45 protein-coding genes and 1 other RNA gene (2 of these 46 cut by a window edge) are annotated in these 57,671 nt (G+C 31.3%); 17 read left to right on the top strand and 29 right to left on the bottom strand.

Going from position 1 to position 57,671, the window contains the following annotated elements:
- Together AC8GF4_RS16825 and AC8GF4_RS16820 are read right to left on the bottom strand one after the other, a co-directional pair.
- Positions 1–1,442 carry the 5' portion of a RagB/SusD family nutrient uptake outer membrane protein gene (locus AC8GF4_RS16825; RefSeq protein WP_506596324.1) on the bottom strand. Its footprint begins 148 nt before the window's first position, so only the first 1,442 of its 1,590 coding nucleotides appear in the window; its start codon is at positions 1,440–1,442; the stop codon falls past the left edge of the window.
- A 10-nt stretch (positions 1,443–1,452) separates the two neighbouring features.
- Complete coding sequence (locus tag AC8GF4_RS16820) at positions 1,453–4,506, bottom strand: SusC/RagA family TonB-linked outer membrane protein (RefSeq protein ID WP_506596321.1); 3,054 nt, start codon at positions 4,504–4,506, stop codon at positions 1,453–1,455.
- 273 nt (positions 4,507–4,779) lie between these two features.
- Between AC8GF4_RS16820 and AC8GF4_RS16815 the strand changes: the two genes are divergently transcribed.
- The 3 genes from AC8GF4_RS16815 (at position 4,780) to AC8GF4_RS16805 (ending at position 8,146) form a co-directional block, all read left to right on the top strand.
- A complete protein-coding gene (locus AC8GF4_RS16815; protein ID WP_506596319.1) occupies positions 4,780–5,820 on the top strand; it encodes a sensor histidine kinase in 1,041 nt (346 codons plus the stop codon).
- Positions 5,810–6,511, top strand: coding sequence for a LytR/AlgR family response regulator transcription factor (locus AC8GF4_RS16810; RefSeq protein WP_506596317.1), 702 nt, complete (start codon positions 5,810–5,812; stop codon positions 6,509–6,511). The genes AC8GF4_RS16815 and AC8GF4_RS16810 overlap by 11 nt, the downstream gene beginning before the upstream one ends.
- A gap of 195 nt (positions 6,512–6,706) precedes the next feature.
- Positions 6,707–8,146 (top strand): MFS transporter, encoded by a 1,440-nt coding sequence (locus AC8GF4_RS16805; RefSeq protein WP_506596315.1) that lies wholly within the window; start codon positions 6,707–6,709, stop codon positions 8,144–8,146.
- A gap of 294 nt (positions 8,147–8,440) precedes the next feature.
- Here the strand turns inward: AC8GF4_RS16805 and fsa are convergent, their stop codons facing one another.
- The 3 genes from fsa to ffs form a co-directional block, all read right to left on the bottom strand.
- The gene (gene fsa, locus AC8GF4_RS16800) at positions 8,441–9,097 is read right to left on the bottom strand and encodes a fructose-6-phosphate aldolase (RefSeq protein WP_073353076.1); all 657 of its coding nucleotides are present in this window, start codon (positions 9,095–9,097) and stop codon (positions 8,441–8,443) included.
- Positions 9,098–9,259: 162 nt separating this feature from the next.
- The gene (locus tag AC8GF4_RS16795; RefSeq protein ID WP_506596313.1) at positions 9,260–10,063 is read right to left on the bottom strand and encodes an SDR family oxidoreductase; all 804 of its coding nucleotides are present in this window, start codon (positions 10,061–10,063) and stop codon (positions 9,260–9,262) included.
- Between the two features lie 128 nt (positions 10,064–10,191).
- An RNA gene (ffs, locus tag AC8GF4_RS16790) (signal recognition particle sRNA small type) lies at positions 10,192–10,289 on the bottom strand.
- Between the two features lie 88 nt (positions 10,290–10,377).
- On the opposite strand from ffs, the gene AC8GF4_RS16785 reads away from it, so the two are divergent.
- The gene (locus tag AC8GF4_RS16785; RefSeq protein ID WP_506596311.1) at positions 10,378–11,427 is read left to right on the top strand and encodes a glutaminyl-peptide cyclotransferase; all 1,050 of its coding nucleotides are present in this window, start codon (positions 10,378–10,380) and stop codon (positions 11,425–11,427) included.
- 6 nt (positions 11,428–11,433) lie between these two features.
- Entirely contained in the window at positions 11,434–12,669 is a 1,236-nt protein-coding gene (gene hutI, locus AC8GF4_RS16780) for an imidazolonepropionase (RefSeq protein ID WP_506596310.1), read from the top strand.
- An 82-nt stretch (positions 12,670–12,751) separates the two neighbouring features.
- Here hutI and AC8GF4_RS16775 read toward each other — a convergent pair whose 3' ends face one another.
- A complete protein-coding gene (locus AC8GF4_RS16775) occupies positions 12,752–13,627 on the bottom strand; it encodes a DUF8428 domain-containing protein (RefSeq protein WP_506596308.1) in 876 nt (291 codons plus the stop codon).
- An 85-nt stretch (positions 13,628–13,712) separates the two neighbouring features.
- Between AC8GF4_RS16775 and AC8GF4_RS16770 the strand changes: the two genes are divergently transcribed.
- Complete coding sequence (locus AC8GF4_RS16770) at positions 13,713–14,753, top strand: formimidoylglutamase (protein WP_506596306.1); 1,041 nt, start codon at positions 13,713–13,715, stop codon at positions 14,751–14,753.
- A 107-nt stretch (positions 14,754–14,860) separates the two neighbouring features.
- Positions 14,861–16,111: a DEAD/DEAH box helicase gene (locus tag AC8GF4_RS16765; RefSeq protein WP_506596305.1), complete on the top strand. Its 1,251-nt coding sequence runs from the start codon at positions 14,861–14,863 to the stop codon at positions 16,109–16,111.
- Between the two features lie 66 nt (positions 16,112–16,177).
- On the opposite strand, the gene AC8GF4_RS16760 is transcribed toward AC8GF4_RS16765, so the two are convergent.
- The 3 genes from AC8GF4_RS16760 to aroC all read right to left on the bottom strand — a co-directional run bounded on the left by AC8GF4_RS16760 (position 16,178) and on the right by aroC (position 21,062).
- Positions 16,178–18,388 (bottom strand): tetratricopeptide repeat-containing hybrid sensor histidine kinase/response regulator, encoded by a 2,211-nt coding sequence (locus AC8GF4_RS16760; RefSeq protein ID WP_506596304.1) that lies wholly within the window; start codon positions 18,386–18,388, stop codon positions 16,178–16,180.
- 283 nt (positions 18,389–18,671) lie between these two features.
- Complete coding sequence (locus AC8GF4_RS16755) at positions 18,672–19,937, bottom strand: dicarboxylate/amino acid:cation symporter (RefSeq protein WP_506596302.1); 1,266 nt, start codon at positions 19,935–19,937, stop codon at positions 18,672–18,674.
- Between the two features lie 63 nt (positions 19,938–20,000).
- Positions 20,001–21,062 carry a chorismate synthase gene (gene aroC, locus AC8GF4_RS16750; RefSeq protein WP_506596300.1) on the bottom strand — a complete coding sequence of 354 codons (1,062 nt, stop codon included), beginning with the start codon at positions 21,060–21,062 and terminating at the stop codon, positions 20,001–20,003.
- A 315-nt stretch (positions 21,063–21,377) separates the two neighbouring features.
- On the opposite strand from aroC, the gene AC8GF4_RS16745 reads away from it, so the two are divergent.
- Positions 21,378–21,878, top strand: coding sequence for a hypothetical protein (locus AC8GF4_RS16745; protein ID WP_506596299.1), 501 nt, complete (start codon positions 21,378–21,380; stop codon positions 21,876–21,878).
- 46 nt (positions 21,879–21,924) lie between these two features.
- Here the strand turns inward: AC8GF4_RS16745 and bshA are convergent, their stop codons facing one another.
- The 14 genes from bshA to AC8GF4_RS16675 all read right to left on the bottom strand — a co-directional run bounded on the left by bshA (position 21,925) and on the right by AC8GF4_RS16675 (position 38,344).
- Positions 21,925–23,058, bottom strand: coding sequence for an N-acetyl-alpha-D-glucosaminyl L-malate synthase BshA (gene bshA, locus AC8GF4_RS16740; RefSeq protein WP_506596297.1), 1,134 nt, complete (start codon positions 23,056–23,058; stop codon positions 21,925–21,927).
- A gap of 155 nt (positions 23,059–23,213) precedes the next feature.
- Complete coding sequence (locus tag AC8GF4_RS16735; RefSeq protein ID WP_506596295.1) at positions 23,214–25,211, bottom strand: heavy metal translocating P-type ATPase; 1,998 nt, start codon at positions 25,209–25,211, stop codon at positions 23,214–23,216.
- Between the two features lie 3 nt (positions 25,212–25,214).
- A complete protein-coding gene (locus AC8GF4_RS16730) occupies positions 25,215–25,829 on the bottom strand; it encodes a class I SAM-dependent methyltransferase (protein ID WP_506596293.1) in 615 nt (204 codons plus the stop codon).
- Between the two features lie 15 nt (positions 25,830–25,844).
- Positions 25,845–27,044, bottom strand: coding sequence for an efflux RND transporter periplasmic adaptor subunit (locus AC8GF4_RS16725; protein ID WP_506596291.1), 1,200 nt, complete (start codon positions 27,042–27,044; stop codon positions 25,845–25,847).
- A 171-nt stretch (positions 27,045–27,215) separates the two neighbouring features.
- Positions 27,216–28,502, bottom strand: a complete 1,287-nt coding sequence (locus AC8GF4_RS16720) for a TolC family protein (protein WP_506596289.1) — start codon at positions 28,500–28,502, stop codon at positions 27,216–27,218.
- The gene (locus tag AC8GF4_RS16715; RefSeq protein WP_506596287.1) at positions 28,503–28,868 is read right to left on the bottom strand and encodes a four helix bundle protein; all 366 of its coding nucleotides are present in this window, start codon (positions 28,866–28,868) and stop codon (positions 28,503–28,505) included.
- A 117-nt stretch (positions 28,869–28,985) separates the two neighbouring features.
- Positions 28,986–32,240, bottom strand: coding sequence for an efflux RND transporter permease subunit (locus AC8GF4_RS16710; protein ID WP_506596285.1), 3,255 nt, complete (start codon positions 32,238–32,240; stop codon positions 28,986–28,988).
- 108 nt (positions 32,241–32,348) lie between these two features.
- The gene (locus tag AC8GF4_RS16705; protein ID WP_506596283.1) at positions 32,349–32,675 is read right to left on the bottom strand and encodes a DUF6660 family protein; all 327 of its coding nucleotides are present in this window, start codon (positions 32,673–32,675) and stop codon (positions 32,349–32,351) included.
- Positions 32,676–32,755: 80 nt separating this feature from the next.
- Positions 32,756–33,247: a phosphatase PAP2 family protein gene (locus tag AC8GF4_RS16700; RefSeq protein ID WP_506596281.1), complete on the bottom strand. Its 492-nt coding sequence runs from the start codon at positions 33,245–33,247 to the stop codon at positions 32,756–32,758.
- Between the two features lie 143 nt (positions 33,248–33,390).
- Positions 33,391–33,873: an ABC transporter ATPase gene (locus AC8GF4_RS16695; RefSeq protein ID WP_506596280.1), complete on the bottom strand. Its 483-nt coding sequence runs from the start codon at positions 33,871–33,873 to the stop codon at positions 33,391–33,393.
- A gap of 107 nt (positions 33,874–33,980) precedes the next feature.
- Positions 33,981–34,772: a (Fe-S)-binding protein gene (locus tag AC8GF4_RS16690; protein ID WP_506596278.1), complete on the bottom strand. Its 792-nt coding sequence runs from the start codon at positions 34,770–34,772 to the stop codon at positions 33,981–33,983.
- Between the two features lie 81 nt (positions 34,773–34,853).
- Entirely contained in the window at positions 34,854–36,185 is a 1,332-nt protein-coding gene (locus AC8GF4_RS16685) for a 4Fe-4S dicluster domain-containing protein (RefSeq protein WP_506596276.1), read from the bottom strand.
- Between the two features lie 17 nt (positions 36,186–36,202).
- A complete protein-coding gene (locus AC8GF4_RS16680; protein ID WP_506596274.1) occupies positions 36,203–37,153 on the bottom strand; it encodes an MlaD family protein in 951 nt (316 codons plus the stop codon).
- A 51-nt stretch (positions 37,154–37,204) separates the two neighbouring features.
- The gene (locus AC8GF4_RS16675) at positions 37,205–38,344 is read right to left on the bottom strand and encodes an N-acetylmuramoyl-L-alanine amidase family protein (protein ID WP_506596272.1); all 1,140 of its coding nucleotides are present in this window, start codon (positions 38,342–38,344) and stop codon (positions 37,205–37,207) included.
- 128 nt (positions 38,345–38,472) lie between these two features.
- Here AC8GF4_RS16675 and AC8GF4_RS16670 point away from each other — a divergent pair, with 128 nt between their 5' ends.
- A complete protein-coding gene (locus AC8GF4_RS16670; protein WP_506596271.1) occupies positions 38,473–41,148 on the top strand; it encodes a putative LPS assembly protein LptD in 2,676 nt (891 codons plus the stop codon).
- A 119-nt stretch (positions 41,149–41,267) separates the two neighbouring features.
- Positions 41,268–41,648 carry a RidA family protein gene (locus AC8GF4_RS16665; protein ID WP_506596269.1) on the top strand — a complete coding sequence of 127 codons (381 nt, stop codon included), beginning with the start codon at positions 41,268–41,270 and terminating at the stop codon, positions 41,646–41,648.
- On the opposite strand, the gene AC8GF4_RS16660 is transcribed toward AC8GF4_RS16665, so the two are convergent.
- From AC8GF4_RS16660 to AC8GF4_RS16640, 5 genes are all read right to left on the bottom strand, one after another.
- On the bottom strand, positions 41,629–42,003 hold the full coding sequence (locus AC8GF4_RS16660) for a methylglyoxal synthase (protein ID WP_506596268.1): 375 nt from the start codon (positions 42,001–42,003) through the stop codon (positions 41,629–41,631). The two genes, AC8GF4_RS16665 and AC8GF4_RS16660, sit on opposite strands and share 20 nt — an antisense overlap.
- Before the next feature lie 3 nt (positions 42,004–42,006).
- The gene (locus AC8GF4_RS16655) at positions 42,007–42,858 is read right to left on the bottom strand and encodes an N-acetylglucosamine kinase (RefSeq protein ID WP_506596266.1); all 852 of its coding nucleotides are present in this window, start codon (positions 42,856–42,858) and stop codon (positions 42,007–42,009) included.
- A gap of 293 nt (positions 42,859–43,151) precedes the next feature.
- On the bottom strand, positions 43,152–44,156 hold the full coding sequence (gene gap / locus AC8GF4_RS16650) for a type I glyceraldehyde-3-phosphate dehydrogenase (RefSeq protein ID WP_506596264.1): 1,005 nt from the start codon (positions 44,154–44,156) through the stop codon (positions 43,152–43,154).
- A gap of 77 nt (positions 44,157–44,233) precedes the next feature.
- Positions 44,234–45,220, bottom strand: a complete 987-nt coding sequence (gene pfkA / locus AC8GF4_RS16645) for a 6-phosphofructokinase (protein ID WP_506596262.1) — start codon at positions 45,218–45,220, stop codon at positions 44,234–44,236.
- A gap of 322 nt (positions 45,221–45,542) precedes the next feature.
- Complete coding sequence (locus AC8GF4_RS16640) at positions 45,543–49,982, bottom strand: translocation/assembly module TamB domain-containing protein (RefSeq protein ID WP_506596260.1); 4,440 nt, start codon at positions 49,980–49,982, stop codon at positions 45,543–45,545.
- 203 nt (positions 49,983–50,185) lie between these two features.
- On the opposite strand from AC8GF4_RS16640, the gene tsaD reads away from it, so the two are divergent.
- The 7 genes from tsaD to AC8GF4_RS16605 all read left to right on the top strand — a co-directional run bounded on the left by tsaD (position 50,186) and on the right by AC8GF4_RS16605 (position 56,976).
- Complete coding sequence (gene tsaD, locus AC8GF4_RS16635) at positions 50,186–51,208, top strand: tRNA (adenosine(37)-N6)-threonylcarbamoyltransferase complex transferase subunit TsaD (protein WP_506596258.1); 1,023 nt, start codon at positions 50,186–50,188, stop codon at positions 51,206–51,208.
- Positions 51,209–51,211: 3 nt separating this feature from the next.
- Complete coding sequence (locus AC8GF4_RS16630) at positions 51,212–51,919, top strand: 16S rRNA (uracil(1498)-N(3))-methyltransferase (RefSeq protein ID WP_506596256.1); 708 nt, start codon at positions 51,212–51,214, stop codon at positions 51,917–51,919.
- 28 nt (positions 51,920–51,947) lie between these two features.
- Positions 51,948–52,589, top strand: a complete 642-nt coding sequence (locus AC8GF4_RS16625) for a DUF4159 domain-containing protein (RefSeq protein ID WP_506596254.1) — start codon at positions 51,948–51,950, stop codon at positions 52,587–52,589.
- Positions 52,590–53,108: 519 nt separating this feature from the next.
- Complete coding sequence (locus AC8GF4_RS16620; protein WP_506596253.1) at positions 53,109–54,059, top strand: zinc metalloprotease; 951 nt, start codon at positions 53,109–53,111, stop codon at positions 54,057–54,059.
- A gap of 74 nt (positions 54,060–54,133) precedes the next feature.
- Positions 54,134–55,225, top strand: a complete 1,092-nt coding sequence (locus AC8GF4_RS16615; RefSeq protein ID WP_506596251.1) for an AI-2E family transporter — start codon at positions 54,134–54,136, stop codon at positions 55,223–55,225.
- Between the two features lies 1 nt (position 55,226).
- Entirely contained in the window at positions 55,227–56,408 is a 1,182-nt protein-coding gene (locus tag AC8GF4_RS16610; RefSeq protein WP_506596249.1) for a THUMP-like domain-containing protein, read from the top strand.
- Position 56,409: 1 nt separating this feature from the next.
- Complete coding sequence (locus AC8GF4_RS16605; RefSeq protein ID WP_506596247.1) at positions 56,410–56,976, top strand: hypothetical protein; 567 nt, start codon at positions 56,410–56,412, stop codon at positions 56,974–56,976.
- Between the two features lie 601 nt (positions 56,977–57,577).
- Here AC8GF4_RS16605 and AC8GF4_RS16600 read toward each other — a convergent pair.
- Positions 57,578–57,671: the 3' portion of a M15 family metallopeptidase gene (locus AC8GF4_RS16600; protein WP_506596245.1), read on the bottom strand. The gene runs 563 nt beyond the window's last position; only the last 94 of its 657 coding nucleotides appear in the window; its start codon lies beyond the right edge, outside the window — the gene reads right to left on this strand; its stop codon occupies positions 57,578–57,580.

Here is a 57,671-nt window from a genome sequence, read left to right as displayed (position 1 = left end):
GAGATTTTACCTCCACTTGTATTTTTAAGTACTGGGAAAAGTTTTGGATATCCAGTTCTTCTGTACTCAGACCAAGCCTCTTGACCTTCTGGAAATCCTGCAATCCATTTTTGAGTGATAATTTTCTCTAATTTAATCTCATTTGAAGCTGCATCATCCCAAGCCACTGTGATTGTACTAACAGCAGGAGAATTGTTAACAGCATAAGCTGGTATTGCTACTGAAGCTGCATCAACATAATCCTTTGGTTTGTTAGTATTATTTTGAATATAAGAAGCATCTCCACTAACTCCATTTTGAGAGAAAGACAATGATATTCCGTTCTCATATAAAGCTTTGGCAGAACCAGATGTCCAACCTCTCAATGCGGCTTCGGATAATAAAAAACTAGTTTGAGCTGCAGATAGAAAAACGATATTACCTGTTTTTACTACATCACCTATTCTTGAAAAGTCAGAATGATCCGCTTTTGATGCAATTTCAATTCCTGTACGAACACCTTTATATTCGCCTGAAAATTGAGTAGAAGCACTAAAATATTTCGTAATTCTAGGGTCATTATAACCTCCCATAATAGACTCCATATCAGCTGACATACAAATATCTCCCCATCCTGAACTGATTGTGTTAATAGCATTTGGAGTAGCAGATTTTAAAACAAAATTTTCATCATTTGACTTGATTACTCCGTATTTTTGATTTATTGCTGCTAATGCTTGTGATTTAGCCAATGCAGGTTTAATCTCAACAAGCCTCATTGCTAAACGAAGACGTAATGAATTTGCATATTTTATCCATAAAACGTGATTTCCACCATAACTTGATTGATCAATATTCTTGATTGGTTCTGCACCTGAATCAGCACCTATCATTAATTGATTAATTGCAGTGTCTAGTTCTGAAAACATTTGTGTATAAACTTGTTCTTGAGAATCATATTCTACAGTTGAACTTTCTGTACCAAATTTTGAATACACAATTGGTCCATAAATATCTGTAACTCTATGCATACCTTGTACTTTAAGAACCAAAGACATTGCATAAACATCTTTTAAATTATCTTTTGCAAGTTGTTCAACTTTTAAAGCATTAGACATAAAATTACCGTATGCGATATTCCAAATAAAACCATTCCAACCATCAATAAGATTGTAAGTAGTATTGTTTGATCCACCAGCAAATCCAGTTGGAGTTGCCATATATCCAGACCAAATATCAGCATTTAAGTTTTGTTGCAATTGATATTGCCATTCTGGCATTTGAATAATTACATTATTGAACATAACTTTCATTGGTGCTGACACAATACCAAAATCTTGTGACAAAGTTTCGTTAGTAGCACCTTGAGGATTAGTATTTGTTGATTCGAAATCACTTGTACATCCTACAGCTGCAATCATAGAAATGTATATAGCAGCTTTTTTTATTTTGTTTATTTTCATGATATATGATTTAGAAAGTAACATTTAAATTAAGTCCAATGCTTCTTGTTGAAGGCATTCCAAAAAGATCAACCCCTTGTAGCGTCTCTCCTGAGCTTAATGATACATTAGGATCAAAAGGAGCATCTTTGTATATAAAGAATAAGTTTCTTGCAATTAAAGATAAATTTGCAGATTGTATAAATGGTAAGCTTTTAGTATTAAAAGTATAACCAAGTGAAATCTCTCTTACACTAATATTTGTTGCAGAATACATATATTCACCAGTTGCTTTATCAATTCCACCAACTGCTTTATAGTATTTCTCGGCATCCATAGAAGTTACAGCTACACCATTTTTGTCTATTGCATTAATAGAAACACTACCTGAATTTCTTGCGTCACCAGTTTCTTTAGAAACACCATAACCATCAAGAACAGATTGAGTTAGACTCATGACATCACCACCAATTCTAGCATCAATAAGAATGTTTGCAAAGAAGTTACCATACTTAAATGCATTTTGGAAACCTAACATATAGTTTGGATTTGCATTACCAACATTTTCATATTGACCCAATTGTACATTTCCAGTGTCATCCAATTCGATTTGACCTTTGTCATTTCGTAATAATTTTTTCCCTTCAATTACTCCAAAAGGTTGTCCTTCAACAAGTGCATAACGATAGTTCATATTATTACCATCAGTCAAAGTTATTCTACCAGAGTCACCTGCTGTAGCTGGAATATCCTTTACTACGTTTTCATTCAATGAATAGTTAACTGTTGCATCCCAAGAAAACTTATCATTCTTCAAAACAGTACCTGATAATACAACCTCTAGTCCTTGATTTTCAATGCTACCTGCATTTATACCATAAAATTCATAACCAAAAGGATTAGTGTCAGGTGCAAGAACTTCTACATATTGATTTTTTGTTTCTGATTTGTAGTACGATAGTTCGAAACGTAATCTATTTGAAAACATTCTCCATTCAGTACCGATTTCAAATTCTGATTTTAATTCAGGCTTCAAAGATTCGCCTGGTCTTGGTCCAACTCTTGGTGATACAACTTGACCATTTACAATTGTAGAACTAGGAGAAGTTACAAAAGGGAATATATCATTACCAACTTGTGCAAAAGTAGCTCTAACTTTACCAAAATTAATCCATTCAGGCAAAGTAGTCATTTCACTTATAATTGCTGTGGCTCCTACTGATGGATAAAAATAAGACATACTATCTGTATTTACCAATGTTGATGACCAGTCATTTCTACCAGCAACATCTAAGAATAACATTTCTTTGAATCCAAAATTAGCTGTGGCAAACACTGAATTTAATTCTCTTACACCACCAAAAGTTTGAGTATTAGATAGATTATTTGAAAAATTACCCAATGTAAAATAATTGGTATAAATTAATCCTCTACCAGACCTTCCTGAATCTAGGGTAGTCGCTTCATTTGCAGAAGTTTTATTAAAACTTGTACCAACTATAGAATTGAAAGTCCAAGAAGAATTTATCTTTGTATTAATTGTAGCAATTAAATCTCCATAATTTTGAGTACTCAAAGTATTAACATTAATGTACCTACCTGATTCACTAGCAAGTGCCTGTGTAGTTGTAGCATGTACTTTCTTATCAAAAATACTCTCGATACTATTGTAGCTATATCTACCAGAAATATTCAACCAATCAGCCACTTTGTAATCCAAAGCTAAAGATCCATTAAAGAATTTATTAGAATCTATAGAAGCAGCTTTGTTTGTCAACCAATAAGGATTTTGAATAATTTCATTAATCACTGGATATTGTTGAGCATTAAGGTTTCTAGAAGAATCAAAACTTTGATATTGATCTTTATAAAAACCAAAATCATTTCCTCTTGGCAACAAATACAATCCTGTCAATTGATTGTAATACAATCCATTAACTGGTCTGTTGTTTAAAGTTTGAGCAGCATATTTTGCATCCGCAGAAACAGTTAATTTATCATTAAACATTTTACCAACTTGACGGATACCAAAATTGTTTTTGCTTAAATTATTACCACCAATAATTCCAGAAGCAGTTGTGTTAGCATAAGATAAATTAGTTGAAGCAACTTCTGACCCTGTTGAAAATTGCAAAGATGAAATTTGTGTTACACCAGTATTAAAATAATCTTTCACATGATCTTGAGAAGATCCTTTTGCACCCCAAGATAAATCAGTATCCAAATTCGTTACACCAAGAGAACCTGCATGATAATCCGATTGAAACTTAGGTAAGTTCGCTGCAGCATCAAAAGTAGTAACTGAGTTAAATTTTAAATTAGATTTTTGATTTTTTGATTTTTTCGAAGTCAATAAAATAACTCCATTTGCACCTTGACTACCATATAATACAGACGCAGCAGCACCTTTAAGAACAGTCATTCCTTCATAATCATCTGGATTTATAAGAGAAACCACATCTCCCCCATCACGGCTACCTCCCGCTTCTGCACCTGAAGCTTCGTTTGGTTGAGTAGAAGAACCATTAAACAAAGGAATACCATCAATAACGTATAAAGGTTGATTGTTTGACACAGAAGAATTACCACGAATAGTAACCTTTGTAGATCCACCAACTCCTGCAGAAGAACGCGTTACAGCAACACCAGCAATCTTACCTGCTATTGTATTCACTAAGTTGGCATCTTTTACTCTAGTTAACTCTTCCCCTTTTAACTCTTGCGCAGCATAAGTCAAAGATTTTTTAGATTTCTTAACACCTAATGAAGTTACAACTACTTCTGTTAATGCTGTTGAAGCTTGTTCATTCAATTTAATTTGAATATCAGAAGATTCTCCAATTACAACATTTCTTGAAGCAAATCCAACATAAGATACTGACAATGTTGAACCTACTTTTGCTTCAATTGTAAATTTACCATCGAAATCTGTAGAAGTTCCATTCCCTTCTCCCTCAACTTTAATATTTGCTCCTGCTACTGGAACACCAGATGCATCAGAAACAAATCCTTTGATTGTTTTTACCTGTGCAAGGGAAACTTGCGCAGTAAAAATAACCATTACGATTAAAAAAATTTTTCTCATTTTTAAATTATTTTTGTTAGTTATAGTGTAAAAGTATTTGGAAGGTAATTCCAAAAAAAATAAATTATACAAACAACATCTTTTTTTAAACCAACGACATGTTTTAATCAATAATGCGTTTTTCGAAAACGTTTTCTTAAGTATATTATGAACAGATAGTGTAAATTTTCAGCTTTTTATTTAATAAATATCCTTTTTTAATGACAAAATGATTATTGTTGCATAATAATACCAAATTACTTCTCTTATTTTATAAATTGTATCATTTTAATAATGAAAAAAATTAATTTCCATATAAAACTCAAAAACCATATTTGGTTTTGGGGAATCTATTTTTTACTCAACTTTTTGCGTTGGGGAGCCTATTTCAACGATTACAACTATTCTTTCAAGTCAAATCTTATAGAATTCGCTCTTCACATACCTTTAGTGTATTTTAATCTATTAATTCTAATTCCTTTATTTGTTCTAAAATCAAAATACATTAAATATACTCTTTCTCTAATCGGTAGCTTGAGTGTAGTTTATCTTTTGAAAACAGGACTTACCTATTTTATAATTTCCAAAAACATTTGGCCCGAAGCCAATAGAGATTACAAGCCATTCGAATTGAATCATATCGTTGCCGTTTGTATCGGAGAATTGTACGTTTTGGCCATTGCTTCTTCTATTTACTTAATGCTTACTTGGCTCAAAGAACGGGATCGAAACAAAGCCATCCTGGAAAACCAGAATAAAATTAAATTGAAGTATTTAAAAAATCAAATTCAACCTCACTTCTTTTTTAACACTTTAAATAATTTATATGCTTTATCATTAGAATCTTCAGATAAAGTACCCGACGTAATAATAAAACTATCAAAGTTAATGGAATATGTACTGTATGATATTGAAGGTACAAAATTTGTTCCTTTAATCAATGAAATCGATTATATTCAAAATTACATCGAAATTGAAAAATTACGTTTTGAAAATGTGGAAGTGACAATAAACCTAGAATCAAATATAGATACTATAAAAATACCTCCTTTATTATTCATTTCCCTCATCGAAAATGCTTTTAAACATGGAGGAATTAGCAATGATAATCTTAAAATTAAAATTAATTTCAGAGTTGTAAATTCCAACCTAGAATTTGAAATCATAAATAATTTTGTAATTTCACAACCTGTAAAAACTAAAAAAGGAATAGGATTATCCAACACTAAAAAAAGACTAAAGTTGATTTATAAAAATAATTTTACCATAAATCAAAAAATAAAATTTAATTTTTACATAATCACAATACAAATACCTTTAAATAATGAAGATTAAATGTGTACTAATTGATGACGAACCTTTGGCTATAAAAGTACTTCTCAATTATTTTGTGAATTTTTCAGATTTTGAAGTAATAGCTACATTTAATAATTCATTAGAAGCACTTGAATTCTTAAATTCTAATACTGTAGATGCTGTTTTTCTTGACATAAATATGCCAATGATGACAGGTTTTGAATTAATTAGTCTTCTTGAGAATAAGACCCGTATTGTAATAACTACAGCTTTTAGAGAATTTGCTGCAGAAAGTTACGATTTGGAAGTATTGGATTATTTAGTAAAACCTATCCCACTACCTCGATTTATAAAATGCATTCAAAAAATTGAAACCGAATTCAATTTAAAAAACAATGTCAAAATAGAAAACCATCGAATTGAGCCTTATATTTTTATAAAAGTCGATAAAAAAATGGTCAAAATAAACATTGACGAAATCCTTTTTATAGAAGGAATGAAAGAATACATAAAAGTAGTTACCCCCGAAAAAACATATATTACACACAAATCATTAACTTCATTGACGGAAGAATTACCTGCTGAGCGATTTATGCGCATTCACAAATCGTATACCATTGCTTTAAATAAGGTGAAATCAATTGAAGGCAATAGGATCCAAATTCAATCCTATACTATTCCAATTGGTCGAAATTACAGTAAAGAAGTAAAAAGCAAAATTCTAGAATAAATTATAGCCAAATTGAGTTTTTTATTCCGAAATTCCTTTTCGAAATCGTTATTTGTTGACGAAATGATGTTGTTTATATAAAAGTGATAAACTTTATATGCGAAAATTTTTTTTTAAAATTCTTAACAAATATATTTACAGTCTTGCAGCATCAAAAAATTAATAATTAACCAAAAAAAATTAAATTTTTAAATTATGAGTTCAGAAAATTCACAAACCAAATGGGGACAATTTATCCCCTTAGTTATCGTATTCTTCTTCTGGGGATTTGTAGCTGCAAGTAACGACATTTTAATCCCTGTTTTCAAAAAAGCATTTGATTTAACGCAAGGCGAAAGTCAATTGGTTGCTTTTGCTTTCTATATAGCATATACTGTTGGTTCTCTCATATACATGGGAGTTTCCTTTTTGATTAAAGAGGATTTAGTAAACAAAATTGGGTACAAAAATGGGTTGTCCCTTGGATTACTTATTTCAGCATTAGGAACACTATTATTTTATCCTGCCGCCAATACTGGATCATTTACATTGATGTTGGCAGGTCTTTTTATTGTTGGTCTAGGGTTTTCTTTACAACAAACTGTAGCAAATCCATTAGCGATTGCTTTAGGTCCAATCAAGACAGGTTCTCAACGTCTAACATTAGCTGGTGGTATTAACAATTTAGGAACTACAATCGGTCCATTGATTGTTAGTTTTGCAATTTTTGGATCTAGTGCAAATTCAAATACTACTGCAAGTATTGAGAGTGTAAAAATCCCTTACTTAGTATTAGGATTTGCTTTTTTACTAGTAGCCATTTTATTAAAATTTTCCTCATTACCTGAGAGACCAGCTTTAATTGAAGAAACTGCATCTCATGATGGGACTGCAGCCAAAAATTCAGCTTTGCAATATCCTCAATTAGTTATGGGTATGATAGCTATCTTCCTTTATGTTGGAGTTGAAGTGTCTACAGCAAGTAATTTACCAGCTTATATGGAAAGTAAATTAGGTTTCTTAACCAAAGATGTTGCTCCATATATTTCATTATATTGGGCGAGTTTAATGATTGGTCGTTGGACTGGAGCTGTTGAGGCTTTTACTGAAAATATGAGCTTGCTCAAAGTATTGAGATTTCTAGCTCCTTACCTAGCTTTTGGAGTATTTTTAGCGGTAAATGCTATTGCCAATCACGACTTAACTCCTTTTTACATATATGGTTTAGTGATCTTGGTATTAATTGCTGCAGATATGGCCAGTAAAGGAAATCCAGCCCGAATGCTTCTTATTTTTTCTGTTTTGGGTATTGTTGCAACAGCCATAGGTATTTCAACTAGCGGAATGATTAGTGTGTATGCTTTTACAAGTGTAGGTTTGTTTTGTAGTACCCTTTGGCCTTGTATTTTTACACTAGCGGTTAGCGGGCTTGGTAAAAACACTAGCCAAGGAAGTAGCTTCTTGATTATGATGATTATGGGTGGTGGTTTTGTCAGTGTATTTCAAGGAAAAATTGCTGAAATCATTGGAATACAAAACAGTTATGTAGTAGGAATTGTTTGTTTTGCTTATTTAGCTTTTTATGCTTGGAAAGTAAGTGGTATTTTAAAAACTCAAGGAATTGATTTTGATAAAAAAATAGCTGGAGGGCATTAGAAAAGTGTTCAGTATTCAGTTTTTTTTTTAGTATTCGTAAAATGGATACAAATAAAAATCCCATTTTGCAATTAGCAGAATGGGATTTTTTTAGAATAAAATTTTGATTCTTTTGATTAAAATCAAATCGCTGAGAATCGCATATTTGATTTTTACATGAACCTAGTTCCAAATATTGAATTCTCATTCATTTTGGAATTAAACTTAAAAAGTCCCATTTCTAAATGAAATGGGACTTTTATTATTTAAATTTCTTCACTGATCACTTAAAACCTGATCACTGAATACTTCATCTTACTTATTCCCTTTTTCGAAATCAGCAACAAATTGAGCCAAACCGATATCTGTCAATGGGTGTTTCAACAAACCATAAATAGCAGATAAAGGACCAGTCATCACATCGGCACCAATTTTTGCACAATTTACAATGTGCATTGTGTGACGCACAGAAGCAGCAAGAATTTGAGTTTCGTAACCGTAGTTATCATAAATCAAACGTATTTCTTCAATAAGCGCCAAACCGTCTGTAGAAACATCATCCAAACGTCCAATAAATGGAGAAACATAAGTTGCTCCAGCTTTAGCAGCCAATAATGCTTGACCAGCAGAGAATACTAAAGTTACATTTGTTTTAATTCCTTTGTCAGAGAAATACTTGGCAGCCATTACTCCTTCTTTAGTCATTGGTAATTTAACTACGATTTGTTCGTGCAAATCAGCCAATTCTTCTCCTTCTTTTATCATTCCGTCGTAATCCAAAGCATTTACTTCGGCACTTACATCACCATCAACCAAATTACAGATATCTACATAATGTTTCAAAATGCTGTTTTTCCCTGTAATTCCTTCTTTAGCCATCAAAGATGGATTAGTCGTAACTCCGTCTAAAACGCCTAATGCTTGTGCTTCTTTAATTTGAGCTAAATTAGCTGTGTCAATAAAAAATTTCATAATCTATTTATATTTAATTGTGTGTTTAAAAATTTCGGTGCAAAATTACGAAATCAATAGCAATAACAATAGCAATTTCAAAAATCAATTGCAATTTCAATAGCAATCAAAAAAATCTAAAAATTCAACAATCTAAAAACCTAAAAGTTTAAAGATCTATACTTACAATTTATAATGGTCCATCAACATTTTTTCGTACACTTTGTCTGGAAGAATTCTTTTTAAGACAATCGAAAATTTTTGCATAAAAGCACCTACTTTATAATGAATTTTAGGGTTTTTATTTTGAATGATAGAGTAAACTGCTTCGGCCATTTCATTAGGATTACTGCCACTATCCACATGCTCATTCATAGAATTAAGTGTAGTACTATAAGATAACTCATAATCAGAACCTTTTAATACAGGAGCATGAAAACGACCCGCTGCAATATTGGTCGCAAAATCACCTGGAGCAATGTTGGTAATTTGGATTCCAAATGATTTTACTTCCATGCGCAAAGCTTCTGTAATTAATTCTAAAGCTCCTTTTGAAGCAGAATAAATACTACGATAAGGCAATCCCATATAACCGGCAATTGAAGTAATATTAATAATTAATCCTGCTTTTTGTCCTCTCATTTGAGGCAAAACCGCTTTCATTACTTCAATAGGACCAAAAAAATTGGTTTCAAAATTATTTCGAATTTCATTCATTGGAATTTCTTCCAAAGGGCCAGTAATTCCAACACCAGCATTATTTATTACAACATCCAGCCTTCCGGATGTAGCTAAAACTTCGGCAACAGCCAAATAAATAGAATCTGCATTCCGAACATCCAAAGCAATTAAAGGAAAAACCGAATTCAAAACTTTCTCAGGATTCCTGCTAGTTCCATACACCACAAATCCTTTATGATGCAAAAACTCGCCAATGGACTTCCCTATTCCCGAAGATCCTCCTGTAATTAAAACTACTTTATTCATTGTATACCTTTATGAATTATTTTAATTGTAACTATTTTTATACTTCAAAGCTAGTCCATTTAAATTAGAAACTATCTAAAATAAAAAAATCCTCCCGAAGGAAGACTACTATTTATAATTTTATAAAAAAATGGCAAGCGACCTACATCGCACCGCTCAACCACGTACCCTTGCTATGTTCCCATCCTGGGGGAGTCTGCAGGAGCTGGTCGTGTAGGACTTGCCGGTGCAAATATACAATCTTTTTATATCTTTGCAAGAGCTTTGCACCTTAAAATTATCGTTGTATATTGGCTTTTTAAAATATTAAAACTATGAAAAATTATAACTTCCTATTTATCATTTTATTAGGAATCACTTTGGTTAATTGTGGTGACACAAAAAATGTTGAAAATTCTATTTTCAACATTGATAATTCCAATTTCAAGCCACAATTCCTATCCGATGATGCGATTTCTATAGGAGTTTTGAACCCAAACAACAAAGAAATAGACAGCATTATTTATTACGTAAACGAGGTAAAAGTAGGGTCTAAAAAAGGAAATGATAAGTTAAGTTTTAATTTAAAAGATCAAAAATTAGGGTATCAATATCTTAAAGCATTGGTGTATTTTGGAGGAGAAAACTCAGTAGCCACAGAGAGAGTCGAATTGGTTTCGAATGTGGCACCCAAATTATTAAAATATAAAATTATTAATACTTTCCCCCACGACACCGCTTCATTTACAGAAGGATTTGAATTCCATAATGATACGTTGTGTGAAAGTACTGGACAAAAAGGATCTTCTTACTTTAGAAAATACGATTATAAAACAGGAAAAATTTATAAACAAATTGATTTAGACTCCAAGTATTTTGGTGAAGGAATCACCTTTATAAATGGAAAATTATACCAATTGTCTTGGCAAGAAAAAACAGGTTTCATATACGATGCAAAAACGCTTAAATTGGAAAAAACATTTACTTATGACAAAGACATTGAAGGTTGGGGAATGACAAATGATGGAAAACACATTTATCAGGGCGATGGAACAGAAAAAATATGGAAAATGGATCCTAAAACCCAAAAAATGGTAGATTATATTAATGTATATTCCGGTAGTTCAAAAATCAAAGCCATCAACGAATTGGAATTGATTAACGGAAAATTCTATGTGAATGTTTGGCAAAAAGATGCCATCGCAATTGTAAACCCTCTAAGTGGTGCTGTCGAAGGAATCTTAGACATGTCGGGGTTGCGTAAATTTTTGAAAGTTACTCCTGAAGATGTTTTAAACGGAATTGCTTACAATCCAAAAACCAAAACTATTTTTGTAACTGGCAAGAATTGGGATAAAATGTTTGAAATAATAGTTTTTGAATAATTGTAAATGACAACATTAATCCTTAATATCAAAGAACTGCTTCAAATACGAGAAAGTGCAATTTTGAAAGTATCCGGAGCTGAAATGGCAGTTTTGCCAACAATCAAAAATGCTTTTTTACTAATAAAAGATGATTTGATTGCCGATTTCGGCTCTATGGACAATTTACCAAAAGTAGAAGCTGATAAAACTATTGACGCCAGTGGAAAAATTGTACTTCCGTCATGGTGTGATAGTCATACGCATATTGTGTACGCTGGCAATCGTGAACAGGAATTTGTAGATCGAATTAATGGTATGACCTATGAAGAAATCGCCAATCGCGGTGGTGGAATTTTAAATTCGGCAAAAAAACTCAACGAAACTTACGAAGAAGAAATTTATAACCAATCGAAAACACGTCTTGAAGAGGTAATGCAATTGGGTACAGGAGCTGTCGAAATTAAATCGGGTTATGGCCTTACTGTTGACGGAGAGCTCAAAATGCTTCGTGTAATTCAACAGTTATCCAGAAACTACCCTGTTACCATAAAAGCCACTTTTCTTGGCGCACACGCCTTCCCTACTCTTTATAAAGAAAACAAGAAAGGATATATAGATTGCATTATTAACGAAATGCTTCCTGAAATTGCCAAAAACAAATTGGCTGATTTCATTGATGTATTTTGCGAAACTGGATACTTTTCGGTTGAAGAAACCGAACAAATTATGGAAGCTGGTCTCAAATTTGGCTTAAAACCAAAAATACATGTTAATCAGTTCAATTCAATCGGAGGAATTCAAGCGGGTGTAAAATACGATGCCCTTTCTGTAGATCATCTTGAAATTATGAAACCAGAAGACATTGAGGCTTTAAGAAACACAGATACAATGCCAGTTGCTTTACCATCTTGTTCTTATTTTTTGAGTATTCCTTATACTCCAGCACGTGAAATGATTACTGCTGGACTTCCAATAGCTCTTGCAACCGATTATAATCCTGGCTCTACTCCTTCGGGAAATATGAATTTTGTTGTTGCAACAGCTTGCATAAAAATGAAAATGACTCCCGAAGAAGCTATAAATGCAGCAACAATAAATGGTGCTTATGCAATGGGAATTTCAAAAACTCATGGAAGCATCACAAAAGGAAAGAAAGCAAACCTTATCATTACAAAAGATATTCCTTCGTTTTACCAATTACCATATGCGTTTGGAAGCAATCTAATTGATGCAATAATTCTAGAAGGAAAACTACATTAGATTTTTTTTTAAAAATTATTAAACAAAAAAAAGAGCGATATTCAAATTTGAATATCGCTCTTTTTTTTTTAAATTATAAATCTTATCTCAGTGAAAAATTAGTTGAAGAAACCAATTGATCTTTATCAAAAACATTTACTGTGTACATTCCTTTCACAAAATCTTTTCCTGCTAAATCTTGAGAAACTTGAACCGTTTTGTTTTCATATTTTACACTTGAAACAAAACTATATGTTAAATCTTTGTCTCCAAAAGTTATTGATTTTGCATCACCCAAAACATTGTTTTTGCTATCAATTACTTGTACATAATAATCTTTATCACCTGATTTTGCAATTGAATTTTCAGCAATTGTGAAGCTTATTTTAAGAACATTAGCTCTACTAGCTTTATCAGTTGCGATTTCTTTACCAGAACTTTTTAATTTGTAAGCAGCTGTTTGCAAATTCAAAACAGACAATTTAGAACCTTTCTCAACTGTTTTTGATAAATCTTCATTTTGACCTACTAAAACTTCATTGAATTTTTGAGCTTGTCCCAAAACAACTACAGTACTGTCACGTGAGATAGTTAAACTTGTATTTTGTTTTTTTAATCCTTCATTTTCCGTCATTAATACTTTCATGTTTCCTTGAAGCGATTGAACTTGACTTTTGTATTTTGACAAATCTCCGCTTGATTTTTTCAAATCATCCATTAATTTTACAACTTTGTCTCTTTCTTGTATTAACTCTTCAGACATTGAAGTATTTTCAGCAATGGCAGCATCATAAGTAGCTTTAAGATCTTGTAAATCTTTCATTACTGATTCTTTTTCAGTTCCCACTTTGGTCATTTCGGTTTGAACTGATTCTACTTCTGAAGAAATTTTAAAAATATATACTAAACTACCTACTAATAAAATAGCTAAAACTGCTATTACAGCTTTTAGACTTGAATTGTTTTTTTGATTTTCCATTTTAAAATATAATTGTTTTTACAAATTTAATAATATATATAACGCAACTTAATACAAATATATTATTTTTGAGAAATATATTTTTATGGAAAAACTTATCCCTTTCAGTACTAACGATCTAGCCAAAATTACAAATCACAGAAGTGGTGAAATTAAATTTGGCGAAAAAATGCTTACAATCCCAAAAAATTGCGATCCAATTGACTTTATTAAATCTAGTGAATCCAAATATGTTATATTTGGTATACCCGAAGATATTGGGGTAAGAGCTAATTTTGGTAGACCTGGAGCAGCTTCTGCATGGGAAAGTGCTATTAGAGGAATTGCAAATATTCAGCACAATCGTTTTTCAAAAGGGAACCAAATCATTGTTTTAGGACAACTAAATGTATCCCAAGAGATGAAAGAAGTAGAGCTACTTGATTTCAATGATATTGATGATCGATCAAAATTGAGTCAATTGGTAGAAAAAATAGACAAAGAAGTTTCACATATTGTTTGTAAAATTATACAATCAGGTAAAATTCCAATTATTATCGGAGGAGGTCATAATAATTCTTACGGAAATATCAAAGGTGCCGCTCTTGCAAAAGGAAAAGCAATAAATGCAGTTAATTTTGATGCACATTCCGATTTTAGAATCCTTGAAGGGCGTCACAGTGGAAATGGTTTTTCTTATGCATTTGAAGAAGGTTTTTTAAAAAAATATTTCATTTTTGGTTTGCATGAAAATTACACTTCAAAAAGTGTTTTGGACATTATTAAAAAAATTGAAGACCGAGTACGATACAACACTTATGATAGTGTAAATATTAGAAAAGAAAAAGATTTTGGACAAGAAATGATTGCTGCACTTGAATTTATTCAAAATGATCCATTTGGAGTTGAAATTGATTTGGACGCAATACCAAATATAGCAAGCAGTGCCATGACTTTAAGCGGATTTTCTATTGAAGAACTTCGGCAATTTGTCTCCTATTTTGCAAAAAATAGCAATGCAACTTATTTGCATATTTGTGAAGGTGCACCAGATTTAGGAGAAGACAAAAACAATCATTTAATAGGTAAACTAATTGGATATTTAGTTACGGATTTCATGAAAGCACACAACTCTATTGTAGTATAAACCATTAATAAACTGCACTTAACTTCAATTTAATTATCTACAAAAAAATAACACTATCTTTGTGCCCTTATCTTTGTACTTAATACAAGATATTTAATAGTAAAAATATGTTATTCGAAGATTTATCTCTCTCAAAAAGTATACAAAAAGCCGTATTTGAAGAAGGCTATATAAACGCAACCCCAATACAAGAACAATCTATTCCATTAGTTTTATCAGGAAAAGATTTAATAGGTTGCGCACAGACTGGAACTGGAAAAACAGCAGCATTTGCAATACCAATAATTCATCAATTGCATCGAATTGTTGGTTCATCCAAAAAAGCCAAAGTAATTCGTGCGCTTATTGTTACTCCAACAAGAGAATTGGCTGTACAAATAGGCCAAAGTTTTGACACTTATGGAAAGTACACTAATTTGACACAACTTACTATTTTTGGTGGCGTTTCCCAAAATCCACAAGTTGATGCTCTAAAAAACGGTGTAGATATCGTTATTGCAACACCAGGAAGACTTTTGGACTTACACAAGCAAGGTTTTATAGATTTAGATCATTTGCATACTTTAGTACTAGATGAGGCAGATCAAATGCTTGATATGGGTTTTGTAAATGACGTTAAAAAAATTGTAAAGCTAACACCAAAAAACAGACAAACACTTTTCTTTTCTGCAACTATGCCTATGGCAATTCGTGAATTGGCAGAAATGTTTCTTACTAATCCAGAAACAGTTACCGTTTCTCCTGTATCATCAACTGCAGAAAATGTAGAACAACGAGTTTACTTTGTTGAAAAATCAGAGAAACGAAATTTATTGTATCATTTAATAAAAAATGAAAACCTTTCGGATGTTTTAGTTTTTTCAAGAACTAAACATGGCGCTGACAATGTGGTAAAAGCATTAAGAAAAAACAATATCGCTGCCGAAGCCATTCATGGTGACAAATCGCAAAATGCAAGACAACGGGTACTAGAAGGTTTCAAAAATAAAGAAATTGGCGTTCTTGTTGCTACTGACATAGCCGCTCGTGGAATTGACATTGATCAACTACCATTTGTTATCAATTTTGACTTACCCAATATACCTGAAACTTATGTACATAGAATTGGCAGAACAGGTCGTGCCGGTAATGGAGGGATTGCAATTTCATTTTGTGGCAAAGATGAACACCAATATTGGAAAGACATTCAAAAACTAATAAAAGTAGACGTAAAAACCATAAATGACCATCCATATCCTTGGCATTCTGGAAGTCCTGCTGCTGCTCCTTCTGCGCAAAAAAACTCTAACCGTAGTGGTGGTGCCCACAAATCAAGAAAATCTGATGCCTCAAAGCAAAATAAAAAACGCTGGTATTAAGAGCTAATTGTATTGTGTTAACTCATTATTTTCTAAAGATTATTAAATGTAAAAAAAGCGTAGGTATTAGTGTACCACGCTTTTTGTTTTAAGAATTAAACAATTAATAATTTTAAATAATTGCACAACTTCAAAAGGTTTTACAATAATATCATTCATTCCAGACTGAAGTGCTTCATCTGTAATTTCGTTTTTATCAAAAGCGGTCAAAGCAATAATTGGAGTTTCAATCCCTTTTTCTCTTATCCTTCTCGAAGTTTCAAATCCATTCATTAAAGGCATATTGATATCCATTAAAATAATATCAAATTCTTCATTTTCTAAAATTTCAAGAGCCTTATAACCATCATCAACTACGATACAGGTATAATTATTTTTTTCAATAGTTTTCTTAGTAATCAATTGATTAATATGGTTGTCTTCTACTACTAAAACTTTAAAAATCTGGCTTGTAGTTAAATCGACTTGAATATTATTTATAATTTCTTTGGTTTTTACCATATTATATTCAAAATCGACAACAAATGTAAAAGTAGTACCCAATCCTACCTCGCTTTCAACATTTATTTCACTACCGAAAAGTTTCAACAACCTTTTTACTATTGACAACCCTAATCCTGTTCCTTGATAATCATCTTCTTTTCTCCCAACTTGAACAAATTTGTCAAATATTTTTTCTTGATCTAATGGAGAAATTCCAATTCCATTATCTTTAATAATAATTTCCAAACTATATGTATTATCAACTACATTTATTAGTTTGGCAATTAAATATACTTCTCCATTTTTAGTGAATTTTAAAGCATTACTCACTAAATTCATCATTATTTGAGCAAATCTTAATTTATCTCCAATTAAATATTCCGGAATAGATGAATCAACTTTTAAATGAATTTTATTATTATTTTTTTTAGCTATAAAAGACAAAGCATTTTTAATCATATTAAATTCATCTGCCAAATTGAAAATCAATTTTTCCAAAACAATTTGATTTTCTTCAATTTTATTAATTTGTAAAATATCATTTACTAATGATAACAAATACCGAGCAGAAAATTTTAAGGAATTAAGATGCTGACTTGTTGCAAGCTCTTTATGCTCTTCGATCAGTAAATCTGTAATACCAACAACACCGTACAATGGAGTACGTAATTCATGACTAATAGTAGATACAAACTGCGATTTTAATACCGATGATTCTTGTGCTTTTTGATTAGCAATAATTAACTCTTCATTTGCTTTCGTTAATTCAGCATTCGATTTTAGTCGAAATCTATTGTTTTTAATTAATGAATTTAAAAACAACAACAAAACAAAGATTGCAATTATAAAAAGTAAAACTATAATTCTTGATTTTTTCAAACTTTGGTATTGAGAATCTTTTTCAATTTCAATTTTGTCAATTGTTCTTTTATATTCATCCAATTCAAAATTTATACCTTCAACATTTGCTTTTGCTAATTTATCCTCATTATATAATTCTTCTGTTAGTTCATTATAGCGTGATAAATATTCATATGCTTTTTCAAAATCTTTTTGTTTTAATAAAAACTTTGAATATTCATGATAAGAGCAGGCTAAATCAGATTTTTCATTTCTTTGTTTGCCAATTTCTATAGCTGTTAAAAAATAATCTTCTGCTTTTTTGCTTTCATTTGAATAATCACAAAACATACCATTAAGCATACTCAGAACTCCAATTAAAGAACTATCTATGTTTTTTTTATAATACGTATTTATAAACTTTAAATTCTTCTCGCCTTGACTGAATTTACCAATATCAAAATAAGCCCATGCAATATTGAGGTTTGTCAAAGCCATTTGTGTAGAATCTGCTATTCTTTCACTAGATTCCAAGGATTTTTTGTAATAGAGAATACCTTTATCATATTTCTTTTTTTCAAAGCAATACATATTACCCAGATTATTATTAACCCTCTGTTTTACAGTATCATTATTGGTAAAATTGGCGTAAATTAAGGCTTTATTATAATAAAAAATAGCTTTATCAAATTCAACTAATTCATTATAATTTGCAGCAACATTATTATAATTGTCTGCTATAAGTTCGTTGTCTTTAATTAAAATTGATTTACGCAAAGCTATTCTTGAGATCAATAAAGATTTTTCAAAATCTCCTGATTCCCGAAGTTTTGAAGCTTGGGTTGTTAATTTATTAATTTCTTTTTTGGTAGGTAATTGAGATTGAGCAAATACAAAATAACCCGAAAAATTAAACCACAAAAAAATTAATAAAACTATTCTTATTAGGGGCATAAATTGTTGTTGTTTTTTTCAAATATACAGTATAATCTAAACATTTATCTGATTTAAAAAAAGATTTTTCATAAATGCAATATTATTAATTAAACCAAAAAAGCAGTTACACTAAAATGCAACTGCTTTTGTACTTTATATTCAAAAATTTAAATCCATACTCAACATTCAACCCGTTGAGTGAATTATTATTTACAACATAAAAAAATAGTATTTGAAGTTATTAAATTAAAAAATAGACGTTTAACTCATTATATAGATTGCATATAAAATAGTTCAATTTCTATTTATTTTCTTTTTCATCTTCCCATTTTCCGACTACAGAAGTTGCCAATGCATTACCCAAAACATTCGTTGCGCTTCTAAACATATCGCAAAAATGGTCAATTGGTAAAATCAATGCTATTCCTTCGATAGGTATTTTAAACATACCACAGGTAGCGGCTACAACTACTAAACTAGCTCTAGGTACTCCAGCAATACCTTTACTGGTAAGCATCAAGACAAAAAGCATTGTAAATTGAGTTGGATAGTCTAAATTCATTCCATAAGCTTGAGCTATAAAAATACCTGCAAAAGTCATGTACATCATGCTACCATCTAGATTGAATGAATATCCAAGAGGCAGCATAAAAGAAACTATTTTATCTTTTACACCAAAACGTTCTAATTCTTCAGTAAGTTTTGGAAAAACAGCTTCGGAACTAGTAGTCCCAAAAGCAATAATCAATGGGCTTACAATATGTTTTAATAAAGTTTTCATTCTTTTTCCAAGAAAAAAGAACCCAATTGCAATTAAAATCACCCACAATGTCCCTATCCCAATAAGAAATGAACCAAAGAACTTAAAATAAGTTAATGCTAATTCTTGAAAATCTCTCACAGCAAAAACTCCTGCAATAGCTCCAAATACTCCAATTGGAGCAAATTTCATTACAAAATTCACCATTTTTAAGACTATATGAGAAGTTCTATCTAGAAAATCAATTACTGGCTTTGCATGATCTCCAATAGAAGCTGCTGCTAAACCAAAGAAAATAGAAAAAATTACAATCTGCAAAATTTCATTGGTAGCCAAAGCTTCAAAAAGACTTTTGGGTACAATATGTTCTATAAAATTCTCAAAAGATAGACTTTGAGTTTTTGCTGTAACATCTGAAGCAGTTGCCAAATCAACATTTGATAAATTTAAACCAACTCCGGGTTGCAATAAATTAACATACAACATCCCTATCAATAACGAAATAAAAGAAGCGGTAAAAAACCATGCTAAAGCCTTTCCTCCAATTCTTCCAACTGCTTTTATGTCTCCCAATTTTGCAATTCCGACTACCAAAGTAGTAAAAACCAAAGGAGCAATAATCATTTGAACTAATCGAATAAAAATGGTAGCCAACATTTTTATTTTATTACTAAATTCTTGAGCAGTTTCTAAAGTTGTTGCATTGTGAATAATAACTCCTAGTACCGCTCCAATGAGCATAGCTATTAAAATTTGACCTGTAAGGCCTTTAAAAAAAGATGATTTTTTGGTTGTAATAGTATTCATTAAATTAATTTCTAGGTTAAATCTCAATATTTAGCTCGTCAAAATACTGAGTATGCTTCTTAATTATAGATACGTTTTATTAATCAAATAAAAATCAGCCAAAACAATTGCAGCCATAGCCTCAACAATAGGTACAGCACGAGGAACAACACAAGGATCATGCCTTCCTTTTCCTGTCATTTCTGTAATATTTCCATTATTGTCAAGTGATTCTTGTTTTTGCATTATCGTAGCCACTGGTTTGAAAGCCACTCGGAAATAAATATCCATTCCATTGCTTATTCCACCTTGTATACCGCCAGAAAGGTTAGTTCGAGTAGTTCCATCAGGATTGTATAAATCATTGTGTTCACTTCCTTTCATTTTCACCCCTTCAAATCCACTTCCAAATTCAAAACCTTTTACTGCATTGATAGATAACATTGCTTTCCCAAGCTCTGCGTGTAATTTATCAAATACAGGCTCTCCTAAACCAATAGGAACGTTTTGAATCACACAAGTAACGGTTCCTCCTACTGTATCCCCTTCTTTACGAATTTGGCGTATATAATCCTCCATTATCTTTGCAGTATCTTCGTCTGGACAACGAACAGGATTGTTTTCAATTTTGGAAAAATCCAATTCTTGATAAGACTTTTCTAAAAATATTGGTCCTACCGAAGAAACATAAGCGTTTATTTTTATTTCAGGTAGCATTTGTTTTGCAATAGCACCTGCAACTACTCTACTGGCAGTTTCGCGAGCAGAACTTCTTCCGCCACCACGATAATCTCTAAATCCATATTTTTGATCATATACATAATCCGCATGACTGGGTCTGTAGTTATCTTTTATATGCGAGTAATCATCCGATTTTTGATTGGTATTCGGAATGATAAATCCAATTGGTGTGCCTGTAGTTTTTCCTTCAAAAATTCCAGAAAGAAATTGAACATCATCTGGTTCTTTTCGTTGTGTAACTATAGCCGATTGGCCAGGTTTGCGCCTAGACATTTCAAATTGAATAGCATCCAAGTCCAACTGAATTCCAGATGGGCAACCATCTATTATTCCACCCAACGCTTCTCCATGTGATTCTCCAAAAGTAGTTACTCTATATAGTGTACCGTAGCTATTTCCTGCCATTACTATTTAATTTTAGGCAAATGTAAGCCTTATGAATTAAAGAAAAAATTTTAAATAAGTAATATTTATATATAATTTGACTCAAATTCGTTATAAAAAAGATATTTTTCAACTAATCACAAGCATCAAAATCTTAAAATTCAATTTATTATTTTATAAAGAAAATCATCAATTTATAATCCTAATATAAAATTCAAAGCTAATCTTTAGGCTCAGAAAAGGTAATGTTCTGATAGTTAGGTAAATCTTGTTAGTTTCTATATTTTTTGTATTTTTATTACTATTATATTATTCTAATCCTAAAGTTTATATAAAATGAATAAAAACATCTATTTTTTTGTCCTTTTATTCGGAATATCGTTTTCTTGTCTAGCACAAGAAACTATTTCCAATAATACAATTGGATTGCGTTTTGGCAACAATCTCGGTTTTGGGTTAGAAATCTCCTATCAAAAAAAACTTTCACTAAAAAACAGATTAGAATTCGATTTTGGTTGGACAAACGATAATAATACTGATGCCATAAAAATATCAGGGATCTATCAATGGTATTGGAAAATTGAGAAGGAGTTGGATTGGTTTGCGGGTTTTGGAGGAGGTTTAGGCTCTTGGAATACCAATGACAATTACAATAATGGATATGGAAAAGACAATGGTGTTTTTGCAGTACTAAATGGAGATGTGGGAATTGAATATAACTTTAAAGAAATACCTATTCAACTGGCTATTGATGCAAGACCTGAATTTATTTTTAACAATTACGAGAAAAATGATTTTGGATTTAATGTAGGGTTAGCAATCCGATATAAATTTTAAAAGTAATCCAACTTATACTAAAACAAGTTGGATTATTTTGGTATCCTTATTTGTATTGATTTATAGCTTTTTCATAAAGCGACTCATAGATTGGAAGTATGTTTTTTATGTCGAATTTCTCTGCAACGTGTAATGCATTCTTTTTGAATTCTGCAAGTACACTATCTTCTTTTAGGATTTTCAAAGCATTTTGCGCCATTTCATTAATCTTTCCCACATCACTCAAATAACCAGAAACACCATCCATATTCACTTCAGGTAAACCACCAGAATTACTTGATATTACTGGAACACCACAAGCCATTGCTTCGAGTGCCGCCAATCCAAAACTTTCGGTTTCAGATGGCAAAAGGAATAAATCGGTAAGGCATAAGATTCGATCAATTTCGTTACTGTTCCCAAAAAATATCACTTTGTCCTGAATGCCAAATTTTCTGCACATCTTTTCAGCCTTTTCTTTTTCAGGGCCGTCCCCTACCATCATTAATTTGGCTGGAATTTCTTTTTGAATTTTGTAAAATATTTTAATGATATCCGGAATTCGCTTTACTTTTCTAAAATTACTGATATGCGTAATGATTCGTTCATCTGTATTGGCCATTACCGAACGACTACATGGAACTGTAGAATCATATTTGTTTTTATCCAATTCTATAAAATTAGGAATTACTTGAATTTCGTTTTTTATATTGAATAATTTCAAGGTATCATCTTTCAAACTTTGAGAAACTGAAGTCACATAATCCGATTTATTGATACTAAAAGTTACTGCTGGTTTATAAAAAGGATGATTCCCAACCAATGTAATATCCGTTCCATGTAACGTTGTTACCATTGGAATATTAATGCCTTCGTCTTTCAACATTTGTTTCGCCATATAGCCTGCATACGCATGAGGAATAGCGTAATGCACATGCAACAATTCTATTTTATACAATTTTACCATATCCACCAATTTACTTGACAAAGCCAATTCATACGGCTGAAAATGGAATAATGGATATTCTGGAACTACTACTTCGTGATAATGAACATTTGGATTTAATAATGCCAATCGCACCGGTTGGCTGTAGGTTATAAAATGAATTTCGTGTCCACGTCTGGCTAATTCAAGACCTAATTCTGTAGCAACTACGCCACTTCCGCCAAATGTTGGATAACAAACTATTGCTATTTTCATGTATAGATACTATTTTAATTTTGGAAACATGGTATCGCCATATTGTAATGGTTTTTTACAACAAACTTGTTGTAATTGGCGATTTCATGTATGTTTTTTAAGTGGAACGAAATTAAGGAGATTAGGTCTCTTTAAGTATAAAATTAAGTTAAAATTTAACTTTTAAACTTCATTCTCTGAATTCGAACTGCATTCAAAATAGCCAATAGCGCCACACCTACATCAGCAAAAACAGCTTCCCACATTGTTGCCAATCCTCCTGCTCCAAGAATTAAAACAACGGCTTTAACCACAAAAGCCATCGTTATATTTTGCCACACGATTATTTTAGTTTGTTTTCCAATATTTATCGCTGTGTAAATCTTTGTCGGTTGGTCGTTTTGAATGACAATATCGGCAGTTTCAATAGTTGCATCGCTACCTAAACCACCCATTGCAATTCCTGCATCGGCAAGGGCAACCACTGGCGCATCGTTTACACCATCGCCCACAAAAGCAATTTTTAGGTTTTGCGATTTAAGTTCCTCGACTTTTTCTACTTTGTTTTCAGGCAACAAATCACCATAGGCTTGATCGATATTCAATTCTTTAGCAACGGCATCTACAACAGCTTGCTTATCGCCTGAAAGCATTACAGTTTTGATGTTTATTTTGTGTAAACTTTCGATAGCTGTTTTTGCATCTTCTTTGATTTCATCGGCGATTAGAAAATAACCTGCGTATTTTTGATTGATGGCAATAACAATAATTGTAAATGGTGTATTGTCGATTTCAGCATCGTAACTGATATTGAATTTTTTCATCAATTTTACATTTCCTGCCAATATTTCGTTTCCTTCTACATTACCTTTCAATCCGTGTCCTGCAATTTCTTCAACATCGGTAACGGTTACATCTTTTTCTGAACCTTTGGCATATTCTATAATAGCAGTTCCAACAGGATGTGTTGATTTGGTTTCTAGTGCTGCTGTGAATTTTATTAAATCAGCTTCTGGAACATCAACGGCTACCACTTTTTGAACTTTAAAAACGCCTTTGGTCAGCGTTCCGGTTTTGTCCATAACTACAGTTTGAATAGATGCCATAATATCCAAAAAATTCGAGCCTTTGATCAAAATTCCATTTTTACTTGCTGCACCAATACCTCCAAAATAGCCTAAAGAAATAGAAATTACCAGCGCACAAGGACAGGAAATCACCAAGAAAACCAGTGCTCGATACAGCCAATCCCTAAACACATAATTATCCAAAAAGGCAAAAGGCAAAAGACAAATAGCAATTGCCAGATAAACAACTACCGGAGTATAAATTTTAGCAAACTTTCGAATAAACAACTCTGTTGGTGCTTTTTTGGCAGCTGCCTCTTGTACCATTTCTAAGATTTTCGAGAGTTTACTATCGGTGTAAGCAGTTGTAACTACGATTTCCGCAACTGTATTCAAATTAATCATTCCCGCTAAAACAGTATCATTTTTTTTCTTACTATCTGGCTTACTTTCACCCGTTAAAGCTGCAGTATTAAAAGTAGCACTTTCAGAAATAAGTTTCCCGTCCAAAGCCAATTTTTCTCCCGGTTTCAATTGAATGAGTGCTCCAATACTAATTTCGGAAGCCTTTTTTGATATTGTGTTATGTCCTTCTAATACAGTTGCAAAATCAGGTCTTTGATCCAAGAACAATTTGATATTGGACTTCGCCCTTTTCACTGCTAGTCCTTGAAAATTCTCACCAATACAATAAAACAACATTACGGCAACTCCTTCAGGAAATTGTCCAATAGCAAATGCACCTAAAGTAGCAATTACCATCAATGAAAATTCTGAAAAAAATTGTCCTTTTCTAATACTTTCAAAAGTTTCTATTAAAACGGGAAAACCAACCGGAATATAGGCGACAATATACCATCCAATTCGAATCCAACCAGTAAACCAACTTTGAGGAAAATAATTATCCAAAACAATTCCAATCAACAATAAACAAAAAGAAATTACAGATGGAAAGAACAATTGAAAATAACTTCCATCCTCGTGCGAATGCTCGTGGTCATGGTCATCTGAACCCGAATGCACATGATCATCGTGCATCCAACAGCATCCAGATTGTTTTGCAATCTTTTGGTTGTCGTTTTCCTCATGACTATGTTGATTTTTCATTGACTATATTTTTTTAAAACCACAAAATTGAAAATTTTGTACCGTATCGAATGGAGTGATATGATTTTCCGTAAAACATTTTACTACATCAAAATTATCTTTGAAACTATTTTTCATAATAATTTCAGAATATTGTTTTATTTCTAATCCGCTACATTTCAAAGGGCCATTTTCTGAAAATGTACCTAACAAAAAATTGCCGTTAGTCGCAACTGTATTTCCAACTATTGCAACATATTTATTGATGCTTTCATCCACTGTCAAGAAATGAAAAACAGCTCGGTCATGCCAAAAATCAAATGTTACTTCCGGATTGAATTGGGTAATATCCGAAACAATCCAATGCACTAAATGTGCTTTATCTCCCAACCTTTTTTTTGCTCTTTCTAATGCCGATTCTGAAATATCCAAAACCCAGATATTTGTATAGCCCTTTTCCAATAAAGCATCGACTAAGTTACTATCACCACCTCCAACATCAATAATGTTGGCAGTTTTTGACAAGTTTAAGCTTTCCAAGTAATTCATTGAAGTAGTGGGATATTCTTGTGTCCAACTGACTTCATTTGGTTTTTTTGTAGTAAAAACATTTTCCCAATGTGATTTTTTATTTTCCATAATTATAACATAATTTTATTCTTCTCCACTCCCTTTTGTTAATTCTGACAATAAATAATAGGCTCCTTTGATTACCACTTTAGCATCGGCTGGAACTTCATCAATTACCTTAACTTCTGTAAAACCCATATCTGAAGTACCAATGGTCACTTTTATTTGTTGAAACGTATTTTTCCCTGTTGAAACAAAAATAAAATGGTCGTTTCCGTTATTCACGATTGCTTCAGTTGGCAGTGCCGATGTGTTGTTATTATCAATTTTTACTCTCGCCTCTACATACATTCCCGGCAACAGGGTTTCAGTAGTTTCATTTATTTTAGCGTGTACTAACACTGCTTGTTCATTGGGTTCAAATGCTTTATTAATAGCATAAATTTTGGCTGGATGCGTATGCGAAACATCATTCGCATCACTAAAAGTAATTAATTGTCCAATTTTTATTTTATGAATGTCTTTCTCAAAAACTTTTAAATCCAAATGTAAAAAACGGTTGTCAATAATTTCAAACAATATTGCATTCGCTTCTGCAAATTTACCCATACTTAAATTAATATGCTGAATATACCCGCTTATTGGTGCTGAAATAGCGATACTTGAAGCAATATTTTTTGATGATAATTTATTTGCGTTGATACCTAATTGAGCCAATTTAGAACTTAATGTAACTTTTTTGGCTTGGACAATTTGTAATTCTCTTTGAGCTTGCTGATAGGTTTTCCCTGCATTTATATCATCGTCTCTTAATTCTTTTTGGCGTTGGTATTCTTTTTCCAAATAATTGAGATTGGCATTGTTTTCCAAATAATCCTGTTGCAATTGTATCACTTCAGAATTGACAATGGTTGCCAAGGTTTTTCCGGCTGTTACAAACTCACCTTCTTGAACCAAAATATTTTTTACTACTCCTCCCATCAATATACTCACTTGCGCTTGATGTTGTGGTGGCAATGATAATTTTCCATTTATTTTTAAGGTTGTAGTTAGGTTTTTCTTTTCAAAATTACTCAACTGTAAGTCTATCGCCTTTATTTGTGCATCTGTAAAAGTTACAACTAATTTTTCTGCCACTATTTCCTTCGAATCATTTGTAATTGCTTCTTCTCTGGCGCTTTTTTTGCAAGATGAAGTCAAAATGCAAAATGCAAAGAGCAAAATGCAAAAGAAAACCGATGTCGATTTAGAATATGCTTTAAAATTTGTGATTTTATAATTCATTTTATAATATTTTATAGTTTAAAATTTTGAATGTTTTGCAATAAACCTCACCCCCAACACATCTCCAAAGGAGAGAGGAACAAGATTGGGTGAATATATACTCGCCTATTGTATTTGCATCTTTGCAATTTGCCTTTTGCCTTTTGCAATTTTGACCCTTTGTCCTTTGTCCTATCTGTTTAATAAATATTGAATGTTGATTATAGTTTGATTGTAATTGTTCATTGCAGTCAAATAGTCGTTTTTGATTTTGTTGGCATCTTTCAGGTTCTGAGTAAATTCGATATAACCGATATCCCCTGATTTATATAGCCGTTGTGCCGAATTGACAATCGTTTCTGCCATTGGGATCCCCTCCGTTTTATAATAATTGAGTTGCTCCAAATACTGTTTTTGGAGTTGGTATTGTTGTAAATAGATGGTTCCCAACTCCTGTTGCGATTTCTCTAATTCATTTTTGGCGATTTCTGTTTCTAATTTAGCCACTTGTGTTTTTGCCTCAATTCCGTTTCTGAATAATGGAATATTAATCCCTACACTTCCATAATAAAATGGGGTTTCTTTGTCCAAGCTTTGCGCATTTACACCCAAATTAAATGACGGATTTGCTTTTGCCTTTTCTGATTTTATAGCCAATTCTTTAGCAATAATTTGCTGTTGCAAAAACTGTAAAACGGGATGGTTTTTGACTAAAGTGCTGTCGCTTAAATTAATTTCAGGCAAAGCTTCATATTTTATTGGCGCTTTATAATCTGCATTATTCCGAGTCCATTTTTGCAATTCTGCCAAATAAAAAAATACTTGAGTACTAACTTCTGCCAATTGCAATTTTAAATCCTTGTGTTGCAATGTGGCATTTATTTTTTCAAGTTTATTGCTTTCGCCAACCTGAAATTTCTTGTCTGCAATCTTTACATAATCTGTAAAAATAGTGTCTATTTCGAGAAGTAAATTGTATTGTTGTACATTATAAATCCAATAGAAATAAGCACTTGATACATTTTTAATCAATTCATTTTTAGTTACAGCTTCAAAAGATTTGGCGACGGTTACATTTTGATTCAAAAGGTTTCTGTCGGCTTTATTCGATAGTTTAAAACCTTGTGCAACTCCTACATTATAATCAAACAATTTACTGTTCATCTGCCCTAAATTACTATTAATATTGAATGGGTCCAGCACCGTAGCTGTTTTTGTTAATGCTTGTTGTTGCTCTGTTTGCAAACTAGCCTGTTGCATGGTTGGATAATTTTTCAGCGCAGATTGCAACGCATCATTCAATTGCAAAGTACTATTTTGGGCATTCATCAAAGGACAAAGGGCAAAAAGCAAAAGAAAAAGGACAATTGAATTCAAAGAGCAAAAGGCAAAGTGCAAAAGGCAAAACTCAAAACTTGCTCTTTGCATTTTGCCATTTGCTATTTCCTTTTTATTTTTTTTTCTTAAATTTTTCATCATTTAATATTTGTCTGGATTATTAATCATGTGATTAAGTAATTTTCCAACTTCTTCACTTTTTGTTCTTAAAGAATTTGAGATTTGTTCGTCAACATAATTACATGCCAAGGCAAAATCAATCCAAACATTTGTTTCTGAATTTTCGGAATCACAATCTGTGAGTTTAGAAATAAAATGTGCGGGGTATCTTTTCTTTCTATATGCTTCTGCAAGATTCGCACAAACACTTCTTGATGAACGTCTTACTTGGTCGGTTAGTGAATATTTTTCTTCTTTAGGAAATGATTTACTGATTTCAAATATTTCCATTGCCAAAGAAAATGCTTTTTTATATACTGTTGATTCTTTAAAATTAAAATTGCTCATTTTTAAGTTTTTATATTGTTTACTAATTGCTTTTTATTTTTTGAAATTTCCCCTTTGAAATTTCCCTTTTGCCTTTTACTTTTTACTTTCTTCAATTTGCAATTTGCAATTTGCCTTTTACTTTTCACTCTCCACAATTTGCTCTTTGCCTTTTGCACTTTGCCTTTTTGAACTCATCACTAAATAATACAAAACGGGTAAAACAAACAAAGTCAGTAACGTTGAAGTTAGCAACCCTCCAATTACTACAGTTGCCAATGGTTTTTGAACTTCGGCACCTGCGCTTGTACTCAACGCCATTGGCAGAAAACCTAATGAAGCCACTGTTGCAGTTGCCAAAATTGGTCGTAATCGGGCACTGCTTCCTTTGTAAATGCGTTGCAAAAGATTGTCTTCACCTTCTTCTTTTAGTTGGTTATAATAGCTAATCAGCACTATTCCGTTCAGAACTGCAACACCAAAAAGTGCAATAAAACCAACTCCTGCCGAAATACTAAAATTCATTCCACGGCTCCACAAAGCAAATATTCCACCAATTGAAGCTAAAGGAATTGCAGAAAATATTATAGTAGCTTCTTTGAGAGAACGGAACGACAAAAAGAGGAGAAAGAAAATAAGCAAAAGCGCAACTGGAACAGCCAATTGCAACCTGCCTTTGGCTTCTTGAAGATTTTGAAATTGCCCACCGTATTTTATAAAATAGCCTTCCGGTAATTTTAATTTGGCATCTAGTTTTTTCTGAATTTCTAAAACTACGCTTTCAACATCTCGTCCTCGAACATTGGCTTCAATAACAATTCTTCTTTGTCCCTCTTCCCTGCTTATTTGTGATGGTGCTGTTTTAAAATTGATTTCGGCGACTTCATTCAACGGAATTTGATTCCCTTTTGGTGTTGGAATCAATAAAGATTTTAAAGCATCAATGTCGGTATTTTCTTTTTTTGGAATACGAACAACTAAATCAAATTTGCGTTCCCCTTCATACACAACACCAGCCGTTCCTCCTGCATAGGCCATGTTTAGAATTCGGTTTACCTCTGCTATATTCAAACCGTATTGCGCAATTTTGTTTCGGTTGTATTTTACGACCAATTGAGGCATTCCTGTAACTTGCTCAACTTTGATGTCGGTTAAACCTTCAATTTTACTTATAATTGGAACAGCTTTATTGGCTTCCGAAAAAAGTTTGTCCAAATCATCTCCAAATATTTTTATAGCAATATCCGATTTTACTCCAGCAATCAGTTCATTAAAACGCATTTGAATGGGTTGCTCAAATGACAAATTACAACCCGGAATCTGACTTAGTTTTTCGTTCATTATATCAGCCAAATCTTCTTTATTATCGGCTGTTGTCCATTCTTTTTTGTCTTTCATTACCATAATCAAATCGGCACTTTCTATTGGCATTGGGTCGGTGGGAATTTCACTAGTACCTATTTTACTAACCACTTCTGTTACTTCTGGAAACGTAAGTGCTAGTTTTTCCAATTGTGTGCCCACTTCAATACTTTGCGGTAAACTGCTCCCTTGTCTAATCATATAATTTGTTGCAAAATCACCTTCGTCTAACTCAGGAATAAATTCGCCACCCAATGAATTGAATATAAACAATGAAGCGATGAATAAAAAAACAGCAATCCCGATAACTTCAAATTTTCGTCTTAGTGCAATGACTAAAACTGGTTGATACCAATTATTCAATTTGTTGATGAATCGGTCCGTAAAATTGAGTTTATTACGGATATTTTTACTCAAAAAAAGGCTACTCGCCCAAGGTACATACGTAAGCGAAAGTAATAGCGCACCTACGATTGCAAAACTTACCGTTTGCGCCATTGGCATAAACATTTTACCTTCTACGCCACTCAAAACAAACAAGGGAATGTACACAATCAGGATTATAATTTGTCCAAAAATGGCAGAACTCATAATCTTTGATGAACTTTTTATTACTTCGCGATCCATTTTATTTTGAGAAATTTCAAAAGGCAAATCAGTACTGTTTTCACTTAGCTCTTTCTCATTATTCTTAGCCATTTGCTCTTTGACTTCTGAAGTTTGCTCTTTGTCATTTGCTATTTGCCATTTGCTTTTTGCCTTTTCCCTTTTACTAAATACATGCAAAGTAGCTTCGACAACAATTACGGCACCATCTACAATTAATCCAAAATCCAAAGCACCCATACTCATCAAATTGGCGCTTAATCCAAAGAGATTCATTATTATAATAGCAAAAAGCATTGCTAACGGAATCACAGAAGCAACTATCAAACCGGCTCGTAAACTTCCTAGAAACAAGACTAAAACTAAAATTACAATTAAAGCACCTTCTAACAAATTGGTAGAAACTGTACTAACCGTTTTCTCTATAAGTTTGGTTCTATCTACAAAAACATCAATTTTAACCCCTTTTGGCAAGGATTTTTCAATGGATTGTATCCTTTCTTTAACTCGTTCAATAACTCTAACTGCGTTTTCTCCTTTTTGCATTAAAACTACTCCTCCAACAGTTTCTCCTTTTCCGTTTCTAGTCATTGCTCCGTAACGGGGTGCAAAACCAAATTTAACTTCGGCAATATCTTTTATCAAAATGGGAACACCCGAATTGTTTTTCACAACGATGTTATTAATGTCATCAATGTTTTGGATTAACCCTTCGCCACGAATAAAATAAATATTGGGACCTTTATCAATGTAACTTCCTCCTGTATTTTCATTGTTGTTTTGCAAAGCATCAAAAACATCTATTAGGGTCAGATTATTGGCCGCCAACCGTTCTGGTTTTACCGAAACTTCATATTGTTTTAGCTTACCTCCAAAACTGCTCACATCAACAACTCCAACAGTCCCCAATAATTGGCGACGTACAATCCAGTCTTGAATAGTTCTTAAATCAGTTAGATTGTATTTGTTTTCAAACCCCTTTTGAGGGACTAATACGTATTGAAAAATTTCACCAAGTCCCGTAGTTGGTGGCAATAATTCAGGCATTCCGTATTGTTTCGGAATATTATCCGCCGCCATTTTTATTTTTTCATCAACACGCTGACGAGCAATATTTACCGGCACATTGTCTTTGAAAACTATGGTAATTACAGACAAACCCGAACGGCTTGTACTGCGCAATTCAACCATATCCGACAATGATTTGAACTCTGTCTCTAATGGATAAGTTATAAATTGCTCTACTTCTTGAGTAGCGAGGTTTGGCGTAGTAGTTATAACCTGCACTTGGTTATTGGTTACATCCGGTAACGCATCTACACTTAATTGAGTAAATGAATAAACACCAAACATAACAAAGATTGACAACAGAACTCCTGTAATCATTTTATTGTTTACTGAAAATGCAATGATTTTATGTATCATTTTTAAAAAATAATGAATGAGAAATCGAACCTAAAAGGTCTATTTTTTTTTGTGGATATGCCACAACACTCTAACCTAATATTCAATACTAATTGAAATCAGGTTTCATTACACTATTTGAGGGGGTTGCCAAATACTTCCGTAGAAATTGGAAGTAAGAATTGATTTGAATGTTGGTAATGGTGCTTTAATAATGGTAGCAACTACAGAAAAATTAATTGCAGTAACTGGAAAGTAAGTCAATACTTGTGCACTACAACAATTGCACGTACAAAATGGAGAACATAAATCAATTTGTTTATCAAGGGAATGGTTATCCTGATTTGATGTGAATTCTATTGATGATTGGGCAATGCTTTCTTCTTCCATATCTGCACAAGGCATACAAGAAAGTACAAGAAAGACAATTGACAATATGATGTTTACAAATTTCACAAGAACAAAAATACGCTTTAAAATTAAAACAGAATAAATTTAAACCCTCAAACTCTTAAACCCTTAAACTTTTAAATAAACTACTCCCAGAGCTTTTTCTGATGAGGAGCTCTTTTTTTATTAATCCATTTGTTTAATTTATAACACAAAAAAGCAGAACCACTACCCACAATGGCACCTGCTAGAACATCAGTGGGATAATGAACACCAAGGTATAAACGAGAATAACCAACTGCTCCTGCCCACAAGAAAGACGGTGCAATAACATACCATTTTGGGTAAGCCATACTTAAAGATGTAGCTGTTGCAAAAGCAGCTGAAGTATGAGCCGAAGGAAAAGAATAACTACTTTCTTCAGTAACATTATCTATCTCGGGATAAGTTTCGTAAGGTCTGTCCCTTTTAGTAATACTTTTTAATGCTAAAGAAACAAACACCGAAGCAGCTAATGTTTCTCCTATAAAAATCGCTTTTTTCTTGGTAACACTGTCTTTCTCGATTAATCCAACAGCATAAATGACAATAGGGGTTCCAATACTGATAGGAATGACACTATTGGTAATACCAATCATTGAAGATTCTATATTAGTGTTCCTATTTAGATTTATATCTTTTAATAGATCAATATCTGAATTTTGAGCATTTAAAATTGAAAAACAAAAAAAAAGTATAAAAAACGGAAGTAATTTGAACATATTGGATTTTATTCATTTGTTTAAAAAAATCGACTATGCCAGCTGTCCATAGCAGGAACTTCCCAAGATTCATTAAACTCTTCTATATTATTAACTAGATTATTAAAAACAATTGTGTTTTCAGTAACGGCTTTGTCTTTAACCATTTTTTTAAAATCGATTAAAGTCTTGTGCGCAATATGATCTCCCAATTTGAAAGTAACATTCATTTTATCCAATAAATCTACATTGTATTTCTTTTCTAAACTTTGGATAAACTCAACAGACGAGTCAATAGAGCAGCCCGTTGCGGCCTGAACATCCTGATTTACGGCTAGAATAATAAACCGATTGTATTTCATCAAATAAGAAGATTCTAAGCTTGTTCCATGTGCTGCCCACTCGTTTAGAAAAGCCTGCAAATCAGTTTCGATTTCAGAAAACTCGGCATCCGAAAATTTTCTATTCGATTGATAAATCCAAATTCTAGATTCTTCGGGTAAATTTTCAAAAGGAACGTACATGGTAATTATGATTTTAGATTGTTGATTTTAGATTTCTTATTAAAAACAGAACTCGAAAATCGTATAATATTATTGTAAACAGTATATACTATTTTGGAATTTGTATTTTACAAATCTTGAGCATTGGCAATCAGTTCAGCTATATCCATCACTTTGACATCTCCTTCTCTCTCTTTATTCTTTACACCATCAGTCATCATAGTGTTGCAAAATGGACATCCAGCTGCAATAATATCAGGTTTTGTTTCAAGAGCATCCTCTGTTCTTTCTACATTGATTTCTTTATTTCCAGGTTCAGCATCTTTAAACATTTGAGCTCCTCCAGCTCCACAACATAAACCATTTGCTTTGGAACGTTTCATTTCAAGTAATTCAACATCCAGTTTTTGAATTAATTCTCTTGGTGCTTCATATACATTATTGGCACGACCTAAATAACAAGGATCATGAAAAGTAATGCGTTTTCCTTTGAATTGTCCTCCTTCTATTGTTAAGCGCCCTGAATCCAATAATGATTTAAGGAATTCTGTGTGATGTACAACTTCATAATGACCTCCCAATTCTGGGTATTCATTTTTCAAAGTATTGAAACAGTGCGGGCAAGCCGTAACTATTTTTTTTGCTTCATAGGCATTTAACACTTCGATGTTCATCATGGCCTGCATTTGAAACAAAAATTCATTTCCAGCTCTTTTTGCAGGATCTCCAGTACAACTTTCCTCGGCACCTAAAACAGCAAAAGATACATTGGAACGATTCAAAATACGCACAAATGCTTTTGTTATTTTTTTTGCTCTATCATCGAAACTTCCTGCACAACCTACCCAAAATAAAACTTCTGGTTGTTTTCCTTGTGCTAACATTTCGGCCATTGTTGGCACTATTAAATTTTCTGACATACTGTTATATTGATTCGGTTATTCGTTGATTATCTTTTCAGTAAACCTGTAAACTTTAAAACTATTATACTTTAAAAAAAATTAATCGTTTTTCCAATTCAAACGATCTTGCTGACTGTACTGCCAAGGTGCTCCATTATTTTCAATATTGGTCATCATTGCATTTAGAGACATTGGAGCAGCGCTTTGTTCCATTACCAAGTAACGTCTCATATCCATAATAATAGAAAGGGGACTAATATTCACAGGGCATTCTTCAACACAAGCGTTACATGATGTACAAGCCCATAACTCTTCAGCAGTAATGTAATCATTTAATAAAGATTTATTATCTGGCACAAAAACACCTTTATTAGCATCAATATTCTTGCCTACTTCTTCAATTCTGTCTCTAGTATCCATCATGATTTTACGAGGAGAAAGCTTTTTACCTGTCTGATTAGCAGGACAAGAAGACGTACATCTACCACATTCGGTACATGTATATGCGTTAAGCAATTGAACCCAATTTAAATCCTGGATATCACTAGCTCCAAATTTACTTGGAACTGCTGCATCTAAAACTGGGGCTGCTGCAAAAGGATCTGCATTTGGATCCATCATTAATTTAACTTCGGCAGTTACAGAAGCTAAATTATCAAATTGTCCTTGTGGATTTAAGTTTGCAAAATAAGTATTTGGAAAAGCTAATAAAATATGAAGGTGTTTTGAAAAATACAAATAGTTCATAAAAATCAATATTCCTACAATATGCAACCACCAAGCACCTTCGTTTAAGAGCATCACCAATTCATTAGACATCCCATTAAATACTGGTGCTATAAATTGACTAACAGGAAAAGAACCTGCTTTTATGAAATGAGAAAAACCTCCTGGTACATTTTGTAAATGCAAATCAGTAGCATTCATTATTAAGAACAAAGTCATCAAAACTACCTCAAAATACAAGATATAGTTGGCATCACTTTTTGGGCTTCCATCTAAATCTGAACTAATAAATCTTTTCAGTTTAATAATATTTCTTCTGATCCAAAATGCAAAAACTGCTACTAAAACAAGAAGTGCTAATATTTCAAATGAACCAATTAGTACATCATAAACAACTCCAAGAGGAGCAAAAATTCTATGAGTACCAAATAATCCGTCAATTATAATTTCTAGTAGTTCAATATTTATAATTACAAAACCTACATAAACAATAATATGTAGAATTCCAGCAACTGGCCTTTTTATCATTTTGGATTGCCCAAGAGCAATCATTGCCATATTTTTCCAACGTGCTTTTGCATTATCTTTACGATTAACATCGACACCTAAATTAATATTTCTAATGATTTTTTTTACATTCGAATAAAAATATCCGAATCCAATAATCAATAATATAGCAAATAACACATTACTTAAATAACCCATAAATAGTAGTTTTTTTTTTATTTTGTTATAGAATCTTTTGGCGCAATATAAGGTTTATTTTTCTTTCCAAAAACAGAAACATTTACATAACGAGTAGGATTTAAACGTACGTCTTGCAAAAGTAATTCTAACTCTTTAGATGTTTTTTCTAGGTTTGCATATAAGGCTTCGTCTTTCATCAATTTACCCATTGAACCCTTACCAGACTCTAAACCTTTCATTAAAACATCAACTTTGGTTAATGTTGAATTTAAATTACGAACAGTTAAACCTAAATCAGCTTTGTTCAAAGAGTCAGAAATTTTAACAAAGTTTTCAGAAACTTTATTAAAATTAGAAACAACTCCTTTTAATTGTCCTTTGTTTTCATCCAAAATAACATTTGCATTCAACGCTATTTTATGAAATTGCTCCATAGTAACACTAAGTTCTGCTAAGCTTTTTTTCAAATCGGCTTGCCCCTTTGCATCCAAAACGGTATTAAAACCAGTAATTAATTGATCTACATTTGTCATTACTTTTTCTAATTTAAGCATAACTGGTGTTGCTTTATCACCTAAAGAAGCCATCAAACTTACCTCAATATTTCCTTGTAAATAATCACCGTTTTCTGCAATATTTTTATCCAAATAATTTGGATGAATTGCAATTTGTTTTCCTCCGATTAGACTAGCATCGTAAATTGAAGCAATACTTGATTTTGAAATAGGGAATTCAGTATTAATTTGTAATTCTACTAATAATGTTCCTTTGTCACCAATTGTAATAGTTTTAACTTTTCCGATTGTAAGTCCGTTTATAGTAACTAACGCTGATGGTGCAAGTCCTTCTACGTTGGTGTATTCTACATAAAAAGTTTTATAATTATTAAAAAGATCTTTTCCTTTTAAAAAATTATACCCCCAAATGAATAACAAAATTGATGTTATAACTAAAATGGCAGTCTTTAATTCTCTTGTAATTTTCAAAATTTCTATTTTTTTATAATGGGCAAATTTAATATAAAATATTCTAAATTATTATTTATTTAATGCTTCTTGAATGCTAATTTTTTTTCCGTTTCTATAAGCAATTAAAAAAGCAGAATTATATCCTTTATTTTTCGCTTCTAATAATTGATTTTTAGCCTCTTCATAATTGTTTGTATCTCCATAAAAATATTTAAAGATTTTATCTTCATATTGTAAAGAAACATTTTTCAAACCATTAAAGTTTTTTGGTTGTAAAGCTAATTTCTTTTTACTAGCAGAAAGTTGAATTTTAAAAATAGATCCAAGAGTGTCTTTTTTAATTATCTCTTTTTTTATTTCAGGAGTAACATTACTTTTTACTGGAGTTTCTTTAATCATTTGCGAAGGTTTTTCTCCAAATATTTCTGAGCCACCATCTCCAAAATATTCAAATTTGTAACTTAGGATAGCATCCGCAATAGCTTTTGCAATTTCATTTTGTCCATCTTCAGAGTTCAATAATTCACCTTCTTTAGGATTTGAAATAAAACCTGTTTCAATTAAAACTCGAGGCATATACGCTTTATGTAATACCATAAATGGTGCCTGTTTAACACCACCGTGTCTTAATTTTTTACCTAACAAAGCAAAAGCATCTTCTATTTTACTGGCCAATGAAATACTGTTATCTAAATACTCTTCTTGCATTAAGGTCATTCCAATCATCGTTTCTGGAGAGTTGGGGTCAAATCCCTCATATTTTTGTTTGTAATCTTTCTCCATACTGATTACGGCATTCTCTTTTTTTGCAGCTTCGAGATTGGAAGCAATCTTATTCATCCCCATTACATAAGTTTCAGTACCATCAGCAGCCGTGTTTTTATTGGCATTTAAGTGAATCGAAACAAAAATATGCGAATCTGCTCTATTGGCTATATTTGCACGCTCAATTAAATCAATAAAAACATCCGTTTTTCTAGTATATATTACATCAATCTTTGGATTAGATTCCAAAATTTTACCGACCTTTAATACAATAGCCAGCGCAATATTTTTCTCAACTCGTCCATTATAATTTGCACCAAAATCATGTCCTCCATGACCAGCATCCAAAGTCACTTTAAAATCATTGGATTGACTATGCGAATCGACTGCTAACATTACTATTAAAAATGCTAATGCATTTTTTATTTTTTTTGAGATATACATCGAATAGTTAATTTAATTATAAGACTTCCGTTATAAATTTATGATTTGATTATTTTTGCCAAAAAATTATAGTATTTTTGGCTCGCGAATATTCGAGTCTTCATTTTACAAAAATAGCATTTAAACCTTTGCATACAAACTTATTTAATATCGTTTTACTATCAATTTTCCTATCATTAGGATGTTCTAATTTATATTCACAAGATATAAAAAAGAAACAAACTTCCATACCTTCTAAAAAACAAGAAGTTAAGAAAGAAAACCAATCAGATAGTACTGAAAAAAAGCTAACAGAGATCTCTACGGACACTGTAAAATTAGATACTATTAAGGTTAAAAAAAACTTTCTCAATGGTAAAGTAAAATACAAAGCAGAAAAATCTGTAAAAATAGAACAAAAAAAGAAACTTGTAACTTTATATGACAAAGCCGAACTATACTATCAAGATGTAGAATTAAAATCGGGAATTATTGTAATGGATTATGAAAAAAACGAAGTTTACGCTGGCCGAATAAAAGATTCTTTAGGAAATTACACCCAATTCCCAAATTTCAAACAAGGTTCAAATGTTATAGAACCTGATTCTATTCGTTTTAATTTTAAAACAAAAAAAGCATTAATTTGGAACTCAAGATCTACGCAAGGTGAATTTAATGTAAAAGCTGCCATCACAAAAAAAGAAAATGATTCCGTTTATTTTTTAAAAGGGGCACGATTTACAACATCAAAAGACGTAGACAATCCAGAATATTATTTTCAAACCAATAAAATAAAATTTGTTCCAGGAAAAAAAATAGTTACTGGTTTTACAAACATGGTGATTGCTGGTGTACCAACTCCAATTTTCCTTCCTTTTGCCTATTTCCCACTTTCAAAAGAGACAAGTGTTTCTGGAATTATTTTACCATCATATAACGACTCAAACAGTAAAGGATTTTCGTTGCAAAATGGTGGTTACTATTTTGCACTAAGCGATCATTATAACTTAACAGTAGTTGGTGATTATTACACAAACGGAAGTTATGGTATAGGGATGCAATCGTCTTATGCTGATCGTTATCATTACCAAGGAAATGTTAATGTTCGATTTGAGAACAACATTACTAGTGAAAGAGGGTATCCTGATTATTCAAAAACAACAATTTACAACATACAATGGTCGCACTCACAAGATTCAAAAGCCAATCCAAACTCCACTTTTTCGGCTTCTGTAAATTTAGGTAGTAGTCAATACTTCAAAAACACCTTAAACCAAGTCAATGTTGGCTCTTCTTTGAACAACACTTTAAGTTCTTCAATTTCATATAGCACTGTATTCCATACTATTCCTGAAAGTAGAATTTCGTTGACCGCTACTCACTCACAAAATACACAAACCAAAGAAATCAACATGACGCTTCCAACATTACAGTTTAGCGTAGATAGAATGTATCCATTTGCTTTTGATGATGGAGCAAAAAAAGGTTTTATTAAAAATATCAATTTACAATATAATTTAAATGGTAAAAATAGTTTTATAACTACGGATTCCTTGTTTTTTAAGCCAGAAATGTTTCGAGATGCCGAAATTGGTTTTCAACACAATATTCCATTAAGTACTAACTTTAAAGTTTTTAAACATTTTAGTGTATCATCATCACTAAATTATGAAGAAGTTTGGTATTTTAAAACTATAAAAAAACAATTTGACGATCAGTTAAGTACTTTAACCACAACTGAGATCAAGGGCTTTGACGCTTTCCGTACGTATTCGTCTTCTACTAGTTTAGGAACTACTATTTATGGAACATTTAATTTTGGTAATGACAAAATTATAAAATCAATACGACACGTAATGCGGCCAGCAATATCGCATAGTTTTAGACCAAGTTTTCAAAAATACTATGACACCTATGCAACCGATGGAAGTGGTACTATGCAAAAAGACTATACTCGCTTCGAAGGAGGTATGTACGGAGCTCCTAGCAATAATAGTTCCAATAATATTGGCTTTAATTTAAGCAATACCTTTGAAGCAAAAGTGGCAGATAAGGACAGTACGAAAGTTGAACCCAAAAAAATCATGTTGCTTAACAATTTAAACCTATCAACTAGCTATAATATTGAGGCTAAAGAACTTGCTTGGGAACCATTAAGAGTAAGCGGTGGAACTCAGTTTTTTGACAATAAATTAAATGCTAATTTTGGAGCTACCTTAGACCCATACGCAATTGATAATTCTGGAAATAAAATCAATACTTTCAATATAAATAATGGTGGAAGCCTTTTTAGAATGACTAGTGCTAATCTAACAATGAATTATGCCCTTTCCAGTGAAAGTGATAAAAAAGACAAAAAAAATTCTCAAGGAAAGAGAAATGGTGGTCGAGAAGATGATTTATTTGGATCGGACATTGATGTAGGAACCGACAGAAAAACACAATTTGACGATAAAGAAGGAGAAGAAGATACCATAGCAGAATTTTTTAGATCTAAATTACCATGGGACATGACCTTTGCCTATTCCTTAACCTATGGCAATATCAACAGAGAAAAAAAAATAATTGGAAATTCGCTTATGATTTCTGCAAACACTGATTTAACTCCTAAATGGAAAGCAGGAATTTCTACCGGTTATGATTTTGTTCAAAATGGGGTTACCTTTACACAATTGCGTTTCGAGAGAGATTTATTGAGCTGGAGAATGGATTTTAACTGGACTCCTTTTGGTGATAATGCGAGTTGGAATTTCTATATCGGAATCAAATCTGGAGTGTTGAGTGATATCAAATGGGAAAAACGAAATCTTACAAATCAGAGATAATAATACATTTATAATTTAAAAATATTCCGTTACATGAAATCGTCATAAGAATAGTTGTCGTAAAAACCAATGAAGATCTGACGATACCCTATTCCAATAAAAACAAATATTATCTACATATGAAAACAATAATATTCACCGAAAAAGCTCCTGCACCAATTGGGCCTTACAATCAGGCAGTTTTAAAAGGAAACACTTTATATACTTCTGGTCAAATTGCACTAAATCCTGAAACTATGGAATTGGTAATTGAAAATATCGAAGCAGAGACCAAGCAAGTAATGGAGAATATGAAAGCAGTTCTTGAAGCCGCTGGTATGACTTTTGAAAACGTAGTAAAAACAACTATTTTCATTATGAATATGAGTGATTTTGGAAGTATAAATGCAGTTTACGGTTCTTATTTTAATGAAAAAACCGCTCCAGCTCGTGAAACGGTTCAAGTGGCTTGCTTGCCAAAAAATGTTAATATAGAAATCTCTATGATTGCAGCGCTATAGCATTTAGTAGTAATTGTGCCGTTGCTTCATTAGTCGCCAACGGTATATTATGTACATCACAAACTCGTATTAGCATATTTACATCTGCTTCATGAGGATGACTAGAAAGGGGATCTTTGAAAAAGAAAACCATTTGTGTTTTTCCTTCTGCCACTCTCCCAGCAATTTGAGCATCACCTCCTAGAGGTCCTGATAACATTCGTTTTGTTTTGAAACCTACTTCTTCAGCTCTGCTTCCAGTAGTTCCTGTTGCAATAAGTTTTATTTTTTCTTGTTGTAAAATTTCACGGTTTTTAATAAGAAATTTTACAATATCCTCTTTTTTACCGTCATGTGCAATTATAGCAATTTCCATAAATTATTTGTTAGCAACATGATAAGCAATAAGTCCATCAATAGGTCTTCTTAATACATTACCCAGTTGTAATTCATATTTTTCGAAAATTTCGGCCAATTCTTCTTTAAGGTAAAAAGCAATAGAACCAACAAAATGAATAGGCACTTCTTTACAGTTTTCAAATTGTTTGATATAATTTTTAATGAATGATTTCATTGCTTTAAAAATTATTTTTCTACAAAATTCATGTTCTTTATTTTGAATCAAAAATTTTGCAAATGTTGCCAAATAGGCATTTGGATTAGGTTCTTTATACAATTTGTTTTTTACGTAATCAGGAGTAACGTCATATTCTTTTTCAAAAACGTCTGCCAATTCTTTTGGCATTTTGTTGAAATAGTATTTTCTAATTAATTCTTTACCAAAAACATTCCCACTGCAATCATCCATAACAATATAACCAAGGGATTGAACTTTTTGTTCCAAAACTTTACCGTCAAAATAACTGCAATTTGAACCCGTTCCTAATATGCTTACAATTGCTTTTTCTCCTTTAGGAGTAGTAGCAAATACTGCAGCATAAGTATCTTCTTCAACAACAACTATTGCATTTGGGAAATAAGTTTTAAAAATTTCAGAAAGCATAATTTTCATTCTATCTGTCCCACAACCTGCTCCATAAAAGAACAAATGTGTAGCTGTTTTTTTGTTTTGTAATATATCAAAACGATCATTTAATCTTTCAATAATTTCCTCAGCGTTTAGAATTTCTGGATTTAAACCTAAGGTTTGTGTGGTAAACATCACTTTTCCGTCTTCATCTATTGCAATCCAATCTGCTTTAGTAGAACCACTATCAACTATTAATTTCATATGTAGGTACTGTTTGTTTATTAATAAAATATGCAATTATAATTCTTCTTCCAATTTGAACTTTAGAATCTTACGATTACATATTTAGCTATTTATTATTTTTTTATATGAAATTAACGAACCTCTAATGGAACTTGAACCCAATTTTCGCTCCTAATCATTTCATATCAATTGGTTTATTGGCTAATATTTTTTTTTCTTTTTTAAAAAAATAAATTTAAATAAAATAGAAATAGATTATAAAATAAAATCCCATTAATTTTACTTAATGGGATTTTGTAAAATTATAAATGTTATTTTAATGAAGTAATATGAGCTGCTAAGTCAATTAATTTACTAGAATAACCATACTCATTATCATACCAAGAAATGATTTTAAAGAAAGTTGAATTTAAACCAATTCCTGCATTAGCATCAATGATAGATGTTCTTGAATCAGAAACAAAATCTTGAGAAACAACTAAATCTTCTGTGTATCCTAAAATACCTTTCATCGTAGTTTCAGAAGCTAATTTTAATGCTGCCATAATTTCTGCATAAGAAGTCTCTTTAGCTACTTTTACTGTTAAATCCACAACAGAAACGTCAGTAGTTGGAACACGCATAGACATACCTGTTAATTTTCCGTTTAATTCTGGGATAACCAAACCAACCGCTTTTGCAGCTCCAGTAGAAGAAGGAATAATGTTACATGAAGCGGCACGTCCACCTCTCCAATCTTTTCTTGATGGACCATCAGTAGTCATTTGAGTCGAAGTTGTAGCATGAACAGTAGTCATCAACGCTTCAACAATTCCAAAATTATCATTAATAACTTTAGCCAATGGAGCCAAACAGTTTGTAGTACAAGAAGCATTAGAAACAACAGTATCTGAAGCTAAAGCTTTTGTATGATTTACTCCCATTACAAACATAGGAGCATCAGGAGAAGGTGCAGAAATAATTACTTTTTTTGCACCACCAGTAATGTGAGCTTTTGCAGTTTCTATAGTTGTAAAGAAACCTGTACATTCTGCAACTACATCAACATCAACTTCATTCCATTTTAAGTTTACCGGTTCTCTTTCAGCAGTAATTCTGATATTTTTACCGTTAACGAATAATTTTCCTTCTATTACTTCAACTGTTCCATTGAAACGACCGTGAACTGAATCATATTTCAATAAATAAGCTAAATGGTCTACATCTAATAAGTCATTAATAGCTACTACTTCAACATTATCTCTATTGAAAGATTCTCTAAATACGATTCTTCCAATTCTACCAAACCCGTTTATTCCTAATTTTACTTTTGACATTTTAATTAATTTTATGTTATTGTTCAACTTTTATAAAGTCTACATTTCCTCACAATAAACTTTATTTTCTTTTATATCTAAATAGACATTATGTCTGAAACTCGAAGTAATTCTTTATCAATTTCAGTATGACCTTTTATAGCTTGTTCCAAAGGAGTCAGCGTAATTTTATCACACAATAAACCTACCATGAAATTGGATTTACCTTCTAATATTGATTCTACAGCCTTTACACCTAGCCTACTAGCCAAAACCCTATCAAAACAAGAAGGAGCCCCACCACGTTGCATATGTCCTAAAACCGAAACTCGCACATCATATTCTGGGAAATTTGATTCTACATAATCTTTAAGTTCAAAAACAGTTTTACCAATTTTATCGCCTTCAGCAATTACAACAATACTAGATGATTTACCTGCTGCTTTACTTTTTCGTAATGAATCCAACAATCGATCCAAACCTAAATCTTCTTCAGGAATAAGAATTTCTTCAGCACCAGCACCAATTCCAGCATTCAATGCAATATGACCTGCATCACGCCCCATAACCTCAATAAGAAATAATCTATTATGAGAACTGGCTGTATCTCGTATTTTATCAATCACATCTACAACCGTATTTAAAGCTGTATCATAACCTAATGTATGACTTGTGCCAAAAATATCATTATCAATTGTTCCAGGAATTCCAATCACCGGAAAATTGTATTCTGTATTAAATAACAATGCTCCCGTAAACGATCCATCACCACCTATTACAACAAGAGCTTCAATACCTGCTTTAACTAAATTTTCATGTGCTTTTTTTCGTCCTTCGGGAGTCTTAAACTCCATTGAACGAGCAGATTTTAAAATAGTCCCACCTTTATTAACTATATTATTTACACTTCGAGGTCCCATTTCTTTAAAATCACCTTCAATCATTCCTTGATAACCTCTATAAATACCAACACACCCTATGTTATGATAAGCACATGTTCGTACAACTGATCGAATAGCAGCATTCATTCCTGGAGAGTCTCCTCCTGAGGTAAGAACACCTATCTTTTTTATTGTTTTTGACATTTTTTTAAGTATTAAAGTGTAAATTTAGCAAATATCGAAGACATTATGAGGGTGCTTTCTAACATTTTAATAATATTGCTGAAATTCAAACGTTTTCGTTGATAAGTTTTTTTAAATCAAAATAACCTGTATTTTCATTGCTTTTTCAGAATTGAAATAAGACAAAAAAATTCATATAACTCTACACACTTAGCATATAAAGTAAATTTGTTACTCGCTTAAAAAAATATTGAAAAGAAAAACATCTTTAAAAAATTTAGCCATAAAGTTAGCTAATTCCATAAACAAAGACGACAAATAGATCACTATTAACTACTTAACACTAATCATCTTCTGGAAGAATAGCATCTTGATTAATTTTAGGTTTTTCCAAATTGGGCTCTTTTGGCTTTGTAAAATTTATAAAATCAGGACTTAAATTAGAGTCCGAATTGTCTTCTTTGGATTTAATTTTAATTTCTTTTGTAAGTTTTCTACCTCCAAACATTTTGTCGACCAACTCTTTGAATGTGTCAAAATCAACCTCGTAAGAAATACCTGCGCCCTGTATGTATCCAATATCCTGAGTTATATAATTTAAATCATTTTCTTTATTAAAAACATGAAAATTAAAGGAACCATCATCATTAATTCTATACTTAATATCAACTGCACCAACAATTGCAGATTCATTTACACCTCCAAAAGGAACTCCTATCTTTCCATTTATAGTTATTCTTTCATTTACTTTTGATGACACAATTGCTTCAAATCGTCCATCAGTTTGTGAGCTAGGTCTATTGTCTGGTGAGACAACATTAAAATTCATTTCGAATTTTTCGTCTTTAGATTGCACTATACTACCCAACATACTAGAAGCAGTTTCATACACACTCGAAGTAACCGCTTGACTTGATCCATCTTTACCCAAAAAACTTCCTGTAGAAAGTAAATATAAAGCCTGAGTTTGTCGTACATCTTTATCTGCTAATTCTGTTTGCAATTCTGATTTCAACACACTGGAAATAGATGGAAAATCAATTAAAAAATCGGGTTCCGGCCTCGTTAAATCACCTCGAATACCAATAACAACTTCGACATCTACTTTTTTATTTACACTAGAATTTTCTAATAATAAAGCAGGATTAGCAGAAGTCTTATAAACGGCTTCCAAATTCAACTGTGCTTTCAATGGATTTCCTTCCCAAATAATTGAACCTCCTTTTTTAACTTTGAATTTTTTATCAATTATTCCCCCATATTTAAAATTATAAGTTCCGTCATACGGAAGAAAATCGCCCCACATATTAAAGTTTCCTAATGTATTTATTTTAAACAAAAGTGTTCCGTTTCCTCTACCTTTCATTCCATGACCCGAATTTCTATCCAAAATAACTTCAACCTCTGCATTTGGTGTAATTTCAAGATCAAACTCTAGTTCAAGTCCATTATAATTCTTTTTATTGTCAACAATTCCATTTTGGAGATTAAACTTTTCTTTTGGTGTTATAAAATGTATAAAACTATTTTCGCTTACACTTTCAGCATTATTTATTGGGATTTTCAAAGTAGATCCTTTTTCTGATTTGGCATCTACCTTTATAAACAAACCGTTAGCTGGACCTTTAATTGTTGCGATTCCATCTATAAAAGCTGTTCCAAAATAGGCAGCTTCATCACTGTCCTTTGTATCCAAAACTAGAAGTCTTTTGGAATTTATAGACAAATCCAATTTCCAATCTGAAAAATTTTTGTGTTCTACTAATCCATTTAATGTACCTGTAGTATTGTATTTGGTATCAATCAAAGTGGTGTTCCTAAAAAGAAATTTCTCATTTGTTAGGTCAATAATGGTTTTATCTTTTAAAGCATAATCCACATTTAAGTAAGGAATAGCCAATCCTCCATCATTTACATACAATCGACCATTGATATCTGGTTTATTTACAGAGCCACCAATGGTTGCATTACCTGAAACATATCCTCTAATATTTGAAATCACATCACCACCTAATGAGCTTAAGGTTGCTAAATTAAATTTATCAAATTTCAAATTCAAGTCGAATAAAGTTTCTTTATTTACTATTTCGAAATTCCCATCTGCACTAAAAGATTCGGAATCTTTATTTTCAATTGTAGAATATAAAGTGAACTTTTTTAAATTTTCATCTCCTTTGATGTCAAAATTTAAAATTCCCAAATCATAATTATTTACTTTCAAGTTATCTACAACTAAAGATGCTGTTGGTTTGTAAACCAGTTTATTTTGATTAAAATTTACCTTCCCATTTAAATTTCCATAAATAGCAAAACTTTCCTGAGCTGATGTTAAGGCATTAATATCAAAATTCTTAAATTCAAGATTGATATCCTTATAAGAACTTCCTTTAAATTCGCCATTGAGTTTTACCTCTTGCTCTTTGTTGGATAATATAAAATCCTCTAATTTGAACTCTTTTAGCTTTTTATCAAAAACTACACGATTATTTGATGAATTTAATTCGTTCAAATACCACAAACTATTTTTTAGTTTAATTTCCGATTTACTAAAACCTACCACATTATTATTGGCTTTATCAATTGTGTGGTATAAATCCAAATTAAAGTAATCCTCTCCTTTTGAGCCTCCTTTAAACTCGGTTCTAAAAAACAAGGTGTCTTTTGAAGTCACATTTATTAAACTGAAATCCCTAATCTTATAATCTTTGTATTTTATGGTGTCTAATTCCACATAAGCATTATACAAAGGATTTTTATTATCCAATGAAAATTTAATATTATCAAGTGAAATGTCTGTAGTTGCTATTTTTGGAGAATTGAAATTTAATTTGAATTCATTAATGTCAGAGTTAATATTTCCTTTAACAATAGTGTTTTCGCTTATTTTTATTTCTGGAAGAAAAACTTCAACAATCTTATTATAAACTTCAAAATTAAATTTCAAAAACTGGCCTTTCTTTACTTTTATTGGTTTGTAATTTGTATAAAGACTGCCCAAAGAATTGGAAATCAAACCTTTCAATTCAGCATATTTATATTTACCCACTATTGTACCATTGGCAATATCTGGTGCAGAAACTTTTATAGTGCGAATTCTAGTATCATCGAAACTTGAATTTATATTAAAATCATTAAATTGATAAGTACTTTTTGCATTTAAATAGCTAGCATTATTTACATAAATATTACCATGCATATCATCAATAGAATTCCCTTGCATATCAACAATAATATCTCCATTAAATTGAGAAATAGTATCATTTACAAAATTCAATTTATGCAATTCTGCTTTATCAATTTTAATTTGAAAATCGTATTTATTTTCTTTTTTGCTTAGATCTACCAAACCATCAAAATTCATTTTCAAATTAGGATCATTTACAATAATAGAACCTTTATAAAAAGGCAGTTTGAAATTACCGTCTATTGTAACATTTTTATAATTATAACCATTATAAGCAAAGTTGGAAATCATTCCTTTCAAAGAAGTATTTAAATATTTTTCTGAAAAACCTTTTCCATCAACATCAATATTCAAACTCACTTTAGACAAGTCTTTATTGTCTAATAAATTACCAATGTTAAAATCATTCAAAACGATATAGCCTACATAGTCCGCTTTATCACTTTGATCCATATTATTAATGATGAATTTTGATTTCACTAAGCCCAAACCTGTATTTGCCAAAAGATTTGCATGAATAGAAGTTGTGGTCAATTGAGTGTTTCCAACCAAAGAAACATTTCCAAATTTCTTTATAATTATAGGTAATTTTTTCCCTAGAATATTTGGTAAAATACTGACTATATCTTCATAATTGGTAGTCAATTTGTCAAATTTACCATTCATATAAAACTCTTGGTTTTTATCTCCTAATAGGTTTTTAAAATTTATAAAACCCATTATTTGAGTGCCTCTGTTGTCTTTAAGATTTAAATCCAGTAATTTCAAATTATTTAACGTTCCTGTAATATGGGTTCTTAGTTTAAAAAATTGATATTTACCTATTTCATTATAAAAAAAACGGATATCATTGGATGCTAGTTTGGCTTTTTTCAACTTAACATCAAATTCGACTTTATTCACAAAATCAGAAAAATCTTCTATCTGATAGTTTAATGCTGCATACCCTTTTAGATAAGATTCTTTGGTTTGGATTTCTAGATCATCCAAAATCATATGCTGTTGGGTAAAACTATAATTTGCTTTTAAGTTTTTTACATATAAACCTCTGTGATCCAAAAAAGACATTTTCTGAATATTGGCATATACTTCGGGGCCATAAATTTTAAAATTTGTAATCAAAATATTCAATCTTGTAAAATCTACCGATTTTGCTGTTTCATGATTTTCATCTGTTAAAATAAATCTGCCGTCTGACAAATTAACATTTGTAGCAGTAAGTAAAAAAGGTTTTTTTGAAGGCACTTTACTTGTTCCAAAAGCATCTATAAAATAATCAAGATTTGTTTTCTTTTCTTTTTTGTAAGTTTTTAGATTAAAAAAAACACCATCAAGAGCAATATCCCCAAAAATCAAATCTCCATCCAATATGTTTTTGGCACCTTGAATTGTGGTATTTATACGTTTGGTATATATCAAGGTATCCTTATGATGGTCTAAAATGAAAACGTTTTTAAGTTTTACACCTCCAAAAAGAGTAAGCTGAACCTCTTCAATATTGATATTTAATCCATAATTTTCATTGATATTTTCTACAAAATACTTGGCTATCTTGGTTTGTACACTAGGCAGAGTAAGGGCTATAAAAAGTACTAACAAAAGTAATATTAGTCCAAGTAGGGTGCGGAATACTATTTTTTTAAACTTTTTGATATGGATCGTTTTAATATTTTTGAAACAAATAAATAATTTGCCTTTCGAAATGATACTACCTTAATTAAAAATCTTTAATTTTGGCACAGCTGTAAAAATACTATTTTTATAGTAATCCATCAAATATACTTCAAAATTCAAACGATTATATGCAAATTAATGCCGTTTACATACTTGCCATCGAAAGTTCATGTGATGATACAGCCGCTGCTGTATTATGTAACGATAAAGTGTTGTCCAATGTTGTTGCCAATCAGTTAATTCACAATCAATATGGAGGAGTTGTTCCAGAACTTGCTTCACGTGCACATCAACAAAACATTGTTCCTGTTATTGATGCCGCATTAAAAAAAGCAAATATTACAAAAAACCAACTTTCTGCCATTGCTTTCACTCAAGGACCAGGACTTATGGGCTCTCTTTTGGTAGGAAGTTCATTTGCCAAATCTATGGCATCGGCTTTAGGAATACCTTTAATAGCAGTAAATCATATGCATGCCCATATTATGGCTCATTTTATTGATGAAGATGGATTTGACAAACCAACTTTTCCTTTTTTGGCATTAACAATCAGTGGTGGGCACACTCAAATTGTTCGTGTAAATGATTTTTTCGAATTAACTATAATAGGTGAAACCACAGATGATGCCGTTGGAGAAGCGTTTGACAAAAGTGCCAAGATATTAGGTCTCCCCTATCCTGGTGGTCCTTTGGTTGATAAATATGCGCAATTGGGCAATCCGAAAGCATTTGCTTTTACAAAACCAAAAGTTCCTGGTTTGGATTTTAGTTTTTCTGGGTTAAAAACAGCTATACTGTACTTTATTCAAAAACGAAAAATTGAAAATCCAAATTTTGTTGAAGAGAATCTAAATGATATTTGTGCTTCCATTCAACATACGATAATAGAAATATTGATGGACAAATTAAAATTAGCCGTAAAAGAAACTGGAATTAAACAAATCGCTATTGGTGGTGGTGTTTCTGCCAATTCTGGAATTCGTAAAACATTGAAAGAGACAGAAAATAAATACGGCTGGAAATCCTATATACCAAAATTTGAATATACCACAGATAATGCAGCAATGATTGGAATTGTTGGTTATCAAAAGTTTTTATCCCAAAAATTCGAAACTTCGACTGTTGTTTCTAAAGCACGAATACAATTTTAAATTATGCAATTATTTTATAACCCAACTATAGCTGAAAGTACGGAAAATTTTTCTTTTGATAAAGAAGAGAGCAAACACATTATTAAAGTACTACGCAAAAAAGATACCGACATTCTATACGTAACCAACGGATTAGGACTTTTATTTAAAACAGAAATTACATTGGCTTCTGACAGTAAATGTACGGTGAAAATCATTTCATTTGAAAAATCTGAAACACCAAAATTCAAATTACATCTAGCTGTTGCTCCAACCAAAATGAATGATCGTTTTGAATGGTTTCTTGAAAAAGCAACTGAAATTGGTATATATGAAATTACACCCGTAATATGTGAACGATCAGAAAGAAAAATAATTAATTTAGAACGATTTGAGAAAATTATTCTATCTGCAATGAAGCAATGCAATCAAATGTACCTGCCAAGATTAAATCCTGCTATACCTTTGAAAGAATTTATAAAAAAAGAAAACAAAGGAATTCAATTAATAGCACATTGTGAAGAAACCAATAAAAAATCACTTAAATCAATACTTAAAGCAAGTACAGATTACACTATATTAATAGGGCCTGAAGGAGATTTTAGCACTAAAGAAATTACATTAGCAATCACTAATGATTTTATTCCTGTAACATTGGGAGACACCAGATTACGAACAGAAACCGCTGCAATTGTCGCTTGTCATAGTGTTGTTTTTACAAATGAAATATAAAAGTATCCAATTACTTTACAAAAGAACTATGAAAAAAACACTTTTATTATTTTTATTGGCATTCTCTATGAGTATTTATTCTCAAGAAATAGCCTTATTAAAATATAGTGGTGGTGGTGATTGGTATGCTAATCCTACTTCATTGTCAAATTTAATAAAGTACTGCAATTCAAACATTAATACCAAAATAAAAGCCAAACCAAGAACAGTTGAACCTGGAAGTATTGACTTGCTTTCCTACCCATTTGTACATATGACTGGTCATGGTAATGTGGTTTTTAGCGAAACAGAAGTAACTAATTTAAGAAAATATCTACTCGCCGGAGGCTTTTTGCATATTGATGACAATTATGGTTTGGATCAATACATCCGAAAAGAAATAAAGAAAATATTTCCCAATGAAAATTTAGTTGAAATTCCTTCAAACCACATTTTATTTCAAAAACCTTTTATTTTCAGCAATGGATTACCAAAAATACATGAACATGATGGAAAAAGACCTCAAGCATTTGGTATATTTATTCAAAACAAGATAGTACTACTCTATACTTATGAATGTGATCTTGGAGATGGCTGGGAAGACCCAGAAGTGAATAACGACCCAATTGAGGTTCGTGAAAAAGCGTTAAAAATGGGTGCTAATATTATCAATTATATCTTTACAAATTAGTGTTTTAGGTTTTATTCTATAATAAGTAGTATTAAATTTTAACCATATAGAAACATAAGAATCATTTAAGTGTAAGATGCAAAAAGAAAAACATATATATCTTTATATTTCTTGCACGATTACCTTTTAGATCCCAAACAAAAAGCTTCGGTATTCAATAGTTCTGTTTTTCTTAAAAAAGAATGAGCTAAAAATGCTGAATATCTTTCTCTTTTACACTACTTTATATTCTGTTTCAAAATCACAAAAGATTTGTTATCAATTAATTGTTACATTTTAACACTACTAAACTGTAATTATTCGCATGTTTTTTAGAAATTTTTGAATAATAAAAATGTTTTAACAGTATTTATACTACGTTAAAATACCTAATTTTATATCTTTCAAGCCAATAAAACCAGTACTTTTGAAAAATAGAATTAAATTATTGTTAAATAAATTTCAATCATTAATATAATTGTTATAAAATTGTAAAATAATTAACCAAACAAACTTTTATTTAACAAAATCATTACAATTATGAAAAAATTAATTTTATCAGTAGCAGCTTGCTTAATGTTGTTTTCTTGTCAAAACGACCAAACCGAATTAACTACTGATGCAACAAATGCAATTACACAAAGAAAGTGTGCGACACAAGATGTTTTGGAAGCTCAATTAAAAGCAGACCCAACATTGGCCATTAGAATGAATCAAATTGAAGCTTTTACTCAAAATGCATTATTAACAAAACGTTTAGTAAACGGTAAAATTGAAATTCCAGTTGTTGTCAATGTTTTATACAGAACTACAGCTGAAAATATTTCTGCTTCACAAATTCAATCTCAAATTGATATTTTGAATAAAGATTTCAATGCTTTAAATTCAGACTACAACTCTGTTCCTGCTCTATTTTCTGGAGTTAAAGCCAATGTAGGTATAACATTTGTGTTGGATCAAATAATTAGAAAATCGACTACTAAAACATCTTGGGGAACAGCTGATGCAATGAAAAAAGCAAATAGAGGTGGTATAGCTCCAACATCTCCAACAACAAAACTAAACCTATGGGTTTGCACAATTGGTGGTGGAATATTAGGCTATGCTCAATTCCCTGGAGGTTCTTCAACGACTGATGGTGTAGCAATTGATTCGAAATATGTTGGATTATCCGGAACAGCAAATGCTCCATACAACTTAGGAAGAACAGCAACTCATGAAGTTGGACATTGGATGAATTTGAGACACATTTGGGGAGATGCTAATTGCGGAAGTGACTTAGTATCTGATACACCTACTCATAATGATGCTAATTATGGTGTACCTGTTTATCCACACTACAGTACTTGTACAGGAACTCCTGTTGAAATGACAATGAACTATATGGATTATACTGATGACAATGCAATGTATATGTTCTCTACAGGACAAAAATCTAGAATGTCTGCCATATTTGTTTCAGGGGGCGCAAGAGCTACTTTTGGAGTATAATTTAATTTGTTATTTTTTTTAAAAACTCGCTAATTTTAGCGAGTTTTTTTATCTTTATAAACTAATATAACGATATGATAACTTCCAAAATTATAGCTACCGGAATACTAAAAGCAATTGCAGTAGTACTTATAGCGAGTTTATTAATTTATTTTCTTTACCAAATCCAAAATGTATTAATTTATATTATTGTTTCTTTAATTTTAACTTTAATAGGGATTCCAATTATTGATTTTTTGAAAAAAAGATTGAAATTCAAACATACTTTAGCCACAATTTTTGTTTTAACATTTTTTATCTTAATTATTTTGGGATTTATTATGTTGTTCATTCCCCTAATTGTTTCACAAGGTCAAAATTTATCGCTTTTAAATACTGTTGAAATTGAAAAAAACATTTTAGTTCTTTTTAAACAAATTAATACTTTCCTTGAGCAACATCACATAGATTCTTCAACTATTTTTGACGCAAAAAATTTTAATTCAGTTTTTAAATTAAGTTCAATACCTAATTTTTTAAATTCTGTAATTGGTACTTTAAGTAGCTTTGGAATGGGATTTGGATCTGTTCTATTTATTACCTTTTTCTTTCTCAAAGACAAAATTATTTTTTTAAATGCAGCAAAACTTCTTATTCCTGATTCTCATGAAGAAAAAATATTAAACTCATTAAATAAAATAAATCTATTACTTTCTAGATATTTTATTGGATTATTGCTACAACTATTTATTGTTTTTATATTATACATTATAGTTTTATCAGTTTTTGGAATACCAAATGTATTGGTAATCGCTTTTTTATGTGCGGTGCTAAACATTGTACCTTATATTGGCCCATTAATAGCATCCATCTTGGCAGCAGTTTTAACAATGATTAGCAATTTGGGAGCCGATTTTCAATCAGAGATTTTACCAACAACTATCTATGTTTTAATTGGTTTTTGGGTGGTTCAAGTAATTGATAACAATCTTTCACAGCCCATAATTTTTTCAAAAAGTGTAAGTTCTCATCCACTAGAAATTTTTTTAGTCATCTTGATTGCAGGCTTTTCTTTTGGTATATTAGGAATGATAATAGCCGTCCCATTGTATACTATTCTAAAAGTAATATGTAAAGAATTTTTTCCAGACAATGAATTCATACAACTAATAACAAAAAACATATAAATTGAATTTAGATATTTTAGATCCAAAATTACAAGATTATATAAATTCTAATATTGGAGTAAGCGTTTCGAAACTAGCTTTACAGAAAAATCCTTTTCCAAGTATGGAATGGATTACGATTTTAAATCAAATAGCGGCAAAATCAAAAGCCAAAGACAAACTACCTACTTGGTTTTCGACTCAAAACATTATATATCCGAGTAAAATCTCTATTGAACAAACCTCTTCCGAAAAAACAGCATTATACAAAGCAACTATCGTCTCTGGTGAAAATTTAATCGATTTAACTGGTGGATTTGGTATTGATGATTACTTTTTTTCAAAAAAATTAAAAAATGTTGTGCATTGTGAGATCAATACAGAACTATCAAATATAGTTAATCACAACTACAAACAATTAAAAACCAACAATGTCAATTGTTATGCCGGTGATAGTTTTGAAACATTATCAAATTTAAATACACATTGGGACTGGATTTACATTGATCCTTCCCGAAGGAATGACATCAAAGGCAAAGTATTTATGTTAAAAGACTGTTTGCCAAACGTTCCCGAGAATTTAAATTTTTATTTTGAAAAATCCAGTTCTATACTAATAAAAACAGCACCAATTTTGGATATTGCAGCTGGAATAAACGAATTAGAGCATATTAAATCCATACATATTGTAGCACTTGACAATGAAGTAAAAGAACTACTATGGGAATTAAACAAAGGATATAATGGACCAATTGCAATAAAAACAATAAATATTGCAAAAGAAAAGTTTGAAAAATTCGAATTCAATTTGGATGAAAATGATAAACATCCCAACTTTGGTTTACCTCAAATATTTCTATACGAGCCTAATAGTGCCATAATGAAATCAGGAGGTTTTGATCAAATAGGATTGTTTTATGATTTAAATAAACTACACAAACATTCTCATTTATACACCTCTGAGAAACAAAAATATTTTCCAGGTCGAATTTTTGAGATTAAAAATAGCATTTCATATACTAAAATGGAAATGAAAAATCATTTAGAAAATAAAAAAGCAAATATTACCACTCGAAATTTCACAGATTCAGTAGAAAGCATTCGAAAAAAATGGAAAATAAAAGAAGGTGGAGACTTATATTGTTTTTTTACAACTGATATAAATAATAATAAAATTGTTTTAATTTGCACAAAAATAAAATAAAATGAAAAACCTCTTAACTCTTACTTTTTGCCTTTTTTTAAATACTCTTTTTGCACAAAAACCTTGCGAATACTCCTCAAATGTAACTGACTCTATTGGAACTTATAAATCAACAAAAGAATATTTGATAAGTGAAAAAGTTTTTGGTGGTAATTCAAATTATCTTTTTTATTCCTTGGCATTAACCGATGGAATACCTACACTAAATGTACAATTTATACAAAAAAGTAAGGATTTCATAAAAGCAAATTGCTTTGATAAGAATTCAAAAATATTTTTACAACTTCAAAATGGAAAAATTATAACCCTCATTCATATAGACCAAGAGAATTGTGGAAGTTTGATAAGGGATGACAAAGGTTTTGACAATAGAGTGAAAACTGGAATTTTTATGTTTACAAAAGAGAATTATGAAGATTTAAAAACAATTCCTTTATCGTTAATGCGAATTAAATACTTTACAGAAACCGAAGATTATATAATTAAAAAAGAATTCACTGCCGAATTGGATGGGAAAATATACAAACCAGAAACATATTTTATGGATAACATCCGATGTGTTGAATAATTAAAAATAGCTGAAAAATTCAAAACATTTTCAAAGGTTTATACAAACCAATTGAAAATGTTTTTTTTTTTAAATTACTCGTTATTATTTTTTTCGTTATTGAAAACATAGTTTTTTACATTTCTAATTATTAGAGGAGCTAAAAAACCAACCAAAACGACTTCAACAAATGTAATTCCTGATTTATTATCAGGATCAATACATTTCAAAAAACTTTTATGTAAAGTTATCATCATACTTTATCAAATTAAAAAATTAATTAATAATAAAAATTACTCGTTATTTAATTAAAGAAACTTAAACCGGTATATTGTTTTCTATAATTAACTAAATCATTTAAAACTAAGCGATTTATGAGACAAAACTAAATATATAATTCAATTAAATAACAAAATAATCGATGAAATGCATTTTTTAAATGTATTTTTAATATTTTACTTACGTTTTCATAACTTTCGCAATGCTAACCACATAACAATATTTTAATTTTACAAGAAAAAAATACCTTATTTATAAACAATTTTACAACTACTTAAGAACTAGAAAAGAATAAAAAACAAGTATTTTTTGAAGAAAAGTAAAAATAGAATGAAGTGTTTTTCTAGAAATCACAATGCCATTTAAAATTAGAAACAGAATCATTCAAGCCTGTTTTCAAATTATAATGCCACCATTCGGAGTCAAAAGAATTAAAA

This window comes from Flavobacterium rarum (SeqCode) (assembly GCF_965234445.1).
GTDB lineage: Bacteria > Bacteroidota > Bacteroidia > Flavobacteriales > Flavobacteriaceae > Flavobacterium > Flavobacterium rarum.
This window is presented reverse-complemented; position numbering and strand designations above follow the sequence as displayed.

Bases quoted from the DNA above. Each gene is read 5' to 3' on its own strand.
- AC8GF4_RS16620 (WP_506596253.1), top strand. From the start codon at position 53,109: ATGAAAAAATTAATTTTATCAGTAGCAGCTTGCTTAATGTTGTTTTCT.
- AC8GF4_RS16810 (WP_506596317.1), top strand. From the start codon at position 5,810: ATGAAGATTAAATGTGTACTAATTGATGACGAACCTTTGGCTATAAAA.
- tsaD (WP_506596258.1), top strand. From the start codon at position 50,186: ATGCAAATTAATGCCGTTTACATACTTGCCATCGAAAGTTCATGTGAT.
- AC8GF4_RS16655 (WP_506596266.1), bottom strand. From the start codon at position 42,858: ATGAAATTAATAGTTGATAGTGGTTCTACTAAAGCAGATTGGATTGCA.
- AC8GF4_RS16735 (WP_506596295.1), bottom strand. From the start codon at position 25,211: ATGAAAAATCAACATAGTCATGAGGAAAACGACAACCAAAAGATTGCA.
- AC8GF4_RS16695 (WP_506596280.1), bottom strand. From the start codon at position 33,873: ATGTACGTTCCTTTTGAAAATTTACCCGAAGAATCTAGAATTTGGATT.
- pfkA (WP_506596262.1), bottom strand. From the start codon at position 45,220: ATGTCAAAAACAATAAAAAAGATAGGTGTTCTTACCTCAGGAGGAGAC.
- AC8GF4_RS16730 (WP_506596293.1), bottom strand. From the start codon at position 25,829: ATGGAAAATAAAAAATCACATTGGGAAAATGTTTTTACTACAAAAAAA.
- AC8GF4_RS16760 (WP_506596304.1), bottom strand. From the start codon at position 18,388: ATGCCCCTAATAAGAATAGTTTTATTAATTTTTTTGTGGTTTAATTTT.
- AC8GF4_RS16700 (WP_506596281.1), bottom strand. From the start codon at position 33,247: ATGATTGGTATTACCAATAGTGTCATTCCTATCAGTATTGGAACCCCT.
- AC8GF4_RS16625 (WP_506596254.1), top strand. From the start codon at position 51,948: ATGAAAAAAACACTTTTATTATTTTTATTGGCATTCTCTATGAGTATT.
- AC8GF4_RS16820 (WP_506596321.1), bottom strand. From the start codon at position 4,506: ATGAGAAAAATTTTTTTAATCGTAATGGTTATTTTTACTGCGCAAGTT.
- AC8GF4_RS16815 (WP_506596319.1), top strand. From the start codon at position 4,780: ATGAAAAAAATTAATTTCCATATAAAACTCAAAAACCATATTTGGTTT.
- aroC (WP_506596300.1), bottom strand. From the start codon at position 21,062: ATGGCAGGAAATAGCTACGGTACACTATATAGAGTAACTACTTTTGGA.
- fsa (WP_073353076.1), bottom strand. From the start codon at position 9,097: ATGAAATTTTTTATTGACACAGCTAATTTAGCTCAAATTAAAGAAGCA.
- AC8GF4_RS16710 (WP_506596285.1), bottom strand. From the start codon at position 32,240: ATGATACATAAAATCATTGCATTTTCAGTAAACAATAAAATGATTACA.
- AC8GF4_RS16660 (WP_506596268.1), bottom strand. From the start codon at position 42,003: ATGGAAATTGCTATAATTGCACATGACGGTAAAAAAGAGGATATTGTA.
- AC8GF4_RS16795 (WP_506596313.1), bottom strand. From the start codon at position 10,063: ATGAATAAAGTAGTTTTAATTACAGGAGGATCTTCGGGAATAGGGAAG.
- AC8GF4_RS16690 (WP_506596278.1), bottom strand. From the start codon at position 34,772: ATGTCAGAAAATTTAATAGTGCCAACAATGGCCGAAATGTTAGCACAA.
- AC8GF4_RS16675 (WP_506596272.1), bottom strand. From the start codon at position 38,344: ATGTATATCTCAAAAAAAATAAAAAATGCATTAGCATTTTTAATAGTA.
- AC8GF4_RS16685 (WP_506596276.1), bottom strand. From the start codon at position 36,185: ATGGGTTATTTAAGTAATGTGTTATTTGCTATATTATTGATTATTGGA.
- AC8GF4_RS16630 (WP_506596256.1), top strand. From the start codon at position 51,212: ATGCAATTATTTTATAACCCAACTATAGCTGAAAGTACGGAAAATTTT.
- AC8GF4_RS16765 (WP_506596305.1), top strand. From the start codon at position 14,861: ATGTTATTCGAAGATTTATCTCTCTCAAAAAGTATACAAAAAGCCGTA.
- AC8GF4_RS16615 (WP_506596251.1), top strand. From the start codon at position 54,134: ATGATAACTTCCAAAATTATAGCTACCGGAATACTAAAAGCAATTGCA.
- AC8GF4_RS16785 (WP_506596311.1), top strand. From the start codon at position 10,378: ATGAAAAATTATAACTTCCTATTTATCATTTTATTAGGAATCACTTTG.
- AC8GF4_RS16775 (WP_506596308.1), bottom strand. From the start codon at position 13,627: ATGGAAAATCAAAAAAACAATTCAAGTCTAAAAGCTGTAATAGCAGTT.
- AC8GF4_RS16770 (WP_506596306.1), top strand. From the start codon at position 13,713: ATGGAAAAACTTATCCCTTTCAGTACTAACGATCTAGCCAAAATTACA.
- AC8GF4_RS16745 (WP_506596299.1), top strand. From the start codon at position 21,378: ATGAATAAAAACATCTATTTTTTTGTCCTTTTATTCGGAATATCGTTT.
- AC8GF4_RS16605 (WP_506596247.1), top strand. From the start codon at position 56,410: ATGAAAAACCTCTTAACTCTTACTTTTTGCCTTTTTTTAAATACTCTT.
- bshA (WP_506596297.1), bottom strand. From the start codon at position 23,058: ATGAAAATAGCAATAGTTTGTTATCCAACATTTGGCGGAAGTGGCGTA.
- AC8GF4_RS16805 (WP_506596315.1), top strand. From the start codon at position 6,707: ATGAGTTCAGAAAATTCACAAACCAAATGGGGACAATTTATCCCCTTA.
- hutI (WP_506596310.1), top strand. From the start codon at position 11,434: ATGACAACATTAATCCTTAATATCAAAGAACTGCTTCAAATACGAGAA.
- AC8GF4_RS16715 (WP_506596287.1), bottom strand. From the start codon at position 28,868: ATGAGCAATTTTAATTTTAAAGAATCAACAGTATATAAAAAAGCATTT.
- AC8GF4_RS16755 (WP_506596302.1), bottom strand. From the start codon at position 19,937: ATGAATACTATTACAACCAAAAAATCATCTTTTTTTAAAGGCCTTACA.
- AC8GF4_RS16720 (WP_506596289.1), bottom strand. From the start codon at position 28,502: ATGATGAAAAATTTAAGAAAAAAAAATAAAAAGGAAATAGCAAATGGC.
- gap (WP_506596264.1), bottom strand. From the start codon at position 44,156: ATGTCAAAAGTAAAATTAGGAATAAACGGGTTTGGTAGAATTGGAAGA.
- AC8GF4_RS16665 (WP_506596269.1), top strand. From the start codon at position 41,268: ATGAAAACAATAATATTCACCGAAAAAGCTCCTGCACCAATTGGGCCT.
- AC8GF4_RS16725 (WP_506596291.1), bottom strand. From the start codon at position 27,044: ATGAATTATAAAATCACAAATTTTAAAGCATATTCTAAATCGACATCG.